The sequence below is a fragment of the uncultured Maricaulis sp. genome (genome assembly GCF_947259345.1).
Taxonomy (GTDB): domain Bacteria; phylum Pseudomonadota; class Alphaproteobacteria; order Caulobacterales; family Maricaulaceae; genus Maricaulis.
Genome location: NZ_CAMYLS010000020.1, coordinates 56,538 through 111,032, shown reverse-complemented (window position 1 = coordinate 111,032; position 54,495 = coordinate 56,538). Strand labels below are relative to the sequence as shown.

Annotated in this window: 55 protein-coding genes (2 of these 55 running past the window's edge); 14 read left to right on the top strand and 41 right to left on the bottom strand. The window is 63.9% G+C overall.

Annotation, left to right across the window (positions count from 1 at the left end; genetic code table 11):
- Positions 1 to 7, top strand: partial view of a glutathione peroxidase gene (locus Q0X62_RS09925; protein ID WP_297734851.1) — the end only. It extends 473 nt beyond the left edge of the window; only the last 7 of its 480 coding nucleotides appear in the window; its start codon lies beyond the left edge, outside the window; its stop codon occupies positions 5 to 7.
- Between the two features lie 21 nt (positions 8 to 28).
- Here the strand turns inward: Q0X62_RS09925 and Q0X62_RS09920 are convergent, their stop codons facing one another.
- The 3 genes from Q0X62_RS09920 to Q0X62_RS09910 form a co-directional block, all read right to left on the bottom strand.
- The gene (locus tag Q0X62_RS09920; protein WP_297734848.1) at positions 29 to 505 is read right to left on the bottom strand and encodes a nuclear transport factor 2 family protein; all 477 of its coding nucleotides are present in this window, start codon (positions 503 to 505) and stop codon (positions 29 to 31) included.
- On the bottom strand, positions 502 to 1,155 hold the full coding sequence (locus tag Q0X62_RS09915; protein WP_297734845.1) for a pyridoxamine 5'-phosphate oxidase family protein: 654 nt from the start codon (positions 1,153 to 1,155) through the stop codon (positions 502 to 504). Before Q0X62_RS09915 ends, Q0X62_RS09920 begins: the two co-directional genes overlap by 4 nt.
- A 65-nt stretch (positions 1,156 to 1,220) precedes the next feature.
- Positions 1,221 to 1,766, bottom strand: coding sequence for a carboxymuconolactone decarboxylase family protein (locus tag Q0X62_RS09910; protein ID WP_297734842.1), 546 nt, complete (start codon positions 1,764 to 1,766; stop codon positions 1,221 to 1,223).
- A 125-nt stretch (positions 1,767 to 1,891) separates the two neighbouring features.
- Here Q0X62_RS09910 and Q0X62_RS09905 point away from each other — a divergent pair, with 125 nt between their 5' ends.
- Positions 1,892 to 2,794 carry a LysR family transcriptional regulator gene (locus Q0X62_RS09905; protein ID WP_297734839.1) on the top strand — a complete coding sequence of 301 codons (903 nt, stop codon included), beginning with the start codon at positions 1,892 to 1,894 and terminating at the stop codon, positions 2,792 to 2,794.
- Positions 2,795 to 2,826: 32 nt separating this feature from the next.
- Here the strand turns inward: Q0X62_RS09905 and Q0X62_RS09900 are convergent, their stop codons facing one another.
- Positions 2,827 to 3,093 (bottom strand): hypothetical protein, encoded by a 267-nt coding sequence (locus tag Q0X62_RS09900; RefSeq protein ID WP_297734836.1) that lies wholly within the window; start codon positions 3,091 to 3,093, stop codon positions 2,827 to 2,829.
- Between the two features lie 127 nt (positions 3,094 to 3,220).
- Positions 3,221 to 3,430 carry a cold-shock protein gene (locus Q0X62_RS09895; RefSeq protein ID WP_295692202.1) on the bottom strand — a complete coding sequence of 70 codons (210 nt, stop codon included), beginning with the start codon at positions 3,428 to 3,430 and terminating at the stop codon, positions 3,221 to 3,223.
- 254 nt (positions 3,431 to 3,684) lie between these two features.
- Here Q0X62_RS09895 and Q0X62_RS09890 point away from each other — a divergent pair, with 254 nt between their 5' ends.
- Both Q0X62_RS09890 and Q0X62_RS09885 read left to right on the top strand, forming a co-directional pair.
- Positions 3,685 to 4,020 carry a DUF1778 domain-containing protein gene (locus Q0X62_RS09890; RefSeq protein WP_297734833.1) on the top strand — a complete coding sequence of 112 codons (336 nt, stop codon included), beginning with the start codon at positions 3,685 to 3,687 and terminating at the stop codon, positions 4,018 to 4,020.
- Positions 4,008 to 4,505, top strand: coding sequence for a GNAT family N-acetyltransferase (locus Q0X62_RS09885; RefSeq protein ID WP_297734830.1), 498 nt, complete (start codon positions 4,008 to 4,010; stop codon positions 4,503 to 4,505). Before Q0X62_RS09890 ends, Q0X62_RS09885 begins: the two co-directional genes overlap by 13 nt.
- Before the next feature lie 384 nt (positions 4,506 to 4,889).
- Here the strand turns inward: Q0X62_RS09885 and Q0X62_RS09880 are convergent, their stop codons facing one another.
- Both Q0X62_RS09880 and guaA read right to left on the bottom strand, forming a co-directional pair.
- Positions 4,890 to 5,489, bottom strand: a complete 600-nt coding sequence (locus Q0X62_RS09880) for a hypothetical protein (protein ID WP_297734827.1) — start codon at positions 5,487 to 5,489, stop codon at positions 4,890 to 4,892.
- A 3-nt stretch (positions 5,490 to 5,492) separates the two neighbouring features.
- Positions 5,493 to 7,052 (bottom strand): glutamine-hydrolyzing GMP synthase, encoded by a 1,560-nt coding sequence (gene guaA, locus Q0X62_RS09875; RefSeq protein WP_297734824.1) that lies wholly within the window; start codon positions 7,050 to 7,052, stop codon positions 5,493 to 5,495.
- Between the two features lie 227 nt (positions 7,053 to 7,279).
- Between guaA and Q0X62_RS09870 the strand changes: the two genes are divergently transcribed.
- The 4 genes from Q0X62_RS09870 to Q0X62_RS09855 all read left to right on the top strand — a co-directional run bounded on the left by Q0X62_RS09870 (position 7,280) and on the right by Q0X62_RS09855 (position 10,773).
- A complete protein-coding gene (locus Q0X62_RS09870) occupies positions 7,280 to 7,876 on the top strand; it encodes a YceI family protein (RefSeq protein ID WP_297734822.1) in 597 nt (198 codons plus the stop codon).
- Positions 7,877 to 7,966: 90 nt separating this feature from the next.
- Positions 7,967 to 9,010, top strand: coding sequence for an acyltransferase (locus Q0X62_RS09865; RefSeq protein WP_297734819.1), 1,044 nt, complete (start codon positions 7,967 to 7,969; stop codon positions 9,008 to 9,010).
- 124 nt (positions 9,011 to 9,134) lie between these two features.
- Complete coding sequence (locus Q0X62_RS09860; RefSeq protein WP_297734817.1) at positions 9,135 to 9,935, top strand: sulfotransferase; 801 nt, start codon at positions 9,135 to 9,137, stop codon at positions 9,933 to 9,935.
- Positions 9,928 to 10,773 (top strand): sulfotransferase, encoded by an 846-nt coding sequence (locus Q0X62_RS09855; RefSeq protein WP_297734814.1) that lies wholly within the window; start codon positions 9,928 to 9,930, stop codon positions 10,771 to 10,773. The genes Q0X62_RS09860 and Q0X62_RS09855 overlap by 8 nt, the downstream gene beginning before the upstream one ends.
- A 56-nt stretch (positions 10,774 to 10,829) precedes the next feature.
- On the opposite strand, the gene Q0X62_RS09850 is transcribed toward Q0X62_RS09855, so the two are convergent.
- From Q0X62_RS09850 to Q0X62_RS09825, 6 genes are all read right to left on the bottom strand, one after another.
- Positions 10,830 to 12,143 (bottom strand): RsmB/NOP family class I SAM-dependent RNA methyltransferase, encoded by a 1,314-nt coding sequence (locus Q0X62_RS09850; RefSeq protein WP_297734809.1) that lies wholly within the window; start codon positions 12,141 to 12,143, stop codon positions 10,830 to 10,832.
- Positions 12,144 to 12,182: 39 nt separating this feature from the next.
- Complete coding sequence (locus tag Q0X62_RS09845) at positions 12,183 to 12,551, bottom strand: DUF3088 domain-containing protein (protein WP_297734806.1); 369 nt, start codon at positions 12,549 to 12,551, stop codon at positions 12,183 to 12,185.
- Positions 12,548 to 12,964 carry an MAPEG family protein gene (locus tag Q0X62_RS09840; RefSeq protein ID WP_297734804.1) on the bottom strand — a complete coding sequence of 139 codons (417 nt, stop codon included), beginning with the start codon at positions 12,962 to 12,964 and terminating at the stop codon, positions 12,548 to 12,550. The genes Q0X62_RS09845 and Q0X62_RS09840 overlap by 4 nt, the downstream gene beginning before the upstream one ends.
- Before the next feature lie 128 nt (positions 12,965 to 13,092).
- Complete coding sequence (gene guaB, locus Q0X62_RS09835) at positions 13,093 to 14,562, bottom strand: IMP dehydrogenase (protein WP_297734801.1); 1,470 nt, start codon at positions 14,560 to 14,562, stop codon at positions 13,093 to 13,095.
- Positions 14,563 to 14,672: 110 nt separating this feature from the next.
- Positions 14,673 to 15,725, bottom strand: coding sequence for a pentapeptide repeat-containing protein (locus Q0X62_RS09830; RefSeq protein WP_297734798.1), 1,053 nt, complete (start codon positions 15,723 to 15,725; stop codon positions 14,673 to 14,675).
- A 137-nt stretch (positions 15,726 to 15,862) separates the two neighbouring features.
- Positions 15,863 to 16,552, bottom strand: coding sequence for a DUF4336 domain-containing protein (locus tag Q0X62_RS09825; RefSeq protein WP_297734795.1), 690 nt, complete (start codon positions 16,550 to 16,552; stop codon positions 15,863 to 15,865).
- A gap of 194 nt (positions 16,553 to 16,746) precedes the next feature.
- On the opposite strand from Q0X62_RS09825, the gene Q0X62_RS09820 reads away from it, so the two are divergent.
- On the top strand, positions 16,747 to 17,166 hold the full coding sequence (locus Q0X62_RS09820; RefSeq protein WP_297734793.1) for a biopolymer transporter ExbD: 420 nt from the start codon (positions 16,747 to 16,749) through the stop codon (positions 17,164 to 17,166).
- On the opposite strand, the gene Q0X62_RS09815 is transcribed toward Q0X62_RS09820, so the two are convergent.
- Positions 17,163 to 17,942, bottom strand: coding sequence for an RlmE family RNA methyltransferase (locus Q0X62_RS09815; RefSeq protein ID WP_297734790.1), 780 nt, complete (start codon positions 17,940 to 17,942; stop codon positions 17,163 to 17,165). The genes Q0X62_RS09820 and Q0X62_RS09815 overlap by 4 nt on opposite strands.
- Positions 17,939 to 19,063, bottom strand: a complete 1,125-nt coding sequence (locus Q0X62_RS09810; RefSeq protein WP_297734787.1) for a Ppx/GppA phosphatase family protein — start codon at positions 19,061 to 19,063, stop codon at positions 17,939 to 17,941. Before Q0X62_RS09810 ends, Q0X62_RS09815 begins: the two co-directional genes overlap by 4 nt.
- A gap of 222 nt (positions 19,064 to 19,285) precedes the next feature.
- Here Q0X62_RS09810 and hspQ point away from each other — a divergent pair, with 222 nt between their 5' ends.
- On the top strand, positions 19,286 to 19,621 hold the full coding sequence (gene hspQ / locus Q0X62_RS09805) for a heat shock protein HspQ (protein ID WP_297734784.1): 336 nt from the start codon (positions 19,286 to 19,288) through the stop codon (positions 19,619 to 19,621).
- Positions 19,622 to 19,628: 7 nt separating this feature from the next.
- Here hspQ and Q0X62_RS09800 read toward each other — a convergent pair whose 3' ends face one another.
- The 4 genes from Q0X62_RS09800 to Q0X62_RS09785 form a co-directional block, all read right to left on the bottom strand.
- The gene (locus Q0X62_RS09800) at positions 19,629 to 21,179 is read right to left on the bottom strand and encodes a class I adenylate-forming enzyme family protein (RefSeq protein ID WP_297734782.1); all 1,551 of its coding nucleotides are present in this window, start codon (positions 21,177 to 21,179) and stop codon (positions 19,629 to 19,631) included.
- A 113-nt stretch (positions 21,180 to 21,292) separates the two neighbouring features.
- Positions 21,293 to 22,300 carry a fumarylacetoacetate hydrolase family protein gene (locus Q0X62_RS09795; RefSeq protein ID WP_297734778.1) on the bottom strand — a complete coding sequence of 336 codons (1,008 nt, stop codon included), beginning with the start codon at positions 22,298 to 22,300 and terminating at the stop codon, positions 21,293 to 21,295.
- Positions 22,301 to 22,406: 106 nt separating this feature from the next.
- The gene (locus Q0X62_RS09790; protein WP_297734775.1) at positions 22,407 to 23,036 is read right to left on the bottom strand and encodes a carbonic anhydrase; all 630 of its coding nucleotides are present in this window, start codon (positions 23,034 to 23,036) and stop codon (positions 22,407 to 22,409) included.
- A 189-nt stretch (positions 23,037 to 23,225) separates the two neighbouring features.
- A complete protein-coding gene (locus tag Q0X62_RS09785; RefSeq protein WP_297734772.1) occupies positions 23,226 to 23,693 on the bottom strand; it encodes a tetratricopeptide repeat protein in 468 nt (155 codons plus the stop codon).
- A 105-nt stretch (positions 23,694 to 23,798) separates the two neighbouring features.
- Here Q0X62_RS09785 and Q0X62_RS09780 point away from each other — a divergent pair, with 105 nt between their 5' ends.
- Positions 23,799 to 24,707, top strand: a complete 909-nt coding sequence (locus Q0X62_RS09780) for a LysR family transcriptional regulator (RefSeq protein WP_297734769.1) — start codon at positions 23,799 to 23,801, stop codon at positions 24,705 to 24,707.
- Positions 24,708 to 24,713: 6 nt separating this feature from the next.
- Here Q0X62_RS09780 and Q0X62_RS09775 read toward each other — a convergent pair whose 3' ends face one another.
- From Q0X62_RS09775 to Q0X62_RS09750, 6 genes are all read right to left on the bottom strand, one after another.
- Positions 24,714 to 25,367, bottom strand: coding sequence for a TIGR02466 family protein (locus tag Q0X62_RS09775; RefSeq protein WP_297734766.1), 654 nt, complete (start codon positions 25,365 to 25,367; stop codon positions 24,714 to 24,716).
- On the bottom strand, positions 25,367 to 26,431 hold the full coding sequence (locus Q0X62_RS09770; protein WP_297734763.1) for an isoaspartyl peptidase/L-asparaginase family protein: 1,065 nt from the start codon (positions 26,429 to 26,431) through the stop codon (positions 25,367 to 25,369). The genes Q0X62_RS09775 and Q0X62_RS09770 overlap by 1 nt, the downstream gene beginning before the upstream one ends.
- A gap of 68 nt (positions 26,432 to 26,499) precedes the next feature.
- A complete protein-coding gene (locus Q0X62_RS09765; protein ID WP_297734760.1) occupies positions 26,500 to 27,021 on the bottom strand; it encodes a hypothetical protein in 522 nt (173 codons plus the stop codon).
- Positions 27,022 to 27,115: 94 nt separating this feature from the next.
- Positions 27,116 to 29,176 carry a penicillin-binding protein 1C gene (gene pbpC, locus Q0X62_RS09760; RefSeq protein WP_297734758.1) on the bottom strand — a complete coding sequence of 687 codons (2,061 nt, stop codon included), beginning with the start codon at positions 29,174 to 29,176 and terminating at the stop codon, positions 27,116 to 27,118.
- Between the two features lie 2 nt (positions 29,177 to 29,178).
- Complete coding sequence (locus Q0X62_RS09755; RefSeq protein WP_297734755.1) at positions 29,179 to 34,041, bottom strand: alpha-2-macroglobulin; 4,863 nt, start codon at positions 34,039 to 34,041, stop codon at positions 29,179 to 29,181.
- 128 nt (positions 34,042 to 34,169) lie between these two features.
- Positions 34,170 to 34,883, bottom strand: a complete 714-nt coding sequence (locus Q0X62_RS09750; RefSeq protein ID WP_297734752.1) for a sulfite exporter TauE/SafE family protein — start codon at positions 34,881 to 34,883, stop codon at positions 34,170 to 34,172.
- 129 nt (positions 34,884 to 35,012) lie between these two features.
- On the opposite strand from Q0X62_RS09750, the gene Q0X62_RS09745 reads away from it, so the two are divergent.
- On the top strand, positions 35,013 to 35,765 hold the full coding sequence (locus Q0X62_RS09745; RefSeq protein WP_297734749.1) for a DUF2189 domain-containing protein: 753 nt from the start codon (positions 35,013 to 35,015) through the stop codon (positions 35,763 to 35,765).
- A gap of 18 nt (positions 35,766 to 35,783) precedes the next feature.
- On the opposite strand, the gene ccoS is transcribed toward Q0X62_RS09745, so the two are convergent.
- Genes ccoS through ccoN form a run of 8 tightly spaced genes read right to left on the bottom strand, consistent with a single transcriptional unit; the run spans position 35,784 to position 43,668 of the window.
- Positions 35,784 to 35,960, bottom strand: a complete 177-nt coding sequence (ccoS, locus tag Q0X62_RS09740) for a cbb3-type cytochrome oxidase assembly protein CcoS (protein WP_297734746.1) — start codon at positions 35,958 to 35,960, stop codon at positions 35,784 to 35,786.
- Positions 35,960 to 38,155 carry a heavy metal translocating P-type ATPase gene (locus Q0X62_RS09735; RefSeq protein ID WP_297734743.1) on the bottom strand — a complete coding sequence of 732 codons (2,196 nt, stop codon included), beginning with the start codon at positions 38,153 to 38,155 and terminating at the stop codon, positions 35,960 to 35,962. Before Q0X62_RS09735 ends, ccoS begins: the two co-directional genes overlap by 1 nt.
- The gene (locus Q0X62_RS09730) at positions 38,143 to 38,613 is read right to left on the bottom strand and encodes a FixH family protein (protein ID WP_297734740.1); all 471 of its coding nucleotides are present in this window, start codon (positions 38,611 to 38,613) and stop codon (positions 38,143 to 38,145) included. Before Q0X62_RS09730 ends, Q0X62_RS09735 begins: the two co-directional genes overlap by 13 nt.
- The gene (gene ccoG, locus Q0X62_RS09725) at positions 38,613 to 40,094 is read right to left on the bottom strand and encodes a cytochrome c oxidase accessory protein CcoG (RefSeq protein WP_297734737.1); all 1,482 of its coding nucleotides are present in this window, start codon (positions 40,092 to 40,094) and stop codon (positions 38,613 to 38,615) included. The genes Q0X62_RS09730 and ccoG overlap by 1 nt, the downstream gene beginning before the upstream one ends.
- Before the next feature lie 41 nt (positions 40,095 to 40,135).
- On the bottom strand, positions 40,136 to 41,059 hold the full coding sequence (ccoP, locus tag Q0X62_RS09720) for a cytochrome-c oxidase, cbb3-type subunit III (RefSeq protein ID WP_297734734.1): 924 nt from the start codon (positions 41,057 to 41,059) through the stop codon (positions 40,136 to 40,138).
- Positions 41,046 to 41,243 carry a cbb3-type cytochrome c oxidase subunit 3 gene (locus Q0X62_RS09715; RefSeq protein ID WP_297734731.1) on the bottom strand — a complete coding sequence of 66 codons (198 nt, stop codon included), beginning with the start codon at positions 41,241 to 41,243 and terminating at the stop codon, positions 41,046 to 41,048. Before Q0X62_RS09715 ends, ccoP begins: the two co-directional genes overlap by 14 nt.
- A gap of 4 nt (positions 41,244 to 41,247) precedes the next feature.
- Positions 41,248 to 42,006, bottom strand: coding sequence for a cytochrome-c oxidase, cbb3-type subunit II (ccoO, locus tag Q0X62_RS09710; protein ID WP_297734728.1), 759 nt, complete (start codon positions 42,004 to 42,006; stop codon positions 41,248 to 41,250).
- Positions 42,007 to 42,015: 9 nt separating this feature from the next.
- Complete coding sequence (ccoN, locus tag Q0X62_RS09705; RefSeq protein WP_297734725.1) at positions 42,016 to 43,668, bottom strand: cytochrome-c oxidase, cbb3-type subunit I; 1,653 nt, start codon at positions 43,666 to 43,668, stop codon at positions 42,016 to 42,018.
- Between the two features lie 258 nt (positions 43,669 to 43,926).
- Here ccoN and Q0X62_RS09700 point away from each other — a divergent pair, with 258 nt between their 5' ends.
- A complete protein-coding gene (locus Q0X62_RS09700) occupies positions 43,927 to 45,000 on the top strand; it encodes a DUF2855 family protein (protein ID WP_297734722.1) in 1,074 nt (357 codons plus the stop codon).
- Between the two features lie 19 nt (positions 45,001 to 45,019).
- On the opposite strand, the gene fsa is transcribed toward Q0X62_RS09700, so the two are convergent.
- From fsa to Q0X62_RS09670, 6 genes are all read right to left on the bottom strand, one after another.
- Complete coding sequence (gene fsa, locus Q0X62_RS09695) at positions 45,020 to 45,673, bottom strand: fructose-6-phosphate aldolase (RefSeq protein WP_297734718.1); 654 nt, start codon at positions 45,671 to 45,673, stop codon at positions 45,020 to 45,022.
- Between the two features lie 89 nt (positions 45,674 to 45,762).
- Positions 45,763 to 47,037, bottom strand: a complete 1,275-nt coding sequence (locus Q0X62_RS09690; RefSeq protein WP_297734715.1) for a threonine ammonia-lyase — start codon at positions 47,035 to 47,037, stop codon at positions 45,763 to 45,765.
- 305 nt (positions 47,038 to 47,342) lie between these two features.
- Positions 47,343 to 47,912, bottom strand: coding sequence for a DUF4287 domain-containing protein (locus Q0X62_RS09685; protein ID WP_297734712.1), 570 nt, complete (start codon positions 47,910 to 47,912; stop codon positions 47,343 to 47,345).
- Positions 47,913 to 47,914: 2 nt separating this feature from the next.
- Positions 47,915 to 48,508, bottom strand: a complete 594-nt coding sequence (locus tag Q0X62_RS09680) for an SRPBCC domain-containing protein (protein ID WP_297734708.1) — start codon at positions 48,506 to 48,508, stop codon at positions 47,915 to 47,917.
- Positions 48,505 to 48,894: a metalloregulator ArsR/SmtB family transcription factor gene (locus Q0X62_RS09675; RefSeq protein WP_297734705.1), complete on the bottom strand. Its 390-nt coding sequence runs from the start codon at positions 48,892 to 48,894 to the stop codon at positions 48,505 to 48,507. The genes Q0X62_RS09680 and Q0X62_RS09675 overlap by 4 nt, the downstream gene beginning before the upstream one ends.
- 100 nt (positions 48,895 to 48,994) lie before the next feature.
- Entirely contained in the window at positions 48,995 to 49,489 is a 495-nt protein-coding gene (locus Q0X62_RS09670) for a hypothetical protein (RefSeq protein ID WP_297734702.1), read from the bottom strand.
- 214 nt (positions 49,490 to 49,703) lie between these two features.
- On the opposite strand from Q0X62_RS09670, the gene Q0X62_RS09665 reads away from it, so the two are divergent.
- Positions 49,704 to 53,144 carry a pyruvate carboxylase gene (locus Q0X62_RS09665; RefSeq protein ID WP_297734699.1) on the top strand — a complete coding sequence of 1,147 codons (3,441 nt, stop codon included), beginning with the start codon at positions 49,704 to 49,706 and terminating at the stop codon, positions 53,142 to 53,144.
- 12 nt (positions 53,145 to 53,156) lie between these two features.
- Here Q0X62_RS09665 and Q0X62_RS09660 read toward each other — a convergent pair whose 3' ends face one another.
- Complete coding sequence (locus tag Q0X62_RS09660) at positions 53,157 to 54,119, bottom strand: alpha/beta hydrolase (RefSeq protein ID WP_297734696.1); 963 nt, start codon at positions 54,117 to 54,119, stop codon at positions 53,157 to 53,159.
- Positions 54,120 to 54,122: 3 nt separating this feature from the next.
- Positions 54,123 to 54,495: the 3' end of an SDR family oxidoreductase gene (locus tag Q0X62_RS09655; RefSeq protein ID WP_297734693.1), read on the bottom strand. It continues 482 nt past the right edge of the window; 373 of the gene's 855 nt are visible here — the last part of the coding sequence; its start codon lies off the right edge, out of view — the gene reads right to left on this strand; the stop codon is at positions 54,123 to 54,125.

Sequence of the window (54,495 nt, the reverse complement as noted above, 5' to 3'; positions counted from 1 at the left end):
GCTCTAGCCGGCGCGTTTAGCGCCGACCTTACAGGCCCAGATCGCTGAGGCCGGGGTGGTCATCCGGTCGGCGCCCCTGCGGCCAGTGGAATATCCGGTCGATTTCCTTGATCGCCAGATCATTGATGCTGGCGATCCGGCGACGCATCAGACCGTCCGGTGAGAACTCCCAATTCTCATTGCCATGGGCCCGAAACCAGCGGTCTGCCGGGTCGCGCCATTCATAGGCAAAGCGCACGGCGATGCGATTATCCCGGTAGGCCCAGATTTCCTTGATCAGGCGGTAGTCCTGCTCACGCTGCCATTTGGCCGTCAGGAAGGCGACGATCTCGGAACGCCCGGTGAGAAAAGTGTCCCGGTTTCGCCACTGGCTGTCTTCAGTATAGGCCAGCGAGACCCGTTCAGGATCGCGCGAATTCCAGGCGTCCTCGGCCAGACGGACCTTTGTCTCGGCATCCTGCAGCGTGTTGAACGGCGGGAGCGGCGGTCGGTGGAGCGTGGTCATGCCTCGCCCCCGTCCCGCCGTCCATCATCCCCGTCCAGCCCGGATTGGGCGCGCAGGCGAGCATTCTCTGCCTCGAGGCTGATCAGGCGCTCATGCACGCCTCGCATTGTCTCGATAATTTCCGCTTCGGTGTAGCGCGGCGTGATGTGCTGGGGACAATTCCAGTCGAAGGCGACCAGGTGCAGGAGAACAATCCGTTCCGGCCGACCGCGATAATCGGGGTGATGGAGCGTCCGGGCGAGCTCACTCGTCGGCTCGGCCGGCAGGAATTCGACGGTCGCGTAAATCTTGAGCCGGGCACGGTTCACATAGTCCATGAGAATGAGCGCAACGCGCGCCGAGGCCCGCGCATTGCCGACGGAGATGTATTGGCGATTGCCGCGATAGTCGGCGAAGGCCAGCGTTCGATCATCGAGCACTTTGAGAAATCCGGTCGGTCCACCGCGGTGCTGGACATAGGGCCAACCGGTCTCGGACACGGTCGCCACATAGAAGCTGTCGCGCGCCGCAATGAAATCCATCTCGTGGCGGGTGAAACGCTCAAAGGCACGATCACGCTCAAAACGCTTCCAGATGTGGGCACTGCCCATCTCTGCCTGCACCGTCCGTACGCTCGGAGTGATGGCAGTATCGAGATATCCGTAACTCATGGCGACGCTCCTTTCATGGTCTGGCAGACGCGGGCGAACCGGAGATCCGGTCCGCCCGCCACGGATCAAGCTGCGTCCGCCGCCGACACGACCGGGAAGTCGATATCGGTGCGGGCGACATTGTTGAGGAGGTTGGTGAAGACGTTCTCGGCCGCGATCGCGACAATCTCCACGATCTGGCCGTCGGAATAGCCGGCTTCCCGCAGCGTCTTGATGTCTGCGTCCGCAACCTGGCCCCGCTCACGCACGACTTTCGCGGCAAAACCGACAGCCGCATCGGCCTTGGCATCGCCGGACTGGCCGCGACGATTGCGAGCAACCTCTTCCGGGGTCAGCTTGGCGAGATTGAGCCCGAGATAGGTGTGGGCCGAGAGGCAGTAGTCACAGCCATTGATCTGGGCGACGGCCAGAGCAATGCGCTCACGGGTTTTCACGTCCAGCGCCCGCGACAGGGCGCCATTATTGCCGGCGAAGCCTTCCAGGGCCGCCGGGCTGGACGCCACCAGACGGAACATGTTCGGCACGACGCCAAGCTGCTTGTGAACAGCGTCGAGGATGGGCTTGGAGGCAGCGGGGACGGCGTCGAGGTCCGGAATAGGCAGACGGGACATTGATTTCTCCTTCGGTGTCATGGCGATCCATCGGGGATCGCGTTCTGCCGGGGAGAAATAGACATTCCATCAGATTTGATAATAACCTATATTCGGGAACTTCTATTCCGAAAAATGGAACAATCATGGATCGCCTGAAAGCCATGTCGATCATCGTACACGTGGTCGAGCACGGGAGCTTTTCCGCGGCCAGCCGGGCGCTTGGCATCCCGCTGGCCACAGTCAGCCGCCAGGTCACGGAACTGGAAGCCCATCTGGGCACACGCCTGCTAACCCGGACGACGCGCAAACTCGCCCTCACCGATGCCGGCGAAGCCTATATCAGTGCGGCGCGCCGAATTCTTGACGAAATTGATGAAGCGGAGCGCGTGGCCGCCGGTGAATTCCACACGCCACGCGGCGAGCTCAATATCACAGCGCCGATCGCCTTCGGTCGCTTGCTAGTCCTGCCGGTCGTCCGCGACTTTCTGGCCGCCTACCCGCAGATCAATATTCGCCTCGCCCTGTCGGACCGGAATCTTCATCTGATGGAGGAGCATATCGACATGGCGGTACGTATCGGACCGCTACCGGACAGCGCGATGATCGCGACCCGGGTCGGATCCGTCCGGACCATTGTGGTCGCGAGCCCGGCCCTGCTGGCCGCTTGCGGGTCGCCCGTGACGCCCGGTGATCTCGAACACATGCCCGGCGTACATTTCGACATCCTGTCACCCGGCGGACGCTGGAGCCTTGTCGATGTCGACGGAAAGCCGGTGGACGCGACGCCGCGTGCGCGGTTGACGGTCTCGACCGCAGATACCGCCGTGTCAGCGGCACGCGACGGTGTCGGGGTCACGCGTGTCCTGAGCTATCAATGTGCCGATGCCGTGCGCGACGGATCCTTGCGGGTCCTGCTCGAAGCACATGAACCGGCTCCCCTGCCCGTGCATCTCATGCATGCCGGTGGCGGCGCCTTGCCCAGCAAGATGCGCGTTTTTCTCGACTTTGCGCAGACCCGACTCCGCGAGCGATTGGCCGCGCTGTAAGCGTGGCGCTGGCGCCGTCTTGCGCTGCAGCCCTAGGACTGGTTGGCGAATTTCGGGGGTCTGGCGCGGCGCTTTTTCGGCGCGGCGGGTTCGGCCTCGGCAGCGGCCTTGGCCTGCATGGCGAGGCGCGCCTTGCGCAGGGTCTGCACTTTCGTCAGCCGCAGATCGGCCTCTTCCTGCAGGAGTTCAAGCACGGAATTCTGGGCAGCCGTGGGCTTGGCCGGTGCAATCTCCTGCTCCGGATCCAGCTTGGGATCGGGCTTCAGACGCAGCTGGTCACCATTGAACAAAGTCGCCATCGGATTGGCCTCCTTCTGCAGTTTTCGTGTCGGGTCGTTCAGAAACAAAAAGGCCGGGCGATTGCCCGGCCTCTCTGTGCGTCACCCATACGTCCGTTTACGGGACGTCAGGCAAGCCGGAAGCCGCTTACGCGACTTCCAGGTTTTCAGCAGCATTCTTGCCAGAACGCTTGTCCTGGACGACTTCGAAGTTCAGCTTCTGACCTTCGGTGATCGTGGTCAGGCCGGAACGTTCGACAGCCGAGATGTGGACGAAGACGTCCGTAGAGCCGTCTTCCGGCTGAATGAAACCAAAACCTTTGGTGGTGTTGAAAAATTTAACGATACCAGTAGCCATGACGATGTCCTTTCAATCAGGCACGTTGTTTTGGGCCCAACCGACCGCGTGTCAGCTGATGCCCGGAGTGTCGAAATTTGAAAGGGAAGAGCGTCGGGGGGGCAAAACTCGCCCCCAGAAGATTCGGCAATCAAGATCGAGTGAGCGTTATATGGGCGATGATTGTGGTTTTAGCAAGGCAAATCGTTTCGGGTCGCACGTAAGGGCTCCGGTGACGTATTGACATCGTGTATACGTTCGCCCAGTTTCCTCCCATGACCAAGGATCGTCAATATCCGGCCAAGGCCGCGTCCGCCTCGCCGCTCAACATTGCCGATCAGGCCAACACCGCCAAGGGCAGCATCAATCTTCGCATTGACGGGCAGAGCCGGGCGCTGATCGACGAGGCCGCCGCCTCGCTGGGCAAATCGCGCACCGAGTTCATGATTGACACCGCCCGCAGTCGCGCCATCGATATCCTGCTCGACCGCAGGCTCTTCCAGCTCGGCCCGGATGCCTTCAACGCTTTCGCGGACGCGCTTGAGACGCCGGCCGATCCCGGCGAGAAACTGACCGCCCTGATGCTACGCCGGCCGGCATGGAAGGCCTGAGCGCGCCGCAAGCGATCAACGCGGCGCACGACCTGGCCGCGTTCGACTGCGGCGAACCCGCCCTTGATGACTGGCTCAAACACCGCGCCTTGAAGAATGAGAGCCGCTTTTCACGGACCTGTGTCGTGTGCGAGGGCAACACGGTCGTCGCCTATGTCAGCCTGTCCGCCGGATCCGTCGAGCGGGCTGCGGTGCCCGGAAAGCTCCGCCGCAATGCGCCGGACGCAATCCCGGTCGCGATCATCACGCGGCTGGCCGTCAGCCGCAGCCATGCCGGCCAAGGTCTCGGCCAGGACCTCTTCGCCGACGCCCTGCGCCGCATCGCCATCGCCTCCCGCACCATCGGCATCGCCGCCGTGCTGATTCACGCCAAGAACGAGGCGGCGAAACGCTTTTATATGCGGTGCGCCGAGTTTCTGGCCTGGCCAGCGGATGGTCGGGTGTTGTTTTTGCCGGTGGAGGTTGTGGTGAAGGTGCTGGGTTGAGGGAAGCGCCCCCGTCACCCACCATCACGAACACCATTTTTGCCGGAAGCGAATCAGCGCTATCCGGGACCTACGGGAGACTCAGCGCTTCAAGGCGGGTTCGGTCGGTCCCGGGTCTTCGCCCGGGAAAAATGGATGATTTAAATGCGAGGCTGGTATTGGCGTGGAGAGTGGGCGCCGGGCGCACGGCCAGCCATACATCCCTCGCCGAGAGAAAGCCGTATCCGGTTCTTGAGCTCAAGGGTTTCAACCGCGAAGCGGCGCTGCGCGCCCTTGACCTCAAGAACCGGATACGGCCCGCTGGCTGACAAGGGAGGTATGGGGAGAGGTATGACCTAACAACGCGGCAAACCGACAACAGCTAGACGATAGAAGCGATCACTTCTAGAGGCGCCTTAAACGCGCGCCATCGCGGTCCATCCGCTCGGCACGCTGCGAGACGTCAACCACAGCACACCTAACCGGGAAGTACCTACAGATCGTCCCGAGAATGACGCAGACGCCATGCTCAGGATCAATAAGCTTAAACACATGCCCGACAGATTCTTCAATGATCGCAAAATCACCAATGATTGCTCCTGGGACAACTGGTCCAGCTGAGCAATTGAGCAAAAAATCATCCAACCGTTCGTCAAAATGCTCGAACGCATTTCGCAATTGACGATCTTTCAATGGATTAGTAGCCGAAACTTCGAAGGCATCCCGCAACTTGATTGCTCGAGACTGAGTGTATTTATCGCGCCTCGTTGGCCAAAAATACCTAGACACTGACGATGCGTGCGACAGCGCTTCTTGCAAATGCGCCATCGCAACATTCGGGTCGTCAACATTTTCGAGCGCTGCGTCCAAAGCATCGAACGACATGCGTGCTCGGTTGGCCGAATACAGCAAGCTGCTGATGTAGAAAGCCTCATACTGGGGGACGATCCCGTCGTATTGTTGTACGATCAGATCTGCACGCCGCTTTTTCTCCTCCGAGTCCATCCCCTACTCCCACTCAATCGTCCCCGGCGGCTTGCTGGTCACGTCATAGACGACCCGGTTCACGCCGCGGACCTCGTTGATGATCCGCGTCGCCACGCGACCGAGGAAGTCGTGGTCATAGGGGTAGTAATCGGCGGTCATGCCGTCGACCGAGGTCACGGCGCGCAGGGCGAGAACGGCGTCATAGGTGCGCTCATCGCCCATCACACCCACAGTGTTCACCGGTAGCAGGACCGAGAAAGCCTGCCAGATCTCGTCATAGAGACCGGCCTTCTTGATCTCCTCGATATAGATCGCATCCGCCTTGCGCAGGATGTCGGCCTTTTCTTTTGAGACGGCGCCCGGGATGCGGATGGCGAGTCCCGGTCCCGGGAAGGGATGGCGTCCGACAAAGGCTTCCGGCAGACCGAGCTCGCGGCCCAGGGCGCGAACCTCATCCTTGAACAGCTCGCGCAGCGGCTCGACCAGCTTCATCTTCATGCGCGCCGGCAGACCGCCGACATTATGGTGCGACTTGATGGTAACCGACGGCCCGCCATCAAAGCTGACGCTCTCGATCACATCGGGATAGAGCGTGCCCTGGGCGAGGAAATCGGCACCGCCGGCCTCGGTGGCCTTCTCGTCGAAGACATCGATGAAAAGGCTGCCGATGATCTTGCGCTTCTTCTCCGGGTCATCAACGCCTTCGAGGGCGCTGAGGAAAAGATCCTCGGCCTCGGCATGGACGAGCGGGATATTGTAGTGCTCGCGGAACAGGGTCACGACCTCGTCGGCCTCGCCCTGGCGCATCAGGCCGGTATCGACGAAAACACAGATCAGCTGGTCGCCGATGGCCTCGTGCAGCAGGACAGCCGCCACCGAACTGTCGACACCGCCGGACAGACCACACAGGACGCGCTTGTCGCCAACCTGTTCGCGGATCTTGGCGATCGCCTCATCCTTGAAATTGGCCATGGACCAGTCGCCAGTGAGGCCGGCGATCTGGTGGGTGAAATTGTGCAGGAGAGCGGCACCGCGCGGCGTGTGCACGACTTCCGGGTGGAATTGCACGCCGTAGAATCGACGATCCTCATCGGCGATGGCCGCGAAAGGAGCATGACCCGAGGTCGCGATCACCTTGAAGCCCTCAGGCAGCGCGGCGACGCGATCGCCATGGCTCATCCAGACGCGTTCTTCGTGACCGATCGGGCCAAAGCCGGCAAAGAGCGGGCTGTCCTCGATCAGGGTGATGTCCGCACGCCCGAATTCGCGCTCTTCCGAAGCTTCGACCCGGCCGCCCAGCTGAGCGCACATGGTCTGCTCGCCATAACAAATCCCCAGAACCGGGATGCCGCGCGTGAAGACCGACGCATCGGCACGCGGGGAATTGTCCCAATGGGTGGAATGCGGCGAGCCCGACAGGATGATCGCCTTGGGATCATAGGCATCGATGAAGGCCGCATCAGCGCGGTTGTAAGGATGGATCTCGCAGAAGACGCCGCTTTCGCGCACGCGGCGGGCAATGAGCTGGGTCACCTGGCTGCCGAAATCGATGATGAGGAGTTTGTCGTGTTGATCAATCATGGGCGTTCGCACCCGCGCGCGCGGGTGTCCCGAAGGTCAAAATGTGGGGAGATGGCAGAAACATCTGTCAGCATGCGGCCCGATAGCGCGAGTCAGCGCGCTTGACCAGCCCTTGCCTGCCCCGGGGCCTGCGCTTTGCGCCGGAATGCCCGATTTTGGACCGCCAGACCTTGAACCGGCTCGCTCGGGGGCGCAGGTATGGGGCCGTCACCGCCAAGGAGTTCCCCATGCGCCTGATCCTCACCGCCAGCCTGATGGCCCTTCTGACTTTCGCGGCGGCTTGCTCGCAGCCGGCAGCCAGCGGTGACTGGCGTCTCGATGGCGAACGGTCGCGTCTGTCCTTTGTGTCGATCAAGTCCGGCGAAATCGCCGAAGCACACAGCTTTTCCGGCTTGAGCGGCGCGGTTGCCCCCGACGGTCAGGCCGAACTGGTGATCGATCTGGCAACAGTGGAAACCGGGATCGATATCCGCAATGAGCGCATGCGCGAACACCTCTTCGAGATTGGCAGTTTCGCCGAGGCGCGGGTCACGACGGCGCTCGACCTCGCGGCCCTCGCCGATCTGGAAACCGGGGAGCGCCGAAGCCTGGAAATCGAAGCCACCGTGTCCCTGCACGGCCAGTCGATCGATATCATCGCGCCAGTCATCGTGACCGATATTGACGGGCGCCATGTCCTGGTGGAAAGCGCGGCTCCGGTCCTGCTGCATATCGGGGATTTCGGCCTCACGGACGGCCTCGCGACATTGCAGGAACTGGCCGGCCTGCCCTCAATCGCACCGGTCTCGCCGGTCAGCTTCTCGCTGCTCTTCACCCGGGGCTGATCATCGGGACTGGCGGCTGGCAGCGCAGTAGGCCAACTTGCGTGCCGGTACCGGGTCGCGTGATGATCGCGGACGCTGCCCGGAGATTCGATGCTCACTGCCCGCCCTCGCGCTGAAATTGTCGAGCTGCAATACCTACGCGCCATTGCCGTGCTGATGGTCGTGGTCGGCCATCTGCACCAGGCCGGCGGTCGCTTGACCGGCGCTGACATTCTCGGGCCGGTCGGATATCTTGGCTTTGCTGGCGTGGACGTCTTCTTCGTCATATCCGGCTTTATCATTCACACGCTCTACAGGTCGGCCTCAAGGCCCACCGCAAGCTACGCGCTCAAGCGTTTGAACCGGATTTATCCGCTCTACTGGATATTCACCGGCCTCGCCCTGCTGGGATATCTGGCGATGGGTGACAATCTGAGCCGCGATATCACCCGGCTCGACTGGCTGACCACGATCACGCTCTGGCCGACATCCCAGCCGCCGCTTCTGCTGGTCGGCTGGACGCTGATCCACGAACTCTATTTCTATCTTGTCTACGGATTGTTGCTGTTTCTGCCCGGACGATGGCGCTGGTTCGCCATCGCGGCCTGGCTCGGCCTGACCCTGCTCGCCCTGACGAGTTGGCTCGAGACGAGCGCTCCCTGGTCCCGACTGGCCCTGAGCCCGTTCAACCTGCTTTTCATCGCCGGGCTTGGCCTCGCCGAGCTTCGTCCGCACCTTGCCCGTACCCGCTGGGTGGCGCTCGGCACGCTATTGGTCGGCAGTGCCATCGCGATCCTTTGGACCCAAGCCAATGGGCTGGAGGGAATGGCGAATATTGGCCACCGGGTCTTTGCCTTCCTGACCATGGCCATCGCGCTGGTGTGGACCTTGCTGGCCTGGCAACCGCGATGGCACCGCTTCCTCGCCGATTTAGGCGACTGGTCCTATGCGATTTACCTGGGCCATCTGCTCGCTATCGGATTTCTGGCACGCGCCATAGCGCACATCATGGGGACCGGCCTGATCAGCACTGTAACGCTCTATCTGGGTGGTCTGGCCGCTAGCCTTCTGCTGGGCTGGCTTACCCATCGCCTGATTGAGACACCGCTCCTCGGGTACGGCAAGCGCCTGATTGCCAGTCTCAAGCGCGGATAATTGAGGAAACTGAACAGCAACTTACAGTCTCCTAAATTTTCCGCAACCTATTGATTTATTGTAACTTCTGAATCATTACAGAGCCTGATACCTCGTTGAGCATTCAGTGTGCCCGAGGTTTTCAATGCAGCACCCGGTCGGCCAGTCACCCATTTTCATCGGCGGCGCTCCACGCTCCGGGACCACGCTGGTGCGGGCCATGGTCAATGCCAGCCGCAATATCGTTTGCGGTCCGGAAATGCGGGTCATCCCTGCCCTCTGTCACCTCGCGGAACAGATCGACCAGAACCAGGCCGGGGTCCTGCACTGCGGATACGGCGTCGACCGGACAGCCGTGCACAATCAGTTCGCCCGCGCGATCGATACCCTGCTCGCACCACTGCATGCGCGCACCGGAGCCCGGGTCGCCGAGAAAACACCGGCCAATATCCTGCATTTCGCCCGACTGCGTCAGATCTTCCCGGACAGCCCGCTGATCGGCGTCGTCCGCGACGGGCGCGACGTGGTCGCCTCGCTTCTGTCCATGGACTGGACGGACAGCGCGACCGGCCGGCCCATGACCATCACCCGCGATGCCGCCGCTGCTGCGCGTCTGTGGAGCGCCAGCATCGCGGCCGGCCGTCGCATGCAAAACGATCGGAATTATTTCGAGATTCGCTATGAGGCACTCGTCACCGACCCGGCCAACGCAATCGGGCCGCTCTTCGACGCACTCGGAGAAAACGAGGATTCCAAGGCGCGAGCTCTCGACCATGCCCGCGATTTCGACGCGAGCGCCGGAACTGGTGAGTCGAGCGCCGAGCGGGTCTCCACACCGATCGACCGCAGCGCCATTGGGCGGTGGCGCGACCGGTTGAACGCGTCACAGCTTAATATCGTCATGGGCATTGCCGGGGGGCAATTGCGCGAGCTCGGCTATGCCTGAAACTGATAGTACGGACCGGCGCCAGGATGGCACCGGCCTCGTTTTCGCCGGGGGCTGTCCGCGCTCCGGCCTGACCCTGTTGCGTCGTCTCATTGAACCGCACCGCCGGGTCCATTGCGGCCCGGATACCGGTCTACCGCCTTCCATTGCCATGCAATGGCAGAATTTCGCCCGTGAGCTGGGACCGCTGCACGCTCGTGATTTCGATGTCGGTGCGGAAGACATGCGCCGCACCATGGCAGAGCTCCTGACCGGCATGATCGGCGCGCCGCTTGAAACACCAGGAGTTGATACTCTGGTCGAGAAAACCACGCTCAATGTCGCCGCCTTCGATCTGTTGGGACGGCTCCTGCCACAGGCGCGCTTCATCCATGTCGTGCGCGATGGCCGCGATGTCGCGAACTCCCTGCTCGCCCGCGACTGGCGTGACCCGCAAGGTCATCCCTTCCCCCATGTCAGCGATCCGCGGGCGGCCCTGAAATACTGGACCGATCTGACCGGTATCGGGCTCGCCGCTGAACGCAACCTCGCCGGTCGCATCATCCGTATCCGCTATGAGGATCTCGCCACCCGGCCCAAGGCAACCATCACCGAATTGATGCGCTTTCTCGGCCTGAAATTCGAACCGGCCCAGCTGCACTACGCCACGCGCCGGATCGAGCTGCACGGGCTGGAGCGGGACAGCCTCCCGCTGATCAACCAGCCCCTGACCCGGCGACGGGTCGGCGCGGGTGCAGGGCTGGACGGTATTGTGAATGCGCAGACGCGGCAAAGACTGGCCGAGTTGGGGTATGGCACCCGCAATACAAAGCCGAAGCGCCGACGTTTGCGGGCCTAGCGATCGGGCGGTGAAAATCGTGCCGATTGGCACGGCATTTCAGAACAAGCTGGCGACTACCCCACCCGCTCCATCACACAGATGTAGAACCCGTCTGTATCCGTACGGCCCGGTGAGAGCTGGAGGGCGCCATGCTCGGTGAGGCAGGACTCGAGCAGGTCTTCTGCGCCCTCGGCCAGCCCGCCACTGGCCTTGAGGACATCAAGCACCGGGACGGGTTTGAACGCCTCAGTTGTGTCGAGGAAGGCATTGACCCGGTCGCCGTTTTCCTCGGGCAGAACCGAGCAGGTAATGTAGACGAGACGGCCGCCCGGCTTCACATAGCGATGGCCGCGCTCCAGCACGATGTCCTGCTCCTTGATGCGGCGTTCCAGAGCGGCGGGCTTCAAGCGCCACTTGGCGTCGGGACGGCGGCGCCAGGTGCCGGTTCCGGTGCAGGGCGCGTCGCAGAAAACGACATCCATCTTCTCAATAAAATCGCCCAAGGCCTTGTCTTCATTATCATCATGGACCTGGACATTGCGCACATCCGCACGCTTGAGACGCGGCCAGATGGCACGCAAACGGCGCCAGTCGATATCCCAGGCATGGACCTGCCCGGTATTGTGCAGGAGGGCTGACAGGGCCAGCGTCTTGCCGCCGGCACCGGCGCAATAATCCAGTATTTGCTGGCCTGAACGGGCGCCGGAAGCGAGCGCCGCCAGCTGAGACCCGATATCCTGGACCTCGACCCAGCCCTTGCCATAGGCCGGAATGCTTTCGGCGGCGGCGGCCTTGCCGCGCGGGTCGCGCTGCGGAATGCGAATACCCGAGCGAACCAAGGGGCTATTTTCGGCCGCTTTCAGTTTTGACGATACCTCTTTGAAAGCACGGTCAAAATCGACTTTCACTTCATTCACGCGCAGATCCACCGGTGCCCGGGATGAGAGCCTGGAACCCTCTTCCGCAGCCGCCTCGCCAAAGGCCCGGATCAGGCTCTCCTCGAGCCATTCGGGCACGTCGCCGCGAATGTGCAGCGGCGCGTCGGAAATGTCCCTCGCCAGGCCTTCACGCTCGGCATCGGTGAGTTTTTCCGGGGCATGATCATCGCCGTCAAACATGGCGTCGATGGCATCCGCGTCGACACCCCAGACCCGTCCGACCGTCCCGATCGCCAGGGCCCGGGGCGAGTCCGCCGCCATGGCAAAAGCAATCGAGGACTGGTGGCGCAGCGCGTCCAGCACCAGGCCGCCAATCCAGGCGCGATCGCCGGAACCGGCAAAGCGGTTGGCCTTGCCCCAGTCGCGCACGGCATCCTTCACCGGTCGGTGCTGGGTCTGGAGCGTGTCGAGAATCTCGATGGCTGCGGCAATGCGTGCGCCGTCTCTCATGTCGGATATCCGTCTTGCAAGGGCGCACTCGGGCGCGAATTATTTCGGCTGGGCGCCGGTATAGCACGCCGCCAACTGGCGGCAGATGGTCTTGGGGTTGGTATAGATACGGCGTCCATTGACGACCGCTTCCGGCTCGATATGGGCGACCGTGTCTGCGGCCAGGATCAGGGTCGGGGCATTCTGGTTCTCCGCGTCGAGCAGAGCCACGATTTCCGCCCGCGGACGCGCGTAATCGATGCGCACCAGGGTGATGGCATCAACCCAATGCGGATTGACCGTCAGCGCGCCTTCCATCGTGCAGCAATCCGCGCACAGCCAGGATCCGCCATCGGCATCGTCCCAGGCGCCGGTGAGCAGGAAGAGGATGTCCCGGCCGGTCTCGATTTCAGGCTGGTCCTGCATCATCGCGTCACAATCCCGATGGCCAGAGTGATCCAGAAGGCGAGCAGGACGAAGACGCCGCCCGCAAAGGAATAGAAACGCCAGCGCAGATGATTGCTGGTCGTGTGGATGATGGCATGGACGACACGCAACCCGGCCCAGACCCAGGCCAGAGTGAGCAGAACCGGTCCGCTTATGCCCAGGATGATCGCCAGGATGACACCGACGAAGAACAAGGTCGGCGTTTCCATCTGGTTCTGGAAGGCATTGGAAACCTGCTGGACCTTGCGCGGCCAGGCGCGCTGGCCCAGCACGATATCCGCCGGCTTGACCTTGCCAGCGGCGACAGAGCCGGTCCGCATCAGCGCATTGGCGAAGAGAAGGACAAAGGTCAGGGCGACCTGCAGCAGGAGCGGATAGATCAGAGCGTCAGACACTGGGATTCTCCTCGAGAACATGGATGGGAACGGGGTAGCCACCCCGCCCTCACCCGGCAATCTCCGCTCCGGCATGGGCTCCATGCGAACATGGCGACTTGCCAACCGGGCCCGTCCGGCCCGTCCGATCAGCTCGTGGTCGGATAGTTGGGCGCTTCGCGTGTGATCTTGACGTCGTGGACATGGCTTTCACGCAGGCCGGCATTGGTGATGCGCACGAATTGCGCGCGCTGGTGCAGGTCCGCAATCGTCTTCGAACCGGTATAGCCCATGGCGGCCCGCAGCCCGCCGACCATCTGGTGCAGGATCGGCCCGACCGGGCCCTTGTAGGGCACCTGACCTTCAATGCCTTCAGGAACCAGCTTCATGCGCTCGGTATCCTTCTGGAAATAGCGGTCGGCCGAACCCGCCGCCATGGCGCCCAGCGAGCCCATGCCGCGATAGGATTTGTAGGAGCGGCCCTGATAGAGGAAGACCTCGCCCGGCGCCTCTTCGGTTCCCGCCAGGAGCGAGCCGACCATGACGCAGTCGGCGCCGGCGGCGATGGCCTTGGCCAGGTCACCGGAGAATTTGATCCCGCCATCGGCGATGATACAGGCGTCAGAGCCTTCCGCCGCACGGCGAGCATCCATGATGGCCGTCAGCTGCGGCACACCGACACCGGCGACGATGCGCGTGGTGCAGATCGAACCCGGCCCGATCCCCACCTTGATGCAATCAGCCCCGGCATCGATCAGCGCGCGCGCACCGTCATAAGTGGCGACATTCCCCGCCACGACGCGGGCGGCACTGGACGCCTTCTTCACGCGGGTGACCTGATCCAGCACGGACTGGCTCTGGCCATGGGCCGTGTCGATCACGACCACATCGACACCGGCATCGATCAGCGCCTCGGCGCGCTCGAAACCGCTATCCCCAACTGTGGTCGCAGCCGCGCAGCGAAGGCGGCCTTGGGAGTCCTTGGCCGCCATCGGGAAGGCCTGGGCCTTTTCCATGTCCTTGACAGTGATCAGGCCGATGCAGCGATCGGCGTCATCAACGACCAGCAGACGTTCGATGCGGTGTTTGTGCAGCTTGGCGCGGGCCTCGTCCTGGGACGCGCCTTCCTTCACCGTGACCACATCGCGGGTCATCAGATTGCCGACCTTCTCATTCGGATCGTCGGCAAAACGGACATCGCGATTGGTGATGATACCGACCAGCTTGCCCGGACGGGCATTGGTCGCGCCTTCCACCACCGGAATGCCGGAGATGCGGTGCTGGGCGATCAGGGCGCGCAGGTCGGCCAGGGTCGCGTCCGGCGAGATCGTCACCGGATTGACCACCATGCCGCTCTCATAACGCTTCACGCGGCGCACTTCCTCGGCTTGCTCGGCGATGGTGAGATTGCGATGGATGACGGCAAGGCCGCCAGCCTGGGCCATGGCGATCGCCATGCCGCTCTCGGACACCGTATCCATGGCTGCCGCGAGCATGGGAATCTTCAGCGAAACATCGCTGGCCACGCGCGTGGAAACGTTTGCATCGGCGGGAAGAACTTCGGACGGGCCCGGTTGCAAGAGCACATCATCGAAGGTGAGACCTTCACGAATCTCCATGGGAGACTCCTCATTGCTGCTTGCGGCGCGGCAATAGAACGGATTCGATCATGTGGCAAGGGAGGTCTGCGGGCGGTCGCTGATTTGTCGCATCCGGAGGCCGAGGCCACTTACGCAGCCCGCCGCGCCACACGCAAATCGACATGCGCCAGATTGGTGCCTTCGAAACGGACCTGGTACTGGCGACCAGCGCGTCCCTCAAGGCCGCGCAAGTCACTGCCATTGAAATTCGCCCGCGCGATACGGCATTCCCGCAGTGAACTGCCGCGCATATCAGCATGGCTGAAATTCGCCTCACGCAGGTCCGACCCGTCCAGGACCGCCCCCACGAGCGAAGTGCCGGAAAAGTCGCAGCCGATGGCCCGGCAACGCCGCAGAACCGCCCCGTCCAGCCGAGCCCCCTTGAGGGCGTCGCCAAGCACCCGAAGGTCTGCGCCTTCGAGGCAGGCTTTCTCGCCTGACTCGCCGCCGCTTTCCAGCCAGGCAGAATGCGCCGAAAGGCTGTCGAGCCAGGCGGCGCGACAGGCCCTGTCTTCTGCTGTTGGCGGTCCGACCGCCTTTTGCAAGGCATCGGCGCGGATCTGGCAATTGTCGAAATTCACGTCGACGATGACCGCATCATCGAAGCAGGCGCCCATCAGATTGGCGCCGGACAGGTCCGCGCCCTCCAGGATCGCGCCACCAAAATCCGCCCCCTGCAGCCGAGCACCATTGAGACGCGCGCCGCGCAGGGAACAATCGCGAAAATCGACGGCACGAGCTTCCTGAATGGAGGATGCAGACTTGCCGGCCGTGCGATCCCGCCAACGGTCTTTATCATCAACCTCGATAAGGCTTGCGCGACGAAAATCGGCCTCGTCCATCGTCGCCGACTGCAACAGCGCGCCGTCGAGCCGAACGCCCCGCATGTCAGCGCGGCTCAGGTCGCAGCCACGAAAGTCCACACGCGCGAGATTGGATCCGTAAAAGGATGCGAGACGGAAATTGGTCAGCGCAAACCGGGCATTCTCCAGATCGCAGCCGAGAAACTGGACCGATTCCAGATTGCGCTTTTGCAGCACGATGCCGCGCAGCTTGGCGAAGCGGAAAATGGCCCGGCAACCGCCGGCGCGGCCGCTGACCAGTACTTCATGGGAATCAATGATGTCCTGATATCTGTCCATCCCGCCCGACATGTCTTGATCCGCTGTCATCCGGCCAGACATGTCGTGAAAACGCCTAAGGAAAACTTCGCATTTCGCCGGACCTCATGAATATCTTATGAGCCAGCCATACCGTGCCCGGACCTGTTCCACCCCGGCTAGCGCAACCAGGCAAAAACCCGCGCCAGGAACGCCCGCGCGTCGTCTACCACCGGCTCACCATGGGCAAAGAGCACGGTCTGAACAGGCCAGGCCAGGATACGGTCGATGGCGTGGCGCGCAGCACGCCGGTCGCGAAAGGCGAGGCGAAACTTGCGCGGGACGGCCGGCTCGTCGCCGGTCATGAGGTCCCAGCGGGCAATCCAGCGCCGCCAACCAGAATACCAGTTATCCGGAAGGTGCTGGATCAGATCGGTGAAAATCGCAGTACCACTGGCCCGGTGGAAGAAAACGACTTCGGTCGTGATCGCATTGCCACGCACCACGACCTGATCAATCTGCTCGGCCCAGGCCACATCCGCTTCATCGTCCAGTTCGGCGTGAAGGGTCAGGTCGGGGCGCCTGGCAGCCAGGCCGGGCGCAACGTGCAAGCGCGCAGCGGGAAAGGCCGACTGCCAGTCCGACAGGGACAGGTCATGCAGGCTGTTCGGTGCCACGATGTGTGCGACCAGTCCGAGGGCGTCAATCTCGCGCTTCAAGGCCTCGTCAAGAGAGACTGGCGACCACACCCAGAGCCGATCATCGCGGAGACGAATGACGACCATCCGGGTGGGATAGTGGAAGCCGGCGACCGCTGTGACCACCGGGCCGGACGCAGTCCAGATGCCGTCTGACAGTCTTCGCAGCATCGGATTGTCCGGGCGGTTGTCCATGCGTTCACGCTAGGCACCGGGCGATGTCCGGGCAAGCAGACGCCTGCAGATCGCCCCATTGCGGCCCGCAAATCACCTTCCCGCCTCCCCTGTCTCGCCCCACGCAAGGCCTGCACTGATCGGGCGCCGGGTGAGGCCGGCGCATCACAACGGCCAATGGGGAGGCCCACATGCGCAAGCGTAATCGCAAACGCGATGATCAGGCCGAGGTCAATATGACCCCGATGCTGGATATCGTCTTCATCCTGCTGATCTTCTTCATCGTCACCGCCACCTTCCTATCGGAAGAGGGTGTCGATCTGCGTCCACCGCCGGAGTGTACCGGCCCGGACTGTGGCGAAGGCCCACCGCCGATCGTCGTACAGGTCGATGATGACGACAAGGTCTTCGTCAATGGCGATCGGACCGATGTCGAGCGCGTGCTCGCCGCCATCAACCGCCATCGCGCCGAACAGCCGGAAAGCGCCGTCCTGCTCGAAGTCCATGACGAGAGCAGCCACGGTATCGTGGTGCGGATCTGGGATGATATGGGCGCCAATGGCGTGCCGGTTTCGATCCAGCGGACGGACGGGGATGGCGGAGATGGCTAGCCTTTGAAACCCATCGCCACAACAAAGGTCTCGGCGCTTTCCGAGCGGCTGGCGTCCGGCTTGAAATGGCGCACCTTCTCGAAATTGGTCTTCAGGAGATTGAGCAGCCCGTCATCGGATCCGCCCTGGAAAACCTTGGCGATGAAGAAACCGCCGGGCTTGAGCGTCTCGACCGCGAAATGCGCCGCCATCTCGGCCAGGGCGACGATGCGCAAATGGTCGGTGCTCTTGTGGCCGGTGGTCCAGGGCGCGAGATCGGAGATGACCGCATCAGCGCTTCCGCCCATCTCGGCCTTCACCAGCGCGGGCGCATCATCCTCGGTGAAATCCTTTTGCAGCAGGGTCGCCCCGGCGATGGCCTCGATCTCCAGCAGGTCGATACCGACCACTTCGGAGGCGCCGGCTTTCAGCGCCACCTGAACCCAGCCGCCCGGCGCCGAGCCGAGATCGACTACGCGCATGCCGGGCTTGAGCAGTTTGAAACGCTCGTCCAGCTGCAGCAGCTTGTAGGCCGCGCGCGAACGATAGCCCTCCATCTGGGCCTTCTTCACATAGGGATCATTGAGCTGACGCTGCAGCCAACGCGTCGACGACGTTTTGCGACCGCGCGCCGTCTTGACCCGCTCGAACATCTGCTTGGCCGCCCGGGCATCCCCGCCCTTCTTGACCGGTCCGCCCTGGCGTCGCCGACGCTTGTCGCTACTGCCCCAGCCGGGAAGGTTTTCGCCTTCACCCTTGCCGTCATCGTCCGGTGTCTGATCGTCGTCGTCGCTCATTCGCCCGATCCTGTCGCTGCTGATGCGGCGTCCGCGCCGGGCTTGCGACGCCGGCGCCTGCGCTTCTTGGACTTTCGCATGAGATTGAGCAACATGCCTTCGCGCAAACCGCGATCACCGACCCGCAGTCTTTCCGCCGGCCAGAGCTCGGCGACCGCTTCGTAAATGGCGCAGCCCGCCAGGACCAGCTCGGCCCGGTCGGCGCCGATCGTCGGCTCCTGGGACCGGCCGTGAATATCCAGTTCGCGCAGGTGTTTACAGGCCTCCAGGGCCTCATCGCCGCTCATCCACAACCCATCGACCTTGGAGCGGTCATAGCGTGGCAGACGCAGATGCACACCGGCGATCGAGGTCACCGTGCCCGACGTGCCGACGAGATGCGCGCGGCCCTCATCAAAGATCGGCCGCATCGCCCGGGCGCCGCGTGGCGACTTCATCAGATCGCGCGCATAGGTCTTCATCTCGTCATACCAGTCGGCCCGGTCCTCGCGCTCCGGAAAGCGTTCCGACAGCGTGACCACGCCGACCGGGGTCGAGGTCCAGGACTTCATCGGCGGCCGCCCGCCACTGGCCCGGCCACCCCGGCGGCGCCATTCGGCCAGATCGACCCAGGACAGCTCGGTGGAGCCGCCACCGATATCGATGACCAGCGCAGCGTCTTTCTCTTCATCGAGCAGGTCGACACAGCCATGCACGGCCAGGCGCGCCTCTTCCTCGGCGGAGATCAAATCAAAGGTGAGACCGGTCTCGCGTTCCACCCGCTCGAGGAATTCCGCGCCATTATCGGCCATGCGGCAGGCCTGGGTGGCGATGGAGCGATGCTTGACCACATTATGGCGGCGGATCTTGTCGGCGCAGATTTTCAGGGCTTCGACCGCCCGGTCCATGGCGCCCTGCGACAGGGCGCCGGAGCCGGTAATCCCCTCGCCCAGCCGCACAACGCGCGAAAAGGCATCAACCACATGAAAGCTGCTGCCGGACCGCTGGGCCAGCAACATGCGACAATTATTCGTTCCCAGATCGATTGCGCCGTACACGGGAGAGGGTGCGCGTTTGCGCCCTTTCCGCTTGCGTGCGGCGGCATCATTGCCCGGTGCGGACCGGGCGGATGGCTCCGCCATGATATACCTTTCGCCGATCCGCGCGCCACTTGCGGGTTCGCAGGGCGCGGCTCGAATCGGGCTGAACTCATTGTTGGTTTCAGGATACAAGGAAGTATCCGACCTGCAAGGATGCGTGACGTCTGGCAGCTGAGACCGTAGCTTATTGCTCGAAACACCCTAGATAGGGGTCTGCAGCGCGAGGATGGTCCGCGCCGTCAAGTTTGTGTCAGAGTGTTGAGCATGATCGTTCGCAACGCCAAATTCGGTCTCGGCGATGTGGTGCGCCACCGTCTCTTCCCCTTTCGCGGGGTCGTGGTCGACGTCGATCCGGAATTTGCCAATACCGAGGAATGGTATGAGTCCATTCCCGAGAATGTCCGCCCCTCCAAGGACCAGCCCTTCTACCATTTGCTGGCCGAGAATGATGACAGCTATTACGGTGCCTACGTCTCCGAGGGCAATCTCCTGCCCGACGCCGAGAACGGCCCGGTCGAGCATCCCCAGATCGCCGAGGCGTTCGAGGGTTTTGACGGCACGCGCTACCAGCTCAAGATGACGCCGGACCAGGCGCACTAGGGTCCGTTCAGGCCCGCGCCCAGCTGTCCTGCAATTCCCGTTTCAACACCTTGCCAATGGCGCTGCGCGGCAGCTCGTCCATCAGGCCCACCGCACTGATCCGCTGCATCTTGCCCAATCGCGCATTGGCGAAGGTCTTGAGCGTTTCGGGCGTCACTGAACTGCCCGCCACCGGCACGACGCAGGCGACCGGCGTCTCGCCCCAATCCGCCGACGGCACACCGATCACGGCGACGTCTGCAACGGCCTCATGCTCGCGCAGGACCGCCTCGAGATCGGCGGGGTAGATGTTCATGCCGCCGGAAATGATCATGTCCTTGGCGCGGCCGACGATGGTGAAGAAGCCGTCGCTATCGCGTGAGGCGAGATCGCCGGTGCGGATAAAGCGCTCGCCGTCGGGGCTGCACCATTCCGCCTCGCGGGTCTTTTCCGGCTGACCGTGATAGCCGGTCATCATGGCGCCCGACCGTCCCACGACCTCGCCAATCTCGCCGGGTGCACATTCCTTGCCCTGCCCGTCTATGACACGAAGGTCGTGACCCGGCATGGCCTTGCCGACCGTGTGCAGCTTGTCGCGATGCTCGTGCGCCACGAGGACACAGGTGCCGCCGCCCTCTGTCATCCCGTAATACTCCACCAGCCCGCCGGGCCAGCGCTTGAGGACTTCGGCTTTCAGCTCGGCCGAGAAGGGCGCCGAGGTGCAGAATTTCAGGCGGTAGGATGAGAGGTCGTACTGGTCGAAGTCGGGCTCGGCAAGAATGCGCTGATACTGCACCGGGACCAGCATGGAATGGGTCGCCCGGTGCGCCTGCGCCAGTTCGAGAAAGCCGTGCGCGCTGAATTTCGGCATCAGGACCAGCGTGCCACCACCGGCCAGGGTCGGCAGGACGCTGACCAGCGTGGTGTTGGAATAGAGCGGGGTCGAGCAAAGCGTGACCGCGTCCGGGCCAAAACCGACCGGATCGGTGAGATGATTGTGCGGCCAGCGCATGGCATGCGACTGGACGATTCCCTTGGGCGTGCCGGTCGTGCCCGAGGAATAGATGATGTTGAAGGCCATGTCCGGCGTGATGGCGACCGGCTTCGGGCGCTCGGGCGCATCAGCCAGCCAGTCATCCAGCGGCATTCCGGCCGCGTCGGCCTCAAGTGCCAAGGGAATTGCCGCGAGTTCATCCAGCGCTACGCCCAAATGACGGGACACCGCTGCATCGAGGGCGACATGGCTGGCGCCGCAATCAGCGATCATCGCGGCCAGCTGTGCCGGTGTCGCGGAGGGCGAGAGCGGCGCAATCGCCGCCCCGGTCCGCAATGTGCCCAGAAAAACGCAGAGATATTCGACGCAACTGGCCGCACAGATCGCGACCACACCGCCCGGACGCACACCATCCGCCTGCAGGCGCGCAGCGATCCGGTTGGCCCGCGCATCAAAGCCGGCATAGTCCAGGCGCGCGTCACCGCAGCGCAGCGCATCCTGCTCCGGACGGGCCTGCGCCTGCATGGCGACGAAGTCGGAGAAAGTCCCGAAGGATTCCCGGGCATAGGCCTGGATGGTGGACATGATCGATTCCCCGACACAATCAGAGGCGAGGTATGCCACCTCGCCTCTCTTTGATTGCTCAGAAGTCTATTGATCGACGAGGCGGTATGGAAGTCGCCCGATCAGCGCGTAGGTCAGGCCTTGACCACTTCCTGCTCGATCGCGCCGAAGATGGATTTACCGTCCCTGTCCTTCATCTCGATCCGGACCGTGTCGCCATATTGCATGAAGGGCGTGGTCGGCTTGCCGTCTTTTATGGTCTCGATCATGCGGATCTCGGCGATGCAGGAATAGCCGACCCCGCCTTCGCTGATCGGCTTGCCCGGTCCATCATCAAGCTTGTTGGAGACCGTGCCGGAGCCGACAATCGTGCCAGCGGTGACCGGACGGGTCTTGGCCAGATGGGCGACCAGCTGGCCGAAATCGAAAGTCATGTCGATACCGCACTCGGCCTTGCCGAACAGCTCGCCATTATACTTCACCAGCAGCGGCAGGTGCAGCTTCTTGCCGTCCCACGCGTCGCCAAGCTCATCCGGGGTGACAGCAACCGGTGAAAAGGCACTCGGCGGCTTGGATTGGAAGAAACCGAATCCCTTGGCCAGCTCGCCCGGGATCAACCCGCGCAAGGACACATCATTGACCAGCATGACGAGGCGGATGGATTTGGCCGCGTCCTCGACCGAACACCCGGCGGGCGCGTCGCCGGTGATGACGGCGACCTCGCCCTCCATGTCACAGCCCCAGGCCGTATCGCCCAGCGGGATATCGGCACGCGGCGCCAGGAAGGCGTCAGAGCCGCCCTGATACATCAGCGGATCGGTCCAGAAGGTTTCCGGCATTTCCGCATTGCGGGCCTTGCGGACCAGTTCGACGTGATTGACGTAGGCCGAGCCATCCGCCCACTGGAAAGCGCGCGGCAACGGTGATAGCGCGTCACGCTCGTGGAAGCGCTCGCGCGGGATGGTTTCACGCTCGAGCTCATCGGAGAGCGAGCGCAGCTCGGGCTCGCATCGCTCCCAGTCGTCCAGAGCCGCCTGCAAGGTCGGGGCAACCTGATGGGCATCGGCGCACCAGGCCAGATCACGGGAGACGACGACCAGGCGGCCATCGCGGCTGTCCGATTTGAGCGTTGCGAGTTTCATCCTGTTATTCCCTGTTTGTGGAGTGGATCCGGCCTGTTTCGACCGGTTTTGGGAAGCGGTGCTTGCCGGCACCGAGATCGGTCGCCGGCAAGGTCAGTCATCGAATCTAGACCGGTGTGAAGGCGCCGTCTTCCCCCATCCATTCCAGCACGCCGTCATGGATCGAGAAGCGAGCGCCGTGCAATTGCAGACCTCGCTCTTCAATCGCGTGCTCGACAAAGGGGAATTGGTGCAGGCGGTCAACGGAATGGCGGATCGAATTGAGCTCGAGCGCGTCACACAGGGTCTCGTTATCCCCGTCTGCATGCGTGGCATGAACTTCAGCGCGCGCCGGTTCGAGCGGTTCCAGCCAGGGACCAAGATATTTGAACGAGAGTGTGTCCAGGCCCGCCACGCTGGCCGCGACGCCACCGCACTGACCGTGTCCCATGACAACGATATGGTCGACGCCGAGTGCACTGACGGCAAATTCGATCGCGGCGGAAACGCCATGGCGGCCGCCATCATCATCCATCGGCGGGACGAGATTTGCGACATTGCGGACGACAAAGAGATCACCGGGCCGGGCATTGAACACCACCGCCGGGTCCACGCGGCTGTCCGAACACGCAATAATCAGCGTATGCGGGCTTTGCCCCTTGGCCAGCTCCTCGTAGTGCGCGCGCTGGGTTTTGTAGGCATCGCGGCAGAAGGCGCGATAGCCGTCGAGTAAGGGCTTGGGTGGTTGGGTCGTCATGGCCTTCCCCTGCGTCAGGCCGGCGCGCGCCGGTCGGTCACATCCATCCCGTCCTTCTAGTTGCAATCGAAACCATTTAGAAGCCTGCGCCCGCAGCCGGTGCGGGCTGAGCAGCGGGCATGAAAAAACGGCCGGGGCGGAACACGCCCCGGCCGCTAGTCTGTGCAGCGACTTACCAGTCTGGGAGGATCAGCTTGCCGTTGTGCACGTCACCATGGCGATATTGGCCTCGACTTCGTCCTCGCCGGACGAAGCGGCGTTGGCGGCCTGGAAGTCGGCCAGGGCCGCCTCCTGATTGCCGGCCAGCCAGTGGGCCACACCGCGATTATTGAGTGCGCGCCACGCCGTGTCGCGCAATTCCAGGGCCGAATCGCAAGCGGCAATCGCCGCCTCGACGTCACCCGTTGCCGCATAACCGGCGCACAGATTCGACCAGGCCGCCGTGCGGTTGCGCGCCGACAGGCCGGTATCGACGAGACCTTCGCCGATATGGACAACATTGTGCCACTCACCACGTTCAACCGCCGTGTACTGGGCCCGCACAGCACCATTGGCGGTCCGGTGTCCGACCAGACTCGGATCGGTCTCGCAGGATTGGGCGAACGACATGGGTGAGACGGCAGCCGCCAGGGCCGCCGCAAAAAACATAGAGCGCATGATCACTCCCTCCGTCATGAACAATGCGGTGAACAATGTTTATATTTAGAACGAAGTTCTGTGAATGGAATTGACGATATCAGGATCATCGGAATACATATTCGTATGGATGACTGGTCTGATTATCTCGTCTGCCTCGCAGTATCCGAGGCTGGCAGCCTGACCGCCGCGGCCCATGAGCTCGGCGTCAGCCAACCCACGGTCACACGACGCCTGCAGGCGTTGGAGACCCGTTTCGGCGAACCGCTGTTCGAGCGCGAGCAGGGGCAGACACGCCTCACTCCGCTGGGCCAGAAGGTCACCGCCCACGCCGCCCGCATGCGCGACGAGGCCTCGGCCATTGAACGCGCTGCCATGGCCCAGGACCAGTCGCTGGCCGGGCTGGTTGTGGTCTCCGCGTCTGAAGGACTGGGTGCCGACTGGCTGCCACGCGCCCTCGGCTCCTTCCAGGTCGCCAATCCGGGCATCGGGATCGACATCACGATCAAGAACAACTCGGCCAATCTCGCCGATCGCGAAGCCGATATCGCCTTGCGCTGGAATGGCCCGGGAACACAGCAGAGTCTGGTCGGGCGCCGCGGCGCCACGGTTGGCGCCGGCCTCTATGCCTCGCGCAACTATCTGGACGCACACGGCCGCCCCGAGAGTGTGGAAGACCTCGCCGATCATGCCGGCGTTGGCTGGTCGATCGGCGATTATTTCGGCTGGCCAGCGACCGAGTCCGGAGCGCCGGTCCTGCCGCGTCATGTCTCTTTCAAGTCGAACAGCCCGGCCAGTCATGTCAAAGGCCTGGAGGCCGGGTTCGGTGTCGGCGTGACCTCGCACCGCCTCGCCCGCAGCAGTGAGGTTCTGGAGCGCATCCTGCCCGATTTCGAGAGCTCGCTGGATTTGTGGGTGGTCGCCCACGAGACCGTGCGAAAAAGCGCGCGGGTCCGCGCCGCCTATGACCATATCATCGCGCAGATGAAGGCCGACGCGGCCTATTTCAGCCGCGGCGAGCCGTCCATCCTCTAGTCGCGTCTATTTCGGCGCGACCGGCAGGGCCAGGACATTCATGGCGATGGAAATGCGCTCCCGCTGGCCCTTGTGCGGGCGGACCGAATGCATCATCCAGGACGGAAAGATGACCAGCTTGCCCGGCTCCGGGCGAATGCGGTGCTGGGACATCTGCTTGGCACCGCTGTCGTCCTGGTAGACGAGGTCGGGCGCATTCATCCGGATACTCGGAAAGCGCGGATCCTGGGCCACGAAAAAACCGTCTTCGGTGCAACCACCGTCGTCGACATAAAAGCTCGCCGACCAGAAGGAGCCGGGATGGCAATGCATCTGGTTGGAGGCCGCAGCCGGCGAGACATTGGCCCACATCTCCATGCCCATTTCGTAGCGGGACTGGCCTTGGGCGGCCGACACATCGCTGGTATAGCGCGCACAGATGGCCATCGTTTCGCGCGCCAACTCGATCGCCGCGTCCCCGCCCCATTCCAGCATCTGTGTGTCGGAATGCCAGCCATTGATGTTCGAGCGCGCGATGCCGGGATGTTCGGCCCGGCGCGCCAGGACGCGATCCCGCAACGGCTTCAGCCAGGCCTTGCCGCGCTCCGGCCAGACCTCGATCACCGGCGTCGCGAACAGATGATGGACCGTCTGCCGCGGCGCCAGATTCCAGTCCGCCATCAGTCCTCGTCTCCGTAGATCGCCACGACCGGTTCGCCACCCTCGCTGAGGCGGGCGCGATACATGCCGGGCGTGTTGAAGCTCCAGGCGATCTCGCCGGACGCGGTCAGCGCGACAATGCCGCCATCGCCTTCCATGGCAGTCAGCTCATCCATGATGACCTGATCTGACGCGGCCTGCAGGTCCAGCCCCTGCATCTCGACCAGGGCGCAGATCCGGCTGGCCACGGTCAGGCGGATGAAGAATTCGCCGGTCCCGGTCGCCGAAACACCACAACTCTCATTATTGGCATAGGTGCCCGCGCCGATGATCGGGCTGTCGCCGACCCGGCCCCATCGCTTGGCGGTTGTGCCGCCGGTCGACGTCCCGGCAGCGATATTGCCCGCCCGGTCGAGTGCGACCACGCCGACCGTCCCGAAGCGATGTTCCCGCGCGTCGCGGTCCAGTTCGCCATGATCAATTTCGGTCGGTTCCGGCGCGCCGTCCGGGCGCGGGGGAATATCCAGACCGAGCGAAATCAGGGTGCGCTCCATGGCGGCCCAGCGACGCTCGGTGAAGAAGAAGGCAGGCGGCACAATCTCGAGGCCCTGCTCGCGGGCAAAGGTCTCGGCGCCCTCGCCCTGCAACATGACATGGCGGGAATTGTCCATCACCTCGCGGGCCAGGGAGATCGGATGACGGACCTGGGTCACGCCAGCAACGGCGCCGGCATTCAACGTGGCGCCATCCATGATCGAGGCGTCGAGCTCATTGCGCCCGGCCGCCGTGAAGACTGCGCCGCGACCGGAATTGAAGAGCGGATCATCCTCCATGCCGTGGATCACCGCCTCGATCGCATCCAGCGCGCTTCCATTTGCATTCAGGATGGCCTCACCACGCTCAAGCGCGGCGGCCATGGCGGCACGATACTCAGCTTCGCGCTCCGGCGTCATGGCGCCACGCTCGATGACGCCGGCACCCCCATGGATCACCAGCGCCCATGATCCGTCATTGAATTCTTGCGCCTCTGCCATACCAAAGGACGACACCGCCAGGGTGGCGGCTGAAACCAGGACTCGAAACATGATGATTGCTCCCCCATCTGTTGTGACAGCAGAGTTCCGCGCCCTTGTCGGTCTGGCAAGCGCGGTTTTCAGGCGGAGTCGACGCAGAGCGGCCGCAAACCGACAAGGCCGCCATGGGCCAGGCCGCCGGCGGGGCGGTCGAAATAGAGTTGCAGGCCCTGCACCGTCCAGCCACGCTGGCACCAGACCGTGCGAAATTCGGTGACACACTCGCTGACCCGGGCGGTCACTGCTTCGCCCGAGAACGTATACAGGCGCACCGCTCCGATGCGTTCATCATCGGTCAGGCAAGCCGCAATGCCATTCACGCGCTGGCCGGTTGCCAGGATGGCGCGACCGGCATCCTCGACATGCCGCTGTGTTACCCGGCCGGCGCAAAACTGGGCCGCCCGCGGCGGCGCGCCGTGGAAAAAGGCTCGCACCTGGCAGGGACGAGAGCGGCGCATGGCGATCTGCAAGCCGGAGAAATCATGCCCGGGCAGGGCAATCAGACTGGCGTGGAAGTCGGTACTCGCCCCGACCACCATCTCCTCGCCTTCACCCCCCAGCCCGAATGTCACCGCAAGCGACAGGACAAGTGTTGTCAGCATTGAAAATCGCGCCTCCTCAGGCTGCCACACTAGGCATTTGCCGGAGGTTTGTCCGCACACACATCAATCACAAGCGCGTGCGCTCAAAGGGTGGCTAATTGGCGCCCCGCCCGGCCCCGCGCACACGCACCCGGACACGGCTTGTACGGCCTTGCTCATCGACCGCACTGACGGCGTAGAAGCCCGGGCCCGGTGGCACCCAGACCGGTTCGCCCAGCACGTTTTCCGAAACCGCCTGGCCATCCGCGAACCAGCGGACAGGGCCCGGTGCCTGGGCCGCAAGAATGAAACCGCGTCCGGCACGATCGGACCAGACTTCGGCGCCGTCCGGCGGAAAGAGGATGTGCGGCGCGGCCTCGGTGCGATAATCGGCCAGTGTTTGCGGTGTGTCCTCCGGCGGCTCGGTCAGGCGGTCGCCCCCCATATCGCCCCGCGGCGCCAATTGGCTGACACCATCTGCGAGACGGAAAAGAACCGGCAGCGCAGCCGCGCGACCGGTCACCCCCTCACGCGGCGCACCATCGGCCCGTCCAGACCAAACGACCAAGGTGTAACCACCGACAACGCCGGCCGCCCAGGCATCGCGAAACCCGTAAGACGTCCCCGTCTTGAAGGCGATGTCGGGCGCACCGCGGGCCAGAAGCGCCGGCATGCGTCCGCCCGGATGCGGTGCCCGGCGCAAGACGCGCAAGATCTCATCCGCCGACTCCGCCGACAGGAGACGGAAGCTTCCGACCGGGTCGGTATCGTCCAGCGCGGCCTCATGCCAAACCAGCGGCCGGGCTTCACCGCCATCGCCCAAGGCGGAATAGAGCACACCGATCTGGCGCAGGGTCAAACCCGCTCCGCCCAGCGCCACAGCCAGACCATCATCCTGACCAGCCTGTCGCGGGCGCAGGGGATTGGCACCGGCAAAGCCCAGCGCAGCATTGAAGCGACGCGCGCCGACCCCGTCCAACGTGGTCACGGCCGGGATATTGAGTGAATGCTGAAGCGCCTCGGCGATGGTCACATCGCCGCGGAAACTGCGGTCGAAATTGTCCGGTTGATAGCCCGCAAAGCGGCGCGGCAGGTCGGCGATCCGGGTGCCCGGCGCGGCCAGGCCGTCATCGAAGGCCATGCCGTAGATAAAGGGCTTCAGGGTCGATCCGGGAGAGCGCGGCCGGTCGGTCAGATCGATCCAGCCCCCCGGTCGCGCCCGGCTGGCTGACCCGGCCAGGGCACGCACAGCACGAGACTCGGTTTCAATAATCATGGCCGCGAACTGGACGGTCTCATCAGTACCGGCCAGTTCGGCCGCGAGACTGTCCTGCAGCATGAGCTGGAGCGAACGATCCAAGGAGGAAACCGGTTCGCGCTCGCCCGTGCTCTCGCGCCGAACAGCGTCGGCAGCGTGCCAGGCATCGGCCGGAAAAGCGCGGCGGGTCGGTGCCGGATCACCGGCCGCATCAGCCGCCGCCTGCGCCGAGGCCAGACCGACGCGGGCCAGGCGCTCAAGCACCCGTCCGCGCGCGCGGATCGCCCTCTCGGGTTGCCGGTCGGGACGTCGCGCTTCCGGCGATTGCGGCAAAGCGATCAACATGGCGATCTGGTCGATGGTGAGGTCATCGGGCTCGCGGCCGAAATAGGCCCAGCTGGCCGCCCTCACCCCTTCCAGATTACCGCCATAGGGCGCCAGGGTGAGATAGAGTTCGAGGATCTCGGTCTTGCTCAGGCGCAATTCCAGCTGCAGCGCTCGCGCCATCTGGATCAGCTTCGCGCCGAAGGTCCGCTCGCGCGGCTCTATCAGGCGGGCAAGCTGCATGGTGATAGTTGATCCGCCCGACACAATGCGGCCGGCAGCCAGACTGTCCCGACTGGCCCGGACCAAGGCCGGCAGGTCGACGCCCCAATGCGCCTCGAAGCGCTCATCCTCGTATGCCAACAAGGCCTCGACGAAGTCCGGGTCGATCCGATCGAGATCGGCGGCCAGCCGCCAGCGCCCCTCCTCCACGGGAAATGCCCGCAAAATCTCGCCATTCCGGTCCCGCACGGCCTCCGATACCGCGTCCGCCGACGGCAAGGGCGGTGGCAGCGCCCGGTCGAGCGCGAGTAGCCCGACAAAGCTGCCGAGCGTGCCCAGGATGATCCAGTATGCCCGCCCCAGACCGAACATGATCAGTCGCGCGGCGCGATCACGATACGGCGGGTCTCCGAGCGCGCGAACACGTCATGGCGATACATGTCTTCCACCGCCACGCCCGGAAGCGTGTACTCGCCCGGCGTCACGGCCCGGACGATATAAGCCAAGCGGCGCGGCCGGGCATTGGTCAGATCAAGTGCCGCCGCATAACGATCATCACGAACCTCGCTCATGGACGGGGTGAAGACGTCCCCAAGCCAGCGATAGGGTCCGCGCGGACCGGCATCGCGGGAGGTGATTTCGGCCTCGATCTCGAAGCCCGGTGGCAGCAAGTCCACCAGGATGGCCGGGATCAGGCGCTGTTCGTGCGGCATGACCGTGATGTCCACCATCAGGCGATCACCCTGGACCAGGGCTTCCAAGTCGACCGCGCGGCCATCGAGACCCAGAACACGCTTTTGCACGGACAGGCCTTCGGACGCCTCGGCGGGCGCTTCACGAGTTTCGCCATGGGCGAGCTGAGTCACCCAGACCGGGCCGTCTCCCGAGGCGGTAAAGGTCAGCGGAGTGTCCAGCATGTCCGGTGTCACCTCGAACACAGGGCGCGTGCCTTCCGGGCTGCTTAGCGGTCCGTCAATGGACAGGGCTTCAGCGCCGCCGGACAGACCCTGCGCGGCCATCAAGAGGAAGGCTTTTTCCTGCGTCGACAGACGCGCCGGCTCCGGCAGGTCCGAGACAATGCGCTCGGCGAGGCGCGCGACGCGCTCCGTTTCACCCGCCTCGGCGGCATAGGCCACGACGCCGGCCAGGTCCCGGCGAGTGGTCTGGTACCAGTCGCCCGGATTTTCATAGCCCAGCGCCGCTTCGGCTGCGTCGAAGGCGCTGCGCGAACGAGCCCGGTCACCGATCAGATAGAGGGCGGTACCGAGTTGGGCGCGGGCCAGGGGGCTTTGAATCTGGTCCAGACGCTCATCATGCATGTAGCGCAGGCGCGAGCGATCTACCCGCCCGGCCCGGGCCAGCACATAGAGCGCATAGGCCGCACTTCGGTCCGACAGACGCTCGGCCGTGTCGGTCTGGCCGCGCCAGCTATAAATGCGCGTCGAATAGCCACTCGCGCGCCAGGCTTCCTGGGCGGCGATGTGTTCAAGGACGCCATAGGCACGCTCCAGCGCAGCATCGGGGACTGTGTAGCCCGCCTCCTGGGCGCGCGACAGGAAATCCACCGCATAGGCGCCGACCCAGGACCGCGCATCGCGATCGCCGATCCGCCACATCCCGATTGCGCCGTCATTGGCCTGGCGATTGAGCAAGGTCGCAATCGCCTCCTGGATAATCGCGCGGCTGCCATCGACACCGTCGACAGCCGCGGCCCGCGCCAGTGGATCGGCCATCAGGAGCGGCATGGCCCGACTGGTGATCTGCTCGGTGCAGCCATAAGGGTAGCGCGAGAGCGAACCCAGCAGCGCCGCCTCGTCAAGCGGCGTTGGCGAGAAGCTGAGCGTCACAGCGGAATTGCCCGGCAGGTAGGACGCCAGCGCCTCAGCGCTCAAGGTCCAGCTTTCCCCGGGCAGCAGGCGGCCACGATTGACGGTCGATGAGGGCAGCCAGGCCGTCCTCACTTCAATCGGGTAACTGCGCGCTGCGGTGAATGCATCGGGTCCGGCAACTGCCAGACCGACAGAACCGATACCGGCATCCTCTCCGCGCAACGGATAGCGTCGGTCGACACGCTCGCCACTGGCCAGCTCCACCGAGTCGGAAATCGCGGCCATGACCGGTCCCTCAGCATTGATACTGGCTTCGTACGTCCCGGCGGCGCCGTCGACATTGTCGATGGTCAGCGTCGCGGTCGAGACATCCCCCGGGGCGAGGAAGCGCGGCAGGATCAGCTCGGCGGGCACATCATCGCGTACGGTCAGCGGCCGGCTTTCACCGCCGACGCCGGTCGCGCTCCAGGCCACGGCCATCAGACGCAGCTCGCCATTGAAGTCGGGAATTTCCAGCGCGATCGTGGCGCGGCCATTGCGGTCCACTTCGACCGGGCCGCTGAACAATGCCACAGTCTGCGTCGGCACCACAGTCAAACCGGCACCGCCGATCTGGTCACCACCCGAGCGAACGGCTGCCGCCGCGCCCTGGTTCGGGTCGAGCAGGCGTCCGTAATCATCGTACAGATCCACATCGAGCGCCGACTGGCCAAAGAACCAGTCCACCGGATCGGGTGAGGCAAAACGGGTCAGGGCGAGGATGCCCTCATCCACTGCCGCGACGGTCACCCAGGCGCCGCCGCGCAGCGGTCCTTCGAGGGCCACGCCGAGATCAAAACTCTGGCGCGGCTCGATCCGTTCCGGCGCATCCAGCGCGATATCGAACGTGCGTTCACCGGTATCCACCGGGAGATAGGCGACCCCGACAGCGCGGCGCGGGGCCGGTTGGTCGACCGGATGGCGCGGCGTGAAGAGGGAGACCATGGCATAGGCCCCGGCGCCCCATTCCTCGCTGACCCGGAAACTGATTTCCGTACCACTTTCCGGAATGGTCAGGGAGCGCGTCTCGATGACCCGGTCACTGGCGATCACGATTTCGGCCTCACCGGCATAGGGCGGCAGCAGGCTCAGCGTGACCGTGTCGCCGACCGCAGTCGGTTCGTCGGGGATGGACAGGGCAATCCGGTCCGGCGCCTCGCTGCCCTCTTCGGCATTGGCACCCCAGCCGACCCAGAAGTCGGTAGACGCGCTCTGATCGGCGTCGACCGCCTCGACCACGAGGCGGTAACTGCCCCAGTCGAGCGCACGGATGCCGATCTCGGCCAGGCCGTCAGCGCCGGTGGAAATCACGCCCTGTTCAATCGGAACGACCTCACGCGTGCGGCGCCACTGCCAACGGCCATTATCGACGCGATACCAGTCGTAATTCCAATCAATCCGCACCAGTTGCCAGTCCAGCGACGTCTCGAGCGCGGCACCGTCTGCGCCAAGCGCGACCACGTCGATGGCCGTCTCGCTATTGCGCTGGGCCCGCCCGTCAAATTGCGGGCGCAGGCCGAGATAGAGGTCAGCCGGACGATAGGGAATGCGCACATCATCGGCGACGGGGCGTCCGCCCGGTTCGATGGCCGAGATCACGGCGCGCAGACGCAAAGGCTGGCTGGCATCGCTGCCGGCATCGCCCAGATCAATCGTCTGGACTGCGCGTCCGGCGCCATCGGCGACCGTGTCGGCAAGGTCGCGAGTGAATTCACGGAAGGGCTCGTCGGGACGGCCAAAGCGGAAATCGGCTTGGTCGGGGAAAGGCGCGGGGTCGGTTTCGACCCGCACGCGGCCCTCCACCACGAGACCGGCACCGGGCGCACCATAGAGGAAGCGAACCCGCGCATTGATATCGCGGGTCTCACCGGCACGGACCGGCGTTTCGTCATCCGCATCCAGCTCCAGGCCGACGCGTTGCGGCACGAAATCCTCGACCGAGAAACGGACCTGACCGACCCGGCCATAGCCATCCATCTCGGCGACAATCCGCCATTCACCGCGGGCTGCGGTTCGCGGCACGTCCCAGCTCCAGCTGACGCCACCGGCAGCGGCCGCATTCGGAAAACGCACATTCGCGGATTCAATGCCATTGGGCCCGAAGACCGTGAGCTCGACCGGACGGTCACTGATGGCCCGCGCCTCGATATCACGCACCAGGGCGGAGATATGGACCGTCTCACCGGGCCGATAAATGCCGCGGTCGAGATAGAGATAGCCATCCGCCCCGTCCGGACGCTGGCGCCCGGCTGTGTCGAGGCCGGAAAGATCGACCGGATTGCGCTGGAAATCGAGCACGGCGAAATCATTGTCCGGCCCGTAGGCCGTCAGCAGGCGCGGCGCCATGGCGCCCTCGCCGCGCGTCAGCGGGCCGTCGAAGCGCGCCCGGCCGCTGGCATCGGTGACGACCGAGGCAAGCACTTCATTGGAACGCGCGATCAGCTCCACACGCACACCCTCGACCGGTCGCGCGGTTTGCAGCGAGCGCACCATGAAATCGACGCCATCGGCGCCGCGGTAGGCCGTCAGGGCGAGATCGGTGATAACGAGCCAGCGATTGGCGCGGGCGGGCTGGCGGGCATCATTATCCGCCTCGGCCGCGTCGACCACCGTGATGTGATAGGCGCCGGGGGTCAGCGTGCCGATGGTCTCGGCCAGCGGGAAGACCGTGGTGACCGGCGTGTTGAGCAGGCCGCCCGTGTCCATCTCGCCGCGCCAGATGATCTCGCCGACAGCATCGGGATCCTCGTCCTGGCCAGACCAGTAATAATCACCGGCGGCGATGTTGGCGCCGGATGTGATCGATCGGAAGGCCAGGGCCCGGTCATTGATCCGGCGCAAGGTGACGTCAACGCTGTCGACATTGACGGTCTCGATCGCGAGACCATCGGCATCAAGACGCGGCAGGATGACACCGTCACCGGCAATGCCGACATAGGCCGGCCGGTCGCCGAAATCGACGATCACGTTCTCATCCACCAGCAATCCATCGCCATTGGCGGCGGGCAGGCCGGCGCGCAAGGTCAGCGTCTGGTCCTCACCGAATCCAAGGCCGCCGACGCAGAGGGTCTGACCGTCGGCATCGAGCGCGATCGGACGGTCCGGGGAGACCGCGACATAAGGCGAGTAATCAGCCGCCGGATCGAGCGGCTGCGTGAAACCCAGACACAGGCGGGGCGCATCCCCGTCGACCTCGACAGAATAGCGCAGGAAAGCGAACCGGCTGGGCGTTTCTGCCTCGGCGCGCGGCGCCTCAGCTTCGCGACTGGCCAACTCCGGTCCGGCCGCCTCGTCCGGGGAGCCACCTGAACAGGCTGTTACAGCCAACGCCAAAGCGCCCGCCAGCCATTTTGCAGACCATTTCGCCATCATGCCCTCTCCCCTGTCGACACCGCCGGACCTTACGACAAGGCGGGGCAGAACGCACCCATAAAGCAACCGAAACATTAGGGTTTCTGGCCCATTCCCGACCGGCTGACAGCAATCCGCCGCTGCGCTCAGTCGAGGGGAATGCCGCAGAAGGCCGCAATGGCGCGCCAGGGCAGAGCCGCCGATGCGAATCCGAGCGCGATGATCACCAGGCCGATCAGCAGGCGGCTACGCGGCGACCGGGCGAAATCGACGAAACGCGAAACACCAAAAGCGGCTGCGGTCACCGCTGGAAGGGTTCCAAGGCCGAAGCCCAGCATGATCAGGCCGCCGGACACCGGGTCGGCCGACAACAAGGCGTAGAAGAGCGCGGCATAGACCATTCCGCAGGGCAATAGCCCCCATACCAGACCCGCAAGCAAGGGGGTCGCGGCGCTGAAGCCCGTTCCAAACCGCCGATGAACAAGCGCCTGTACGCTGCGCCCAAGCCGGTCCAGGCCGGCCAGGGATGGCGCCCAGCCGATCACCGACAGGCCGATATAGACCAGGACCAGCGCTCCGGCCCAGCGCAGGACGACATGGGCCACCGAGCGATCAAAGCCGAAATAGAATTGCGACCCAAGCGCGGCGAGCACTGTGCCGGCAATCACATAGGCGAGGATACGCCCCGCCTGCGCCAGCATCAGGGTGCGGGCCCGCGCCATCGGCCCGGCCTCCGGCGACAGGGTGAGCGTCAGGCTGGCAGCGAGGCCGCCACACATGCCAACGCAGTGCAGGCTGGAGGCGAGGCCGGCGAGCATTCCGCCAGCAAAACTCAACTGGGAAAGCAAGTTTGCGGTCATGCCTCCTCCTTGCCACGACCCGCCCACATGGACCACTGTGGGAAAGGCTGGAAAGCCATAGAAAAAGTGTGGCGTAATGACGCAAAGCCGAATTCAATCGGACCGCTAAGATGCTTGGGGGAGAGCAAGATGATGCCACTTCGAACGGTCAGGCGCGATGCGCCCTGGCAATGGCTGCGTGCCGGATGGAATGATTTCCGGATGGCGCCGCGTGTCTGCCTCGCTTATGGCGGAATCTTTGTGGCGTTGGGCGCCTTGGTGATCGTCGGCCTGATGGCGGTCGGCATGAGCTCGACCATCCCGGTGGCGCTGAGCGGATTCGCCCTCGTCGGACCGGCGCTGGCCGTCGGCATCTACCAGGTCAGCCGCGCCTTCGAGAAAGGCGAGACGCCCCGCTTTCGGGTGATCATCTCGCGCTTTCCCCAGCGCATTGCCCAGATCGGCTTTCTAAGCATCCTGCTTGGCCTGCTTTTGATGATCTGGATGCGGGTCGCACAGATTCTGCTGGTCGTGCTCGCCCCCTTTGCGCCGCTTGAACCGAGCGCCTTTCTCAACTTCCTGTTGACCGATGGTTCCGGGCTGACGCTGCTGGCTGTCGGAACCGTTTTTGGTGGCGTGCTCGCCACGCTTTCCTTCGCGATCTCGGTGATCGCCTTCCCGCTGCTGGTGGATCGTGATGTCGATGCCATCACCGCGCTGGCGACCAGCTTCAACGCCGTCCTGAAACAGCCCTTCGTCATGGTCACCTGGGCCTGGCTGATCGCCTTCATCATCGGCGCCGGAATCGCCGCCTTCGGAATAGGCCTGGCTGTCGCCTTCCCCTGGATCGCGCTGGCCAGCTGGCACGCCTATCGCGACTTCATGCCCAAGGATGAAGCCTGACCTGTCGGCCCGACCGGCTCAATCGTCAGACTTCGTGTCCTTACCCGGAAGCGGTTCATCATCATCCATCAGGATGCGATGAGCGGCGCCATCCATGTCATCGAACTGTCCGCTTCGCAGGCTCCACAGGAAACCGGCCAGACCGAGTGCGCCCATGGTGATGGCGACAGGTATGAGCCAGATAAGGACCGACATCAGCGACCTCCCCGCGCCAGACGCAGCGCATTGAGCGTGACCAGGACAGACGAGGCCGACATGGCAATCGCCGCGATCAGCGGGGTGACCAGTCCGGCCACGGCCATGGGTACGGCAATCGCGTTATAGGCGGCGGCCAGGCCGAAATTCTCAAGCACGCGCCGCTTGGCGCCGCGCGAGACATCCATCGCCACCACACTCGCCGCGAGGCGATCGCCTTGCAGCACGAAATCGGCCGCAGCCTGAGACACTTCCGCGGCCGAGGCCAGAGAGATGGAGACATGGGCGGCGGCCAGGGCCGGCGCGTCATTGATGCCGTCACCCACCATGGCAACCGTGCCGCCCGCTTCCTTGAGGGCTTCCAGGCGGGCAATCTTGTCCTGCGGCTGCATCTCGGCCTGCCAATCGGTGATGCCGAGCGTCGCCGCTACCGCTTCGACCGGACCGGCCCGGTCGCCGGACAGCAAGTGAAGCTGGCATCCACGCGCCTTGAGGGCTGCGATGACCTCGGCCGCATCCTCACGCAGCCGATCCTCGAAACAGAAGCGGACCGGCGCGTCATTGCCGACGACAAGCCAGGCCTCGGTATGCGGATCGCTGGCCGCATCAATTCCAAGCCAACGGGCCGCACCGAAACGCACACGCTGCCCTGCGACCATGGCTTCCAGCCCGCCGCCGGGGATTTCCTTCACATCGGCCGCGGCCTCACCCATCCCCGCCGCATCGGCGATCGCGCGCGAGAGAGGATGGCGACTAGTGCGAGCCAGCCGCGCCGCCATCTCCAGAGCGCCGTCCGGCACCCCGTCCGCATCGACGAGACGCGGTCGGCCTTCGGTCAGCGTGCCGGTCTTGTCGAAAACGATCGTGTCAGCCCCGGCCAGGCGTTCCAGCGCGTCACCGGATTTGACCAGCACGCCCTCACGATAGAGGCGGCCGGAGGCCACGACCTGCACCGCCGGAACCGCCAGCCCCAGCGCACAGGGGCAGGTGATGATCAAAACCGCAATGGCATTGATGATGGCCGGACGCACCTCGCCGCCGATCAGCAACCAGCCAACCACGGTCAGCGCGGCCAGGCCGTGCACGACCGGCACATACAGGCGCGCCGCACGGTCCGCCAGACGGACATAGCGCGAACGGGCCTGCTCGCCGGCTTCCACGAGGCGTGTGATCTCCGCGAGCAGGGAATTGTCGCGATCGGCGCGCGCTTCCAGGACCAGCTTGCCATCCAGATTGAGCATGCCGGACCAGACATCCAGACCGGGCTTGGCCGTGACCGGCGCGGTCTCACCGGTAACCAGTGACCCGTCCAGCGCCCCCTCGCCTTCCAGGATACGCGCATCGACCGGCACCCGGTCACCGGCCGCGAGAACCAGATGATCGCCGGCCTTCACATCCCTCGCGGGGATGGCCCGGATGCGGCCGTCCGCTTCGAGCAGGTTGGCCGTCGCCGCCTGCATCGCCGCCAGACCACGCGCGGCCTCTCCGGCCCGGGCCCGAAGACGCATGTCGAGAAAGCGGCCAATGAGCAGGAAGAAGAGCAACATCACCGCGGCGTCGTAATAGGTCTGGCCGTGGCCGATGAAGGTCTCCCAGACGGACAGTCCGCAGGCCAGAAAAACCGCCAGCGAGATCGGGACATCCATATTGACGTGGCCGACCCGCAGGGCCCGCAGCGCCGAGCGGAAGAAGGGCTGGCCGGCAAAGGCGGCAGCCGGCAGCACGATCAGCGCCGAAATCCGGTGCATGAGGGCCTGCATGGTCTCGCTCATCTCCAGCCCGCCGGACCAGACCGAGATCGAGAGCAGCATGACATTCATCATCGCAAAGCCGGCGACCGCCATGGCGCGCAGGAGGCGTTTCTCCTCCTCGCGATTGGGGTCGGCTTCGCGCTCGGGCTCATAGGGCGTCGCGGGATAGCCAAGTCGGCCAAGCTTGCGGACATAATCGGCCGCCAGCGCCGGATCGCCGCGCCAGGCCAGTGCCAGACGCCCGGTCGACAGATTGAGCCGCGCCTGCTCGACGCGGTCATCCTCACGCAATCCGCCTTCGATCCGCGCAATACAGCCGGCGCAGGTTGCCCCGCGCACCATCAGGTCGAGCTCGGAAAGCCCCTCGCGGCGGCGGACAAAGGCTTGTGGATCAACGCCGCCGGACGCGGCGAGACCGGATTGGGTGGCATCTAGGGCAACCATAACTCACTGACCATCTCGAACGGTGCACCCTCGCGGTTATGCGCTTCCAGGCGCCAATCCCCCTGCCCCTCGCAGGGCAAGGTGACACGGTAAACTCCGGGGCGGGCTTCAGCGAAGGCCAGCGGACAGTCGCGCGAGGTATCAGCGGGATGTATCAGCGTCCCGGCAAGATCGAGCCCGGAGACCGGATTGCCATCCGCAGCCACAATCGCCACAACGACATCGCGCTCGACCAGATTGACGCGCGCCGTCCAGCCGAGGGCTTCCTGCTCGCGCCGACGATCCAGGGTTTCGTTATAGTTCAGGCCCTGGACATAGGACCGCGGCACGTCCTCGCCCGGATGGGTGCGCAGCGCCAGGGTGACGAAGGTCGCATTGACCCCGATCGTGACCCCGAAAAAGACCAGGATGAGGATCAGGACATGCCAGCCGCGCAGCGGGTTGAAGGGGTTGCGCATTATTCGGCTCCCGTAATCAGCACGGACGGTGACCGAGCCGTCTCGCCGGTTTCCTGGTCGGTCACAACGAAAGTGATCTCCTCGCGCGGACCGTCAATCGCATCGTCAGGCAAGGTCAGATAAACGACATAATCCTGCGACCGGTCGGGTCCGATTTCAATCTGGCCCGGCATGAGATCGGGTGCGCCCAGAATTCGCACGCCGATCGCCGGATCGCCCTCGACCGCCAGATCCATCACACGCGGCGCATTGGCCTTGTTGATGACATTGACCGTATAGCCATTGCGTACGCCCCCATCGGACAGCCGGACATAATTCGGATTGCGGTCGCGCTGGGAGTTCAGCTCGAGATGGGTCCGAGTGACCAATGCCCCCAGCATCAGGGCCGTCACGATGGCCAGCGACACGGCATAGACCATGGTGCGGGGCCGAATGAAGGGATAGCGCGGCGTCTCGCCCTTCACGAAGCGGTCGATATTATCGTCTGTCTCGTAGGTAATCAGACCGGTCGGGCGCCCCACCTTGCCCATGATATCGTCGCAGGCATCAATGCAAAGCGCACACTGGATGCATTCCAGCTGCGCGCCATCGCGGATATCGATCCCCATCGGGCAGACCGCGACGCATTGCTTGCAGTCGATGCAATCGCCCCGATTGTCCCAGCTGTCATTCTTCTTGTGGGCCCCCCGTGGCTCGCCGCGATCAATCCGGTAGGTGACATTGAGCGCATCGCGATCCGTCATCGCCGCCTGGATGCGCGGCCACGGACACATATAGGTGCAGACCTGCTCCCGCATCGTGCCGGCCAGCGTATAGGTGGTGAATGTCAGCACGCCGGCAAAGACGTAGGAGGACGGTGCCGCCGTGCCGGTGAAGAAATTGGCCAGCGTGTCCCAGGCGTCGTGAAAATAGAGGATCCAGGCGCCGCCCGTGGCGAAGGCAATGACCAGCCAGACCGCATGCTTGCCGGTCTTGCGCCAGGCCTTGTTCAGCGACCAGGGCGCGCGATCCAGCTTCATCCGCGCATTGCGGTCGCCCTCGAACATGCGCTCGACCATGATGAACAAGTCGGTCCAGACGGTCTGGGGACAGGCATAGCCGCACCAGACCCGGCCAAACAGCGCACTGGCCAGGAAGAGCCCCAGCGCCGCCATGATGAGCAGGCCGGTGACATAATAAATCTCCTGGGGCCAGATCTCGATAAAGAAGAAGTAGAAGCGGCCATGCGCGAAATCGACCAAGACCGCCTGGTCCGGCGCTCCCGGCCCCCGGTCCCAGCGCAGGAAGGGGACGAGATAATACACCCCCAGCGCCAGCGCCATGATCACCCATTTGACGAAGCGGAACTTGCCGTGCGCCAGTTTGGGGTAGATCGGTTCGCGCTTCTTGTAGAGCTCACGCGTGTCGGCGGCATTGACCGCCTCGGCCTTCGAACGGGTAATCCCGGGCGCTGCCATGCTCTTGGGAGTGGGGTTGGACATGGCAGCGTTAAACCGGATTTCTCATGGGGTCACTATGCGACCTACTGCCCCGTGGGACGAGCTGTCGCATCCTCCCCACCCCCCAGCAAGAAGACATAGGCCGCCAAGGCGTCAATCGTAGCGTCGTCCAGGCGGTCTTCCCAGGCCGGCATGACGCCGTAGGGACCGCGATGGATGGTCGCAATGATCTGCTCGCGGGACCCACCATAGAGCCAGTTCTGGTCCGTCAGGTTGGGAGCGCCCTGGGCCCGATCGCCACGGCCATCATCCATATGGCAGCTGGCGCATTGGACGTCATAAATGGCTTGGCCGCGACCGACCGCGCCGGCATCAGCACTGACCCCGGACAGGGAGAGCACATAATCAGACACATCGGCAATCTCGGACCGGCTCAGCAGCTCGTCCCGCCCGAAGGCCGGCATTTGCGAAAAGCGCGTGTCAGGATGTTCAGACCGGATACCGACCTGAAGCGTGTGGCGGATCTCGTCATAGGACCCACCCCAGATCCAGATATCGTCATTCAGATTGGGATAGCCGACAAAGCCCTGGGCGCCGACGCCGTGACAGGTGGCGCAGCGATCCCCGAACACGGCTTCGCCGGCGGCCCGGACGAAACCGAGCAATTCCGGATTGCTCTCGATCTCGTCGATCGAGGCGCCTTCCAGGGCCGCGAAGCCGGAGGCACGCATTTCGGCCAGCTCATCGAGCGCCTCGGCCACATTGGCGCGTTCCGAGTGGTTGCGCAGACCGCGCGTATGATCCGTCTCACCAGCCAGTCCCGGCAAGGCCGGCCAGGCTGGCATGAAGACCATATAGATCACAGACCAGACGATGGAGGCGTAGAAAATATACAACCACCATCGCGGCAGGGGTGTGTCCAATTCCTTGATGCCATCCCATTCATGACCGGTCGTCTCGGTGCCGGAATGGGCGTCGGTTTCACGCGTTTCATCATGCTCGGACATGGGTCTCGTCCTCGGTCTCGTCGGCCGCGGCCGGCGTATCGTTTTCAGTAAGCGGGGCGCTGGCGGCTGCGTCGAAACGGGCCTGGTTGCGAGGCCAGAGCGCATAAACGAGCGCGGCCGCGAACAAGGCCACGAAGATCAGCAAACCCCAGGTCTGCGCGAAAGTTGAGAGAATCTCATACATCGGGCTACCTCAGATTTTCGTCGGCTTCGGCCTCATAGGTGGAGAAGTCCACCATGGTGCCGAGCACCTGCAGATAGGCAATGAGCGCATCGAGCTCGGTCACCTGATCCGGATTACCATCGAAATCACGCATGACCGCGCCGGGATAACGCTCCTGGAAGCCGTCATAATCCTCGGCGTATGGATCCAGCTGCGTCTCCACGTCCGAGACAGCTGCCTCCAGCATGCCGTCATCATAGGGCACGCCGACCGTTCGCAGGGCACGCAGATGGGCCGTGACATTGCCGAAATCCAGCTCCGAGGTTTCCAGGAAGGGATAGGCCGGCATCACCGATTCCGGCACCACCGATTGCGGGCGACGCATATGGTCACGATGCCATTCATCCGAATAGCGCCCGCCGAGACGGGCCAGATCCGGCCCCGTCCGTTTCGAGCCCCACTGGAAGGGGTGATCATACATGCTCTCGGCCGCAAGCGAGTAATGGCCATACCGCTCCACTTCATCACGCAGCGGGCGGACCATCTGCGAGTGGCAGTTATAACAACCCTCGCGGATATAGATGTCCCGACCGAGCTGCTCGAGTGGCGTGTAGGGCCGCACCCCCTCGACTTCCTCGATGGTTGAGTCGAGGTAGAAGAGCGGTGCGATCTCGACAACGCCGCCGATGGACACGGTCACCAGCACACCCACTGTGAGGATGAGCGAGTTCTTTTCGAAGAGCGATTTGTGCAGATCGCTCCAGAGAGATTTTTTCCCTGACATGGCGACCTCCTATTGCGCCGGTTCGAGTGCGGGCTGGGCGATGACGTTCTCGTCTTCCTCAACCTCGTCACTGCGAATGGTGCGGTACACATTGTAGACCATGATCAGGGCGCCAGCGAGGTAGAGCACCCCACCCACCGCGCGGATCACGTATGGAATGAACATGGCTTCGACGGTCTCCACGAAGGAGTATTCCAGGAAGCCGAGCGCGTCATAGGTGCGCCACCACAGGCCCTGAAGGATGCCGGCTGTCCACATCGAGGTGATGTAGAGCAGGATGCCGATCGTCGCGATCCAGAAGTGCCAGTCGACCAGCGCCTTGGAATACATGCCCTTGCGCTTCCACAGCCAGGGAACCAGGCAATAGAGCGCGCCGAAGGACACGAAACCGACCCAGCCGAGCGCACCGGAGTGCACGTGGCCGATGGTCCAGTCCGTATAGTGAGACAGCGCATTGACGGCGCGGATCGACATGACCGGGCCCTCAAAGGTCGACATGCCGTAGAAGGCGACCGACATGACCAGCATGCGGACCACCGGGTCGGTGCGCAGCTTGTCCCAGGCGCCCGAGAGCGTCATCAGCCCGTTGATCATCCCGCCCCAGGACGGCATCCACAGCATGATCGAGAAGGTCATGCCCAGCGTCTGCGCCCATTCCGGCAGCGCCGTATAGTGCAGATGGTGCGGGCCGGCCCAGATATAGATGAAGATCAGCGACCAGAAGTGGATGATCGACAGGCGATAGGAATAGACCGGTCGGTTCACCCGCTTGGGGATGAAGTAATACATGATCCCGAGGAAGCCGGCTGTGAGGAAGAAGCCGACCGCATTATGGCCATACCACCACTGAGTCAGGGCATCCTGTACGCCAGCGAAAAGCGAGTAGGACTGCGAACCCAGCCAGGACACAGGCATCGCCAGATTGTTTATCACATGCAGCAGGGCAATCGTGACGATGAAGGCCAGGTAGAACCAGTTGGCGACATAGATGTGCGGCTCTTTCCGCTTCCACAGCGTTGCCAGGAAGACGAGCAGATAGACCACCCAGACGAGGGTCAGCCAAATATCCGCATACCATTCCGGCTCGGCGTATTCCTTGCCTTGCGTGATCCCGATCAGATAGCCCGAAGCGGCAACCAGGATGAAGAATTGATAGCCCCAGAACACGAACCACGGCCAGATCCCGCCGGCAATGCGCGTCCGGCAGGTCCGCTGGACCACATAGAAGGACGTTGCGATCAGCACATTGCCGCCAAAGGCGAAGATCACCGCCGACGTATGCAACGGACGCAGCCGACCGAAATTGGTAAAGCCGAAGGCCTCGATATTGAGGACCGGGAAAGCCAACTGGAAGGCGATAACCACCCCAACCAGAAGTCCGGCCACACCCCAGAATAGCGAGGCAATAACGCCAGCCTTTATGAGGTTTTCATTGTACTCGCGCTCGTCAGTGACAACGCCGCCGCCGGCGATCGAGCCGACCAGCAGGAATATCCCTGTGAGGAAACCGCCGAGAATCAGCCAGGACTGACCTCGCATGGCAGCGTCCGGCGCATAGGCAGCCGCAAAGAGCGACCACATGGCACCGAGTACGGTGATGAGAAGAACGATGGCTGTGCTTGGGTCGGAACCCGCCCGCTTCAGCCCTTGAGCGGATATCATGTGCGCCCCCGGAGATTGGCTTTCATGGTCCGGGTGTAACGCAGTTCTCCCCAAAATATCTATGGCAATTTGTCACGTGCGACAATGCGGACCTGCGCTACATCCTTGAGGCGAGCCTAACACGCTTCAGGCCCGCGTTAAGAGACAAGTTTCGCCTCGCATAAATTCTTCCACTCACCCTTGCGGGTTGATCCCTTGCCGGAACCCGTCAACTCTCCCGGCACAGGCCGCACAGACAGCCGCCAACGGGAGAGATCGATGAATTGGGCCCTGTCCATTGACCGCAAGACCATTACCGATGTGCAGCTTGTCGAGGAAGCGCCGCGCGCCCTCGAAGACGGCGAGGCGCGTCTTGCCGTGCACAGCTTTGCGCTGACCGCCAACAACATCACCTATGCCGCTTTCGGCGATGCCATGCGCTATTGGGATTTCTTCCCGGGCGCCGATGGACGTTGCCGCTTGCCGGTCTGGGGATTCGCCGATGTCGCGGAAAGCCGCGTTGACGGCCTGACCGAGGGAGAGCGGATTTACGGCTATTTCCCCGCCGGCGCCGAGCTCATTGTCCAGCCGGGCAAGATCAGTCCCGGGGCATTTGTCGACCTGGCACCGCACCGCGCCGAATTGCCGCCAGCCTACAATAACTATGTCCGCTGCAGCGCCGACCCCGGCTGGACCGCAGACGCAGAGCCGGCCCAGATGGTGTTGCAGCCTCTCTTCATCACCGCCTGGTTGCTCGATTTCTTCCTGCGCGACCCGGACAACGGATTCACCGACGCGCCGGTCCTCTTGACCAGTGCTTCGAGCAAAACGGCTATTGCCCTCGCCTTCGCCCTCAAGGCCGGCGGCGGGCGTCACGCCATCGGCCTGACCTCGTCCCGCAATCGCGGCTTTGTTGACGGACTTGGGCTCTATGACGCGATCGCGACCTATGATGCGATCGACACGCTCGCGACCGAAACACCGGCGGTGATTGTCGACTTCGCTGGCGATGCCAATGTGAACCGTGCGCTGCATACCCATCTGGCGGGAAAGCTCGCCGGCAATATCCGGGTCGGCGGCGCCCATTGGGATCACTCCGCCCCGTCGCGCGACCTGCCCCCGCCCAAGCCGCAATTCTTCTTCGCGCCCGATGCCGCCCGAACCTTGATCAAGGCGTGGGGGCCGGAAGTCTTCGACCAGCGCTACAAGGCCGCCTGGCGCAAATTCGCCGCGGCTGCGTCGGATTATTTCAACTTCCGCAATGCCGAAGGTGGCGAGGGCGCACTGCGCGTCTATCGCGCGCTTCTGGACGGGCAGTCCTCGCCCCGCGACGGGATGACGATTACAGCGTGATCGGGACCGCCCGGACCGGTCAGAGAATACTCTGACCGGTCTTCTGCCAATCGCTCATGAAGGCCTCCAGACCCTTGTCGGTGAGCTGGTGCTTGACCAGATCCTTAAGGACGGAGGGCGGCACGGTGGCGACGTCGGCGCCGATCAGTGCGCATTGCTGGACATGATCGGCCGAACGGATCGAGGCGGCCAGGATCTGGGTGTCGAAGCCATAATTGTCGAAGACAGTGCGCAAATTGGCGATCAGCTCCATGCCATCGACGCCGAGATCGTCCAGTCGGCCGATGAAGGGCGAGACATAGGTCGCGCCGGCCTTGGCCGCCAGCAAGCCCTGATTGGCCGAGAAGCAGAGCGTCACATTGGTCTGGATATTGGCCGCGGTGAGCGCCTGGCAGGCTTTCAGCCCTTCAAAGGTCAGCGGCAGCTTGACCACCACATTATCGGCCAGCTCGGCCAGCTTCTTGCCTTCGGCGATCATGGCCGGTGCTTCGAGCGCGGTGACCTCGGCGCTGACCGGGCCGTCGATCAGATCACAGATTTCCTTGACCACTTCGAGGAAGTCGCGGCCGGACTTGGCGATCAGCGAGGGATTGGTCGTGACGCCATCCACAAGACCGGCCTCGGCCAGCTCGGCGATTTCGGATGTTTCGGCGGTATCGACAAAGAATTTCATGATGCTCTCCTCGCGGGCGGTCGTGATGGGCGGTCCCGTTACCGGTAACCGCCGGATATGACATTTCAAAGCGGGTTGGACAGGAAATCTCAGTAGCCGGCGAGCTCGACCCGGAATCCGGCCGTCTGCAACGCACCGCGGATACGGTCCATATGGGCGCTGTCCTGGGCCTCCAGCGAGATGTCGATATAGGTCACCTTGGCCGGCAGGTCCGAGAAGGTCTTGTGATAGGCGACATCCGTCACATTGCCCTCGGCGCGGGAGATGATGTCGGACACGGCGGACAATTGCCCCGGCACATCCACCAGCTCGATCCGGAATCGCGCCAGACGGTGCGAGCGCGCCAGATCGCGCAGCAGGAGCGAGGACAGGAGCCGCGTGTCGACATTGCCGCCGGACAGGACCAGCCCGACCCGCTTGCCGGCAAAGCGCTCGGGATGGGCGAGCACAGCCGCCAGGCCCACCGCGCCGGCGCCTTCGGGCAGGACCCGCATCTGAGAGATGAAAAGATTGAGCGCCCGCTCGATCTGGCGCTCATCGACCAGAAGAACATCATCGAGAAGGTCCATGAGGAGGCGGCTGGTCAGCCCGCCCGGTTCGCGAACGGCAATGCCCTCGGCGAGGGTAAAACCGCCGACCGGCCGGTCCTCGCCATGATACCGGTTGGCGAAAGCCGGGAAGAGGTCGGACTGGACACCGACCAGGTCGATATCCGGATTGATCCGCCGCGCCGCGAGCCCTGCGCCGGCCGCCAGTCCGCCGCCACCAACCGGAAAGACCAGAACGTCCAGATCGGGCTGGTCCTCCAGCATTTCCATGGCCAGCGTGCCCTGCCCGGCCAGCACCACCGGGTCATCAAACGGGTGGATGAAGACTGCGCCACCGGTCTCTGCCTCTTGCATGGCAAGCGCCTTGGCGGCATCGAAATCATCTCCGGCGATCTCGACCTCGGCGCCGAGCGCGCGGGTCGCATGCACTTTCACCATGGGCGTGCCGATCGGCATGAAGATGCGCGCCCGGATCCTCATCGCGGCGGCACTGCGGGCGACGCCCTGGGCGTGATTACCGGCGGAGGCCGCCACGACGCCGCGCGCGCGCTCCTCCGGGCTGAGTGCAGCCAGCCGGGCAAAGGCGCCGCGCTCCTTGAAAGAGCCGGTCACCTGGAGGTTTTCCAGCTTCACAAACAGCTCGCAGCCGGCAACATCCGACAGGCCGGGTGAGGCAATCAACGGCGCGCGCAAGATGCCGCCAAACCCGTTCGCACGCAGCTGGTCGACATGGGCAAAGGCCGCCTCGACGGCGGCGTCCAGGCCATCCGCGACGCTCGGCGCGTCCATCATAAGTGTTTGGGCAGATCGGGACATGGCGGGTCTCCGGCAGACCGCACAGAAAAAACCCCGCTCCTGACGTCAGAAGCGGGGTGAAACTGCACGATACCTAGTAAAGGGGTCAGGTCGTGGCTGTCATCGCTCCAGACGGCGCTATGACGATAATAATCGAAATAAGCGGAAAGCGAGCAGCCATGGCCGCGCGAACGGCTTGCAGGCCGGCGCGCTCATTCTGCACGATTTTGCTCAAACCCAGGCGCATAACGCCGCTCTCCAACAAAATTTCACCGACACCATGCCGAAGCCCGGCAATCCTGTCCAGCGCTTATACGGGCTTCAGCTCAGCCAGCGGCGTCATAGGCCCGTTTGAGCCAGGCGATGACCTCGGCATCCACGACATCCACGCCTTCGAGCCGGACCCGATGTGTGCACATGGCGTTGAAAGAGCCGGACGCTTCCAGCCGCCCGGCTGGCGCGACGCCCTTCAGATTGAGACCCAGATCCACCCGCGTCTTGGTGGACGGCTGAATGAGACCAAACTGCTTGGCCCGGCGTAGCGAGACATAGGCCTTCTTGGGCGCCAGCTCGACATCATCGCCAAATCCGGTCGCGGCCCCTGTCAGCGCCTCATAAATTGGACGCAAGCCCGCCTTCGCGCCAGCATATTGCGCGTCGAGGAGATCCGTGCCGGCGGCCGGGGCGGAGACGACCCCGCCCCTCGCCTCGTGCGCCACCAGATTGGCGAATCCGTGCGTCATGCCGTGCTCGGTCTTGAGCAACCTGACCATCTCGCCATGCTTTTCCAGCCCGCTCGCCTTGACGATGGCGACCCAGTCGCCAAGCGGCTTGCCGGTCTTCTCCGGCATGTTGGCGATCATGGACCGCGCCATGTCTTCCGGGGATGCAGCCATGATCAGGCCTCCTCAGCGGCTTGAGAGACTTCGGACAGGTCCGGCGCCCGCTCCAGCGGCCAGTTGCTCGACAGCGCTGCCTTGGGCGTCATCGGCGCCATCAGCGAGAACATGAAGAGCATCATGCGCCCGCCCATCGTGGCCTTGCCGGTCTCGACCAGCGCCTTGAGATTCTCGCAGATGAATTTCGCGCCCTGCGCCATCTGCTTCTCGGACTTGGAGACCGGATCGGAGGCGGCGTGTTCATTGATCAAGGTGAACTCCACACCGTCATCCACCGGCTTCAGGACATAGCGCACGATCGAGACCGGATCGTCGGACGTCGTGAAGCGGAAGGTGTGGGCATAGCGGTGCGGCGGTTCGAACTCGATCACCTTGCCCATCACCAGGGTGTGCTTGCCATCCGGCGTCCGCATGGCAAAGGCCGCGCCCTCGCCCAGACCGGGCGTGTCGTACTGACCGTTGAAGAAGAAGGGCATGGGCCGGTCGGTGCGGATCAGCTCCGACCAGACCTGGTCGATACTGGCCTTGATGATGACCCGGTACATCGAGGTCCTCACCTCGCCGGGCAGGTGTTTGGCAATCGCGTCTGTCATGATGGCTCCCCAGTCTTTTGAGCGTCGGTCTCCGCCTCATCATCGCGGCCCTCACGAGCCCGTCTCTGTTCGGCGAGATGTTTGATATCCAGCATGCGGCCGGCCCACAGGCCCGAGTATTCACTCGACCAGCGATCATGGATCATCTGGATCGGCACGGCATTCATGTAGAGGTGGCGGGTCCGGCCGCGCTTGTCGGAAATGATCAGGCCCGCCTCCTCCAATACGGAGAGATGGCGCATGACCGCGACCCGGCTGACATCAAAGCGCTGCGCAACCGCGCCGACCGAGAGCCCCGGATCATTGCGGACGATGTCCAGCATCTCCCGCCGCGTCGCGCTGGCGAGGGCCTGAAAGACCGCATCCATGGATTCCGGAGACATCATCTTGACCACCTCATGTAATGAATACATTACCTATTCAGGCGCGAAGCGCAAGTGAAAACAGGTCAGCATGAAAATGATGAGGAATTATAACCGCTTTACGTTACTGATTGACGGCGATCTGGTTCGCGCGATCGCTCGCGCATGGCGCCAAACGCCCATACAGGCGCGGGGTGGCCAGGACCGGCACCCCATCGACCTCGCGCGCAATCAGCTCAAGATGCAGAAAACGCCGGCTGCCGGCCTCGAAACGTGCCCGGTAGGTGTCGCGCAGGCGGACCATGCCACCCTCGGCCTGCGGGTCGGATCGGCGATAGGTCCAGACCAGGCCTGTGATCCGGTCGAGCCCGCCGGCCTCGCCCGCCCTCGTCCGGGTCAGCGACCGCACGAGCCCTTCGCCTTCGGCATCGGGATTGCCATCCCGCAGCGAGGTCAGGCGACTGCCCTCGATCCGGACAGTATCAGCAAGGCCATCGCAGGCACGCCCGGCATCCCAGCCCCAGAGACCGTCGGCCAGCAAGCGGTCATCCTTGTCCTGACGCGGCACGCAGGCGGCCAGCGCCACACAAATCAGGGCCAGACCAAGCCAGTACCGCATGAACACCTCCGATCCTGCAGCAAGGATGGAGGCGGCCACGCCGACCCACCATCCCCGAAACCGGGGACTCTTGCCGCGGACCTGAAAACCCGTCACCCTCTCCTTTCGCAGTGCAACATTTCGCTTCCATCACCCGCGCGAAACGGATTGAATGGTAACGTTACCAGCGCGCTGACCGGCGCGCGCCACCCCTGACCTGAACGGGAGACGCCGCGTGCCCACCGAAAAAATCCTCGTCGCCAATCGCAGTGAAATCGCCATCCGCATCATGCGGGCCGCCACCGAGCTCGGCCTGCGCACGGTCGCGGTCTATGCGGAAGAGGACAAGCTGGCGCTGCACCGGTTCAAGGCGGATGAGAGCTATCGGGTGGGGGCCGGCCTCGGTCCGGTGAAAGCCTATCTCGATATCGACGGGATCATCGCGATCGCCAAAAAGTGCGGCGCGACGCTGATCCATCCCGGCTATGGCTTCCTGTCGGAAAATCCCGACTTCGCCGAAGCCTGTGCCGCGGCCGGGCTGACCTTTGTCGGTCCCTCCCCCGAGGTCATGAAATCCCTGGGCAACAAGGTCGCCGCCCGCAATATGGCGGTCGAGGCCGATGTCCCGGTCGTGCCGGCGACCGGCCCCCTGCCCGACGGCGAAGACGACTGGGCGAAGTTGGCTGGCGAGGTCGGCTATCCGCTCATGCTGAAGGCCAGCTGGGGCGGCGGCGGACGCGGCATGCGGGTGATCGAGGATGCTGACCAGCTGCACGACCAGGCCAGGGCCGGACGGCGCGAGGCCGAAGCCGCCTTCGGCAATGGCGAGGTCTATCTGGAGAAATTGATCCGCAAGGCGCGTCATATCGAGGTCCAGATCCTCGGCGACAGTCATGGCAATCTCGTCCACCTCTACGAGCGCGACTGCACGGTCCAGAGGCGCAATCAGAAAGTTGTCGAACGCGCGCCGGCGCCAGACATGGCCGAAGACACCCGCTCCGCCATCTGCGACGCCGCCCTGCGCCTGGTGCGCCATGCCGGCTATTGCGGCGCCGGGACAGTGGAATTCCTGCTCGATGCCGAGACCGGGAAATTCTACTTCATCGAGGTCAATCCGCGCGTCCAGGTCGAGCATACCGTGACCGAGGAAGTCACCGGCATCGACATTGTGAGGGCCCAGATACAGATCGCCCGTGGTGGCCATATCGGGGTGGAGAGCGAAACCGGCGTTCCCGAACAATCAAAGATCACCCTGCATGGTCACGCCCTGCAATGCCGCGTCACCACGGAAGACCCGCAGAACAACTTCACCCCGGATTATGGCCGCATCACCGCCTATCGCGGCGCCACCGGTTTCGGCATCCGGCTGGATGGCGGCACCGCCTATTCCGGTGCCGTGATCACCCGCTATTTCGACAGTCTGCTGGAGAAGGTCACAGCCTGGGCCGCCACGCCGGAAGAAGCCGTGCGTCGGATGGACCGGGCCTTGCGCGAGTTTCGCATCCGCGGCGTCTCGACCAATATCGCCTTCCTGGAAAACGTCATCAATCACCCGGACTTCGTCTCCGGCGACATCACCACCCGCTTCATCGACACGACGCCAGCCCTGTTTGACTTTCCCAAGCGCCGCGACCGGGCCACGCGCCTGCTCGGCTTCATCGCCGACGTCTCGGTCAACGGGAATCCCGAAGTCGCCGGACGCCCATCCCCGCCGGACCATGCCGCCATCCCGGTACCCCCGGCGAGCACCGGCAAGGCGCCGGACGGCACCAAGCAATTGCTCGATCGGCTCGGCCCCGAAGGCTTTCGCGACTGGATGCTGGCCCAGGAGCGCGTGCTGATCACCGACACCACGATGCGCGATGGTCACCAGTCCCTGCTGGCAACCCGCATGCGCTCGCACGACATGGTCACCGTGTCGGAAGCCTATGCCGAACATCTCTCCCGGCTCTTCTCGGTCGAGTGCTGGGGCGGCGCGACCTTCGACGTCGCCCTGCGCTTCCTGAAAGAGGACAGCTGGGACCGTCTCGCCGATCTGCGCCAGCGCATGCCCAATGTCATGCTCCAGATGCTGCTGCGCGCTTCCAACGCGGTGGGCTACACCAACTACCCGGACAATGCGGTCGACCTCTTTGTCCGCCAGGCGGCCGAGACCGGGATCGATGTCTTCCGTGTCTTCGACAGTCTCAACTGGGCGGAGAACATGAAAGTGGCGATGGAGTCGGTGCTCAAGACCGACCGGCTGTGCGAGGCGGCGATCTGCTATACTGGCGATCTGGGTCATGCCGACCGGCCGAAATACCAGCTCGACTATTATCTCGGCCTGGCCCGCGAACTGAAATCCGCCGGCGCCCACATCATCGGCATCAAGGACATGGCCGGCCTGTGCCGTCCAGCCCAGATCCGCACGCTCGTGAAAGCGCTGAAAGACGAGACCGGCCTGCCGATCCATTATCACACGCATGACACGTCCGGCATTGCCGCGGCGACCGTCCTTGCCGCCTGTGAGGCGGGGGCTGATGCGGTCGATGCGGCGATGGACAGCTTCTCCGGCCTCACTTCCCAGCCCAATCTCGGCTCCATCGTCACCGCCCTGGGCGACACGCCGCGCGACAGCGGGATCGACCCGGCGGTGATCCGCCGCTTCTCGGACTATTGGGAGGATGTGCGCACACAATACGCCGCCTTCGAGCCCGACCTGCGGGCCGGCGCATCCGAGGTCTATCTGCACGAAATGCCGGGCGGTCAGTTCACGAATCTCAAGGAACAGGCGCGCTCAATGGGGCTGGCCGAGCGCTGGCATGACGTCGCCAAGATGTATGCCGCCGTGAACATGATGTTCGGCGATATCGTCAAGGTAACGCCCTCCTCCAAGGTCGTCGGTGACATGGCGCTCTACATGGTCTCCTCCGGCCTGACGCCCGAGGATGTGCTGGATCCGGCGACCGAGATCAATTTCCCGGACAGCGTGATCGGCCTCCTGCGCGGCGATCTGGGTCAACCGCCGGGCGGCTGGCCCCCGGCCCTGCAGGCCAAGGCGCTCAAGGGTGAAAAACCCAGTACGGAACGTCCCGGCAAACATCTGGACCCGGTCGATTTCGACGCTGTGCGCCAAACCATCAAGGGGCATGGCGAGCGCGAGGTGAATGACAATGACCTCTGCTCGGCCATCATGTATCCCAAGGTCTTCGCCAATTACGAGGACCACCGCCGCGAATTCGGACGGGTCGACCGACTGCCCACGCCGGTCTTCTTCTATGGCATGGAGCCGGGCGAGGAGATCTCGGTCGATATCGATCCGGGCAAGGCGCTCAATATCCGCCTGATGGCGACCGGCGAGCCGAATGACCATGGCGAGCGGGAAGTCTTCTTTGAGCTCAATGGTCAGCCGCGTGTGGTCCGCGTCGATGACAAGTCGGTCGCCTCAACCGTGGTCGCAAACGAAAAGGCCGACATGGCCAATGCGGCGCATATCCCCGCCCCCATGCCCGGCCTGATTGCCACGATCGCCGCGAAGGAAGGCGAGGCCGTCAAGGCGGGCGAACTCCTGATGACCCTGGAAGCGATGAAGATGGAAACCTCGATCACCGCGCCGCAAGCCGGCACAGTGAAAAGGCTGCCTGTCGGTGCGGGCACCCAGGTTGATGCCAAGGATTTGTTGGCTGTGGTGGAGTGAGGGTCGAGGGGCCTAGCTGACGCGTCCGGCCATGCGCTCGATGAAGATCTGCAGGCGCTCCGGCTCAATGACCAGCGGCATGTGACCGCGCGCGCCCATCGTCTCGACATCCGCGTCGGGCAGCGCCGCGGTCAGGGCCGCGATCTGCTCCGGCGCCGAGAGGATGCGGTCCTCCATGCCGTAGAACAGGCCGACCGGTACCGAGATGTCTGCCAGGCGCGCAGTGATGCCACCCATGTCGATACCCACAGCATGCATGTCGGTTGCGGCCGCGTAGAATGCGTTCGGACGCAGCGACAGCAGGCCACCGCCCCTGAAGCGGAAATCCTCCGGCGCGGCATCCGGTCCGAAGACAATGGCCAGCGTCTTGGCGCCATTTCGGATCGACATCGGGATGGCCAGCGTCTCGGCGATGAAGCGGCGCGTGCCCGGATTGGCGACATTGATGCCGGCAAAGGCCTCGGACGGGGTTTGCGGTGCCGTGATGAGGGCCGAGACCAGGGCCAGCCCGCCAACCTGATCGGCATGGTTCAGCGCCAGAGCCAGCGACACCGCGCCGCCCAGAGAATGGCCAACCAGGAGCGGCTTTTCGATACCCTCCTTGGCCAGCATTTCAGCGATCATCCGGGCCTGTTCGGGAATGCGCGCCTGCTCATCACTGTCACGCTCGGACCAGCCACATCCGGGGCGGTCGATAGCAATGGCGCGGTAACCGGCCTCGGCCAGTCGATCCATCATCGCATAGGAGAAATTATGCAGATTTCCGGCAAGGCCGTGGATCATCACGACCGGCTTGCCCTCACCCTTTTCGACCCAGTGCAGCCGTCCGCCGTCGACCTCGGTGAAATGCCCTTTCGGCGGGATCGCGGCGGACGCCTTGGCCGCGACCGCGTGCGAAAAGCGCCAGGCCACGAGAAGACCGACAAGAAGAAGCAACATAATGCCGCCAATGATGGACAGGATGATGGTGAGCATGAACTACCCCTTTGACGGCGCCTTGGAACCGGACCGGCGCGCGCCGACCATGGATTGCATGAGAGACCAGTAGCGGGTCGGAAACAGGCGCTCGAGCCACATCATGGTATGGGCGTCCCGACCAACGAAGATGCGCGGTTTCCTGCGCGCCACCCCGTCCAGAATGATGCGAGCAGCCTCGGCCGGTGGCATGACCAGCAAGCGCTGGGTCTGCTTCTTGGCGGCGGCAATCTCGGCCTCGCTCGCACCCGGCGGGGGTTTGGCACTGGCGGCGATATTGGTGGAGACACCGCCGGGATGGACCGTGGTCACGCTGATCGAAGACCCGGCGAGCTCGTGGCGCAAGGCATTGGAAAACCCCTTCACTCCGAACTTG

What these genes read in the sequence shown, in the direction of transcription:
- Q0X62_RS09920 (WP_297734848.1), bottom strand. Translation starts at nt 505, where the DNA reads ATGACCACGCTCCACCGACCGCCGCTCCCGCCGTTCAACACGCTGCAG.
- Q0X62_RS09915 (WP_297734845.1), bottom strand. Translation starts at nt 1,155, where the DNA reads ATGAGTTACGGATATCTCGATACTGCCATCACTCCGAGCGTACGGACG.
- Q0X62_RS09910 (WP_297734842.1), bottom strand. Translation starts at nt 1,766, where the DNA reads ATGTCCCGTCTGCCTATTCCGGACCTCGACGCCGTCCCCGCTGCCTCC.
- Q0X62_RS09905 (WP_297734839.1), top strand. Translation starts at nt 1,892, where the DNA reads ATGGATCGCCTGAAAGCCATGTCGATCATCGTACACGTGGTCGAGCAC.
- Q0X62_RS09900 (WP_297734836.1), bottom strand. Translation starts at nt 3,093, where the DNA reads ATGGCGACTTTGTTCAATGGTGACCAGCTGCGTCTGAAGCCCGATCCC.
- Q0X62_RS09895 (WP_295692202.1), bottom strand. Translation starts at nt 3,430, where the DNA reads ATGGCTACTGGTATCGTTAAATTTTTCAACACCACCAAAGGTTTTGGT.
- Q0X62_RS09890 (WP_297734833.1), top strand. Translation starts at nt 3,685, where the DNA reads ATGACCAAGGATCGTCAATATCCGGCCAAGGCCGCGTCCGCCTCGCCG.
- Q0X62_RS09885 (WP_297734830.1), top strand. Translation starts at nt 4,008, where the DNA reads ATGGAAGGCCTGAGCGCGCCGCAAGCGATCAACGCGGCGCACGACCTG.
- Q0X62_RS09880 (WP_297734827.1), bottom strand. Translation starts at nt 5,489, where the DNA reads ATGGACTCGGAGGAGAAAAAGCGGCGTGCAGATCTGATCGTACAACAA.
- guaA (WP_297734824.1), bottom strand. Translation starts at nt 7,052, where the DNA reads ATGATTGATCAACACGACAAACTCCTCATCATCGATTTCGGCAGCCAG.
- Q0X62_RS09870 (WP_297734822.1), top strand. Translation starts at nt 7,280, where the DNA reads ATGCGCCTGATCCTCACCGCCAGCCTGATGGCCCTTCTGACTTTCGCG.
- Q0X62_RS09865 (WP_297734819.1), top strand. Translation starts at nt 7,967, where the DNA reads ATGCTCACTGCCCGCCCTCGCGCTGAAATTGTCGAGCTGCAATACCTA.
- Q0X62_RS09860 (WP_297734817.1), top strand. Translation starts at nt 9,135, where the DNA reads ATGCAGCACCCGGTCGGCCAGTCACCCATTTTCATCGGCGGCGCTCCA.
- Q0X62_RS09855 (WP_297734814.1), top strand. Translation starts at nt 9,928, where the DNA reads ATGCCTGAAACTGATAGTACGGACCGGCGCCAGGATGGCACCGGCCTC.
- Q0X62_RS09850 (WP_297734809.1), bottom strand. Translation starts at nt 12,143, where the DNA reads ATGAGAGACGGCGCACGCATTGCCGCAGCCATCGAGATTCTCGACACG.
- Q0X62_RS09845 (WP_297734806.1), bottom strand. Translation starts at nt 12,551, where the DNA reads ATGATGCAGGACCAGCCTGAAATCGAGACCGGCCGGGACATCCTCTTC.
- guaB (WP_297734801.1), bottom strand. Translation starts at nt 14,562, where the DNA reads ATGGAGATTCGTGAAGGTCTCACCTTCGATGATGTGCTCTTGCAACCG.
- Q0X62_RS09830 (WP_297734798.1), bottom strand. Translation starts at nt 15,725, where the DNA reads ATGGACAGATATCAGGACATCATTGATTCCCATGAAGTACTGGTCAGC.
- Q0X62_RS09825 (WP_297734795.1), bottom strand. Translation starts at nt 16,552, where the DNA reads ATGCTGCGAAGACTGTCAGACGGCATCTGGACTGCGTCCGGCCCGGTG.
- Q0X62_RS09820 (WP_297734793.1), top strand. Translation starts at nt 16,747, where the DNA reads ATGCGCAAGCGTAATCGCAAACGCGATGATCAGGCCGAGGTCAATATG.
- Q0X62_RS09815 (WP_297734790.1), bottom strand. Translation starts at nt 17,942, where the DNA reads ATGAGCGACGACGACGATCAGACACCGGACGATGACGGCAAGGGTGAA.
- Q0X62_RS09810 (WP_297734787.1), bottom strand. Translation starts at nt 19,063, where the DNA reads ATGGCGGAGCCATCCGCCCGGTCCGCACCGGGCAATGATGCCGCCGCA.
- hspQ (WP_297734784.1), top strand. Translation starts at nt 19,286, where the DNA reads ATGATCGTTCGCAACGCCAAATTCGGTCTCGGCGATGTGGTGCGCCAC.
- Q0X62_RS09800 (WP_297734782.1), bottom strand. Translation starts at nt 21,179, where the DNA reads ATGTCCACCATCCAGGCCTATGCCCGGGAATCCTTCGGGACTTTCTCC.
- Q0X62_RS09795 (WP_297734778.1), bottom strand. Translation starts at nt 22,300, where the DNA reads ATGAAACTCGCAACGCTCAAATCGGACAGCCGCGATGGCCGCCTGGTC.
- Q0X62_RS09790 (WP_297734775.1), bottom strand. Translation starts at nt 23,036, where the DNA reads ATGACGACCCAACCACCCAAGCCCTTACTCGACGGCTATCGCGCCTTC.
- Q0X62_RS09785 (WP_297734772.1), bottom strand. Translation starts at nt 23,693, where the DNA reads ATGCGCTCTATGTTTTTTGCGGCGGCCCTGGCGGCTGCCGTCTCACCC.
- Q0X62_RS09780 (WP_297734769.1), top strand. Translation starts at nt 23,799, where the DNA reads ATGGATGACTGGTCTGATTATCTCGTCTGCCTCGCAGTATCCGAGGCT.
- Q0X62_RS09775 (WP_297734766.1), bottom strand. Translation starts at nt 25,367, where the DNA reads ATGGCGGACTGGAATCTGGCGCCGCGGCAGACGGTCCATCATCTGTTC.
- Q0X62_RS09770 (WP_297734763.1), bottom strand. Translation starts at nt 26,431, where the DNA reads ATGTTTCGAGTCCTGGTTTCAGCCGCCACCCTGGCGGTGTCGTCCTTT.
- Q0X62_RS09765 (WP_297734760.1), bottom strand. Translation starts at nt 27,021, where the DNA reads ATGCTGACAACACTTGTCCTGTCGCTTGCGGTGACATTCGGGCTGGGG.
- pbpC (WP_297734758.1), bottom strand. Translation starts at nt 29,176, where the DNA reads ATGTTCGGTCTGGGGCGGGCATACTGGATCATCCTGGGCACGCTCGGC.
- Q0X62_RS09755 (WP_297734755.1), bottom strand. Translation starts at nt 34,041, where the DNA reads ATGGCGAAATGGTCTGCAAAATGGCTGGCGGGCGCTTTGGCGTTGGCT.
- Q0X62_RS09750 (WP_297734752.1), bottom strand. Translation starts at nt 34,883, where the DNA reads ATGACCGCAAACTTGCTTTCCCAGTTGAGTTTTGCTGGCGGAATGCTC.
- Q0X62_RS09745 (WP_297734749.1), top strand. Translation starts at nt 35,013, where the DNA reads ATGATGCCACTTCGAACGGTCAGGCGCGATGCGCCCTGGCAATGGCTG.
- ccoS (WP_297734746.1), bottom strand. Translation starts at nt 35,960, where the DNA reads ATGTCGGTCCTTATCTGGCTCATACCTGTCGCCATCACCATGGGCGCA.
- Q0X62_RS09735 (WP_297734743.1), bottom strand. Translation starts at nt 38,155, where the DNA reads ATGGTTGCCCTAGATGCCACCCAATCCGGTCTCGCCGCGTCCGGCGGC.
- Q0X62_RS09730 (WP_297734740.1), bottom strand. Translation starts at nt 38,613, where the DNA reads ATGCGCAACCCCTTCAACCCGCTGCGCGGCTGGCATGTCCTGATCCTC.
- ccoG (WP_297734737.1), bottom strand. Translation starts at nt 40,094, where the DNA reads ATGTCCAACCCCACTCCCAAGAGCATGGCAGCGCCCGGGATTACCCGT.
- ccoP (WP_297734734.1), bottom strand. Translation starts at nt 41,059, where the DNA reads ATGTCCGAGCATGATGAAACGCGTGAAACCGACGCCCATTCCGGCACC.
- Q0X62_RS09715 (WP_297734731.1), bottom strand. Translation starts at nt 41,243, where the DNA reads ATGTATGAGATTCTCTCAACTTTCGCGCAGACCTGGGGTTTGCTGATC.
- ccoO (WP_297734728.1), bottom strand. Translation starts at nt 42,006, where the DNA reads ATGTCAGGGAAAAAATCTCTCTGGAGCGATCTGCACAAATCGCTCTTC.
- ccoN (WP_297734725.1), bottom strand. Translation starts at nt 43,668, where the DNA reads ATGATATCCGCTCAAGGGCTGAAGCGGGCGGGTTCCGACCCAAGCACA.
- Q0X62_RS09700 (WP_297734722.1), top strand. Translation starts at nt 43,927, where the DNA reads ATGAATTGGGCCCTGTCCATTGACCGCAAGACCATTACCGATGTGCAG.
- fsa (WP_297734718.1), bottom strand. Translation starts at nt 45,673, where the DNA reads ATGAAATTCTTTGTCGATACCGCCGAAACATCCGAAATCGCCGAGCTG.
- Q0X62_RS09690 (WP_297734715.1), bottom strand. Translation starts at nt 47,037, where the DNA reads ATGTCCCGATCTGCCCAAACACTTATGATGGACGCGCCGAGCGTCGCG.
- Q0X62_RS09685 (WP_297734712.1), bottom strand. Translation starts at nt 47,912, where the DNA reads ATGGCTGCATCCCCGGAAGACATGGCGCGGTCCATGATCGCCAACATG.
- Q0X62_RS09680 (WP_297734708.1), bottom strand. Translation starts at nt 48,508, where the DNA reads ATGACAGACGCGATTGCCAAACACCTGCCCGGCGAGGTGAGGACCTCG.
- Q0X62_RS09675 (WP_297734705.1), bottom strand. Translation starts at nt 48,894, where the DNA reads ATGATGTCTCCGGAATCCATGGATGCGGTCTTTCAGGCCCTCGCCAGC.
- Q0X62_RS09670 (WP_297734702.1), bottom strand. Translation starts at nt 49,489, where the DNA reads ATGCGGTACTGGCTTGGTCTGGCCCTGATTTGTGTGGCGCTGGCCGCC.
- Q0X62_RS09660 (WP_297734696.1), bottom strand. Translation starts at nt 54,119, where the DNA reads ATGCTCACCATCATCCTGTCCATCATTGGCGGCATTATGTTGCTTCTT.